The sequence below is a fragment of the Kineococcus gurbantunggutensis genome (genome assembly GCF_050871925.1).
In the GTDB taxonomy this organism is placed as follows: domain Bacteria; phylum Actinomycetota; class Actinomycetes; order Actinomycetales; family Kineococcaceae; genus Kineococcus.
This window is the reverse complement of sequence record NZ_JBJLSG010000002.1, coordinates 1-56743: the sequence shown is the minus strand read 5'-3', so window position 1 is coordinate 56743 and position 56743 is coordinate 1. Positions and strand designations below refer to the sequence as shown.

Here is a 56743-nt window from a genome sequence, read left to right as displayed (position 1 = left end):
GGCCCTGCGCCGATGAGCGCACCCACCAGGCCGCTGATCGCCGCGATCCACGCGCTGGCATCCACCCGTGGACGCTACCGGTGCCCCAGCCGGAAGGAGCCGCAGCGACTCGCCCGGTGGCTCGACCAGCGCCCGGCGACTCGAGCAGGGCCCGGGGTGTGGCAGGGCCTGCTGTCGCAAGCGTGCTGCACGATCGCGGCGTCATGATCACCAGGACATGACCACGGCGTCCAACCGCTGCAGCCGGTGACAGGCCGAGGACCAGCGCACCGGGGACCAGCGCGCGCCGGATCGCCCACCGGCCAAGAGGGGATGTAGATGCCATGTGTACGGTCGCGGGGCCAGCGCGGGGCCAGCCGTTCACGGCGCTGACTTCTCAGTTGCGCCCGCACCCACCCACCAGGCATTGCCGTGCTCAGGCGACACCTGGGGTGCTGCCGTACTCGGGCGCCGAACCTTACCGTGCTCGTCGTCGACTGCTCCGTGGTGCATGAGGCGAGCGCTGGTTGGTGGGAGCGTTCTACTCACCCACGGGCAGAGCTGAGGACCAGGCTCACGTTCTGACCTCCGAAGCCGAAGGCGTTGACCATGAGAGCGTTGGGTCCTGCCGGCATCTCCCGCGGCTCCTTGGCGACGACGTTGAGGTCCACGTCGATGTCGGTGTCGACGAAGTTGGGGGTGGGTGTGATGACGCGCTCGCTGAGTGCGCGTGCCGCGATCGCTGCAGCCAAGGGCCCTGAGGCACCGACCAGGTGGCCGGTCATGGACTTCAGCGCGGTGACGGGAACGTCGCCCACGTCCTGGCCGAACACTCGGCGCATGGCGTAGGCCTCGGCGGCATCGCCGGCGATCGTTCCGGTGGCGTGCGCGTAGACGCCGGAGAGGTCCGCGCCGGTGCGCCGGGCCATCTTCAGCGCCTTGCTCATCGCGGCCGCGGCCATGAGGCCGGTGGGTTCGGGGGCCACGAGGTGATGACCGTCAGAGGTGATGCCTGCGCCCTCGACGTGGCACAGCACCTGGGCGCTGCGTCGTCGCGCGTGAGTCATGGACTCCAGGACGAGCACGCCCGCCCCTTCGGCCAGCACGAAGCCGTCGCGCTCGCGGTCGAAGGGGCGAGAGGCCGCTGCCGGATCTGTCGTGTTGGTCGACAGTGCTCGCAACGCCCCGAAGCCCATGACGGTGAGCGGGTCCAGGACCGCCTCAGAGCCACCGGCCACCACGACCTCGGCTTGACCTGAGGCGATCAGCCCGTGGGCCAGTGCGATGGCTTCCAGTCCCGAAGCGCACGCGCTGACCGGACTGTAGGTTCCCGCCTGTGCACCGAGGTCGATGGCGACCTTGGCTGCCACCGCATTGGGCATCACGCGGGGGACAGTCGATGCTCTGACGGTGTTCTGATGTTGCTGGCGCTGCTTGTCCAAGGTGGCGCGGATCGAGGTGAGGCCACCCAGCCCCGCGGAGATTGACACGGCCAGGTCTGGCGTGTTCACCTCGGGCTGGCCGGCCATCTTCCAGGCTGAACGCGCGGCGTTCATGGAGAAGGCAACCGAGCGGTCCATCCCGCTGCTCTCGTGCCCGCTCAGCTGGTCGATGTAGTGATCAGGTACGCGCGCTTCGAGGTGGTCGCCCAGGCCGCGCTGGTCGTCGCCCACGCAGGTGATCCCGCACGTGCCGGCAAGCACCCGATCGAAGATGGCGTTGATTTCGTTGCCGAGCGAGGCCAGGACCCCGATTCCCGTGACGACGACCTCCTGCACGATTAACCTTCCTCACCGACGGTCGAGGTGACGATCACGTCACGGATGTCGCGCACGTACTCGATCTTCTGCAGCGCCGCGGCCGGTACTCGCCGACCGACTTCCTCCTCGAAGGCGGTCAGCAGCTCCAGCTGGTCGAGGGAGTCCATGTCGAGGTCGGCGAACTTGGTGTCCAGACTCAAGTCCGCAGGTGCCGGCGCGCCGGTCACTTCCGTGGTGATCTCGGCGAAGCGCGTCAGGAACTTCTCGTCGTCCATGGTGATGCATCCCCTTCCCGGTCACAGCTCACGTACGCCACTGCATTGCCCGGCGGGCCAGCGCCCAAGCCAGGAGAGCAATCGCCATCAGTGCCAGAACATCGCGGCCGACGGTTGCGAGGTCGCCGCCCAGCAGGCTGCCTCGAACCAGTGAGGCGGCGTAGAACGCCGGGTTGAGGTAACCGGCCCACACCAGCGGCTCAGGCAGCAGGTGCGCCGGCACGGCGACAGGACCCAGAGCCAGCAGGGAAAGCGTCACGGCCAAGCTGGTGGATGAAGCCTGCTCCAGGGACCGGGACCGGTTGCCGATGAAGGCGCCGATGCCCGCGCTGGGCAGCACCAGGAGCGGCAGCAGGACCACCGCGAACCACGGCGGGCTCAAGGTGACATTGAGCAGCCAGGCACCCAGCAGCGTCGTCACGAACACCGAGGGCAGCGCCAGCAACGTGAAGGCGGCCAGGCTGGCCAGCATCAGGCTCTCGCGGCGCAGCGGCATCGAGGCGAAGAACTCCAGGGCACCGGTCTCGCGCATGAAGGCGAAGTTGCTGGCGATCTTGCTCTGTGTCTCGAAGAGCAGGGCCATCACGATGCTACCGGAAAGGGCGTAGGTGAGCGCTGCATCACCTGAGGTTCTGGCGAAGAAGCCCAGGGTGAGCACCGTCAGCAGCGGCGCCAGCATCCCGGTCAGCAACATCTGGGGCCAGGACCAGCGCCAGTTCGACAGCTGGACGAGGAAGAGGGTGAGAACCTGGCGCGTCCACTTCACGTCACGTCGGCTCGTGTCAAGCAAAGCCATAGTAGACGTCCTCGAGGGTTGTCGAAGTGATGCTCAGGTCGAGCAGGTCACGTGGGGGGACATCGGCCAGGAACTTGTCGAGGTGGTCCAGGGGCAGGTAGCCATCGACGTAGGAGCCTTGCGGATCTCGATCTTCGAGATAGGAGGGCAAGGTGACCTGGCTGGTGCGCAAGAACCTGACGTGCATCTCACCGGCGACCGATCGCTTGAGGTCTTGAGGTGAGCCGACCGCCACCAGCTTACCGGCGCGCATGATGCCCACCCGCTCGATCACCTGCTCCGCTTCGAGCGCGTTGTGAGTGATGAGGATGATGGTAAGGCCTCGGCGGTTCAAGTCCTTCAAGTAGGACCAGACGAAGCGCCGCAGACCCGGATCCAGCTCGTTGGTCGGCTCGTCCAGGATGAGCACCTCGGGTTCTCCCGCGATGGTGGCGGCCAACTGCAGCAAGCGGCGTTGCCCCCCCGACAGCGAGCGCGCCACGCGGTGACGTATCTCGCTCAGACCGAGGACTTCGATGAGCTCGTCGCGGTGCGTGCGCGCTCGGCGCAGCGGCAGGCCCCGCAGGTAGGACACCGCCAGCAACGCCTCGGCGACGGTGAGGTTGTTTAACGCGAAAGCGCTTTGCGGCATGTACCCGACCCGGCTCAGGTGCCCGGACCGGTCGTCGCTGATCTTGTGCCCAAGAACGTGGATCTCGCCGCGATCTGGTTGCAGCAGACCGACCATCATCTTGATCAAGGTCGACTTGCCCGCACCGTTGCGCCCGAGCAGACCGAAGAAGTCACCTCGCGCGATCTCGCAGGTGACGTCGTCCACGGCCGGTTGGCTGGAGCTGTGGTAGGTGCGGCTGACGTTGCGCAGCACGTACGCGGAAGGTGCCTCAGTCACCGGTCACACCGAACAGCTCGCGGCAGGCACGCCGAACCAGGGGTGCCAGGTCGATCAGGGAGGCCGGTGGCATGGCTCCCTGCAGGACCGGCCCGTAGGTGCGGAAGAAGCCCGACATCGACGCCCTGTCGGGGGTGAAGCCGTGAGAGGCCGACTGCGCTGCCTGTCGGGCTGGGCCGGTGGAGTAGTAGAACTCCGCGTGCTCACCGCACGTGAGGATGCGCCGGCCCGTTCGCGGTGATGGCGAGGGCAGGCCGAGGTTGCGAGCGTGTTCACCGTGCAGCCAGCCCACGTGGGGGCCCAGCGAGGCGAGTGCTTCCTCGAGGGTGCGCAGCTCGGCGGGGTGCAGCGGCTGGTCGCAGTACAGGTACGCACAGGTGCTGTCACCCTGGAACACCATGCGGTCGGCCAGAGCGAGCTCGTCCAGCACCGCGTTGGGGCGCAGGTGCGTGTCCACCCAGTCGATGCCGTGGTCGGAGAACAGCAGGACCTGGACGTGCTCACCCAGGGCTGCGCGCACCTGCTCGATCTGCTCGCTGACCAGGGCGTAGGTGGCCATCACCTGCTCGTCGGCATCTCGCATCGCCGCCTCGGAGCCGCGCAGACGGTCCCAGGTGAGGAACTCTTGGGCGTGGTCGGTCTGGTTGAACCTGAGCAGGAGCACGTCCGGGTCGTGGCGCTCGATCACCCGTAACGCTGTCTGCGTGACCCAGGCGGCGGTCGGGACCTCGAAGTACTGCTCACCTGAGGCGTCGACGTAGGACGCGCAGGTCGCCGAGGGTCCTGCCTGCGACGGCGACAGCACCGCGGGGTCCAGGCCGGTGGAGTGCAGCAGCAGCGCTGCGGTCAAGAGGGTCAAGCTGGCGCTGGCGCCTTCGCCCGCATCAGCGAGCATCCCGTGGTCCTGTGCCACCGCGGGACTTTCAAGGACCACGGGCACCGACAGCAGGCCGGCCCTGGTGGGGATCGACAGGCGCACCGCCTCACCGGGTGAGAGCTGCACCCTGGTGTCGGCGCATCGCAGCGTGGCGCCCTTGGCGTGCAGCTGCACGTGCAGCTCCAGGCGCTCACCGAAGTAGTCCACGCCCACCGGAGCGGTTTGCTGCCCATCGCGGGCAGTGGGGATGGCAACGGTGCGCCGGGGGGCGTACAAGCAGTAGTAGGCCGGGGTCGGGCCGTGCCGGTCGTGGTTCAGGGTCTGCGGGAAGTGGACCGCCGCGGTGCTCAGGCCTACCCCGGCGCACCAGTCGAGCAGTGAGGGCGCCTGCAGGCTGGAGTGCTCGTACGGGTGGAAGGAGGCCAGCGGATCCTCGGCCCTGGCGCGGATTTCGGCCACGGACTCACGGCTCCAGAACCGGTTGCCGACGATCCCGTGCTGCGCCGGCAGGAGTCCTGTGGTGAAGCTGGCGTGCGCGCTGGCCGTGGAGGAGGGGTACACAGAGCGCACCGTGTGCACCGGGCTCTCAGCGTGGCCCCGCCTCGAGCGCGGGGGTGCGAAGAAGTTGCCGCGCCGGACGGTGTCGGGCTGGCCGCCGTCCACGGAGACGATCAGGAGCTTAGGCCGCACGGGTGCTCACCACCTGGGGGCTCACGTTGTGCGAGTGCAGCAGCCAGGCACCATCGCGTGCACCTGGGCGGTACTGCCAGTGCGTCAGCGCTCCGTGCGCCATGGCCAGTTCCACCTCGCCGCGGGTGCCGGTCACCGCCTCGAAGAGCGCGTCGAGCGTGCCGCTGTGGCACACCCATAGGTGGGCACCGGCCCCCTGGTTGGCGAAGGTCAGCTCGTGCAGCAGGTCGCCGATGGCGTGCACGTACCGCGACCAGGCATCCGCCCCGTCGGCTGCGCGCAGCAGTCTGGGCGGCTGGGGCATCTGCTGCCCGTGCAGCCCGGTTCCCACCTCGTCCAGCCGGGCATCGACCTGCCAGGGCAGCCCCAACACCTGGCCGACGTGATCGGCGGTCTGCTGAGCTCGCAGCAGGCGCGAGGTGCGCAGGTGGGTGATGCTGGCACCGCGCAGCAGGTGCGCGCCGGCCTGCGCTTGCAGCGCTCCGGTGGCCGAGAGCACCCGGTCATCGTCTCTGGCGCGCTGGGCATCACGCTGGTCGTGGCCGTGGCGCATCAGGTACAGGTGCACCTCAGCCGCCCTGGGCGGCGTGGGCGGCGTGCGCGGGCAGCGGCGACTGCTGACCCAACAGGCGACGGCTGGTGGCGAAGGCCTCGGCTGCGTGCACGGCGACGTGGAGCCCGCGCACGGCAGCCAGGGCTCGGATGCCCTGGATGCTGCGGGCTTGGGGGTAGGGCTGGCACTCGTCGTCGTAGACCTGCATCGCCGCGCACTTGACATCCAGGTACGCGCCCACCTCCACGAAGGTGTCGGGCGTGAAGGGCGCACCCGAGGCCTGCTGCTCGGTGGAGGACAGCACCTCGAAGGTGAGCAGCTCTCGCACCGATGCGGTGGCCGGAGCCTTGGTGCAGTAGGTGACGCTGTGGTGCGTCAGGCGGTGGTCGGCGTGGATGTCGCCGTGGTGGTGCGTCAGCACCAGCTGCGGGCCCACCGCGTCGATCGCCTTCTGCACCGCGGCGACGACTTCCCGGCTGGGCGCATCGGCCATGAGGCCGCCGTCCACGGCGAAGCCGCCGAAGGACACCTGTGCTGCGCCCAGGATGCTGCCAGCGCGCCGGCAGCGCTCGCGAGCTTGCTGCAGATCCAGGCGTCCGTGACGCAGGCTGACCCCTTCGGCGAGGATGAGGATGTGCACCGCGTGCCCCTCAGCGGCCAGGCGCGCCAGCGTGGCGCCGGCCCCGAGGACCTCGTCGTCGGGGTGGGCGACCACCGCCAGCACGATCACCGAGGCGCACCGCTGTTCTGCTGGCCCAGGCGCAGGGGAACCAGTGCGGCCATCTGCACCAGGCGCACCAGCGTGTCGGTGCCGACCCGCGGGTCGTCCAGCGCGGCGCTGCTGCCGTGCCGCACGGCGTGCTCGATCACGAGCATCTCTTCGGCGTCGACGACGGTGATGAGGGAGTTGGCCGGGACGAACACCATTCCTCGATCACCTTCATCCTTGAGCCGGACCTCGGCCCAGTTCAGCTCGCTCAGCGCTTCAGCGCGCACGCCGGTGCTCAGGTGCAGGGCCAACAGCTGGGTCTCGAAGTGGTCCAGACGGGGAGCGAGCATGTGCTTGTGCAGGACGTCGTTGCGCGCCCGGATGCCCATGCTGCCGGCCAGGGCCTCATCGCGCACCATCCGCTCCATGGCAGCAACCAGTTCCTCGGTGCTGTCCACCAGGAAGCCGTGCTCCTCGTGCTTGACGAACTCGGGGATGCCGCCCAGGCGGCTGGCGATGACGGGCAGCCCGGCCGCCATCGCCTCCTTCAACGCCAGCGGCCCGGTCTCGGGCACCGTGCTGGCCAGCACGACCACGTCCGCCGCGGTGTACAGCGGCGCCATGTCCTCCTGGTGGCCGGCGAAGATCACCTGCTGCTCCAGACCGGCAGCTGCGCACTGCGCCCGCAGTGCCTGCTCGTCAGGTCCTTCCCCCGCCACGATCAGCACGGCGAGCTCGCGCACCCCCTCGGGTAGGGCCGCGAAGGCGCTCAGCGCACGATCGATGCCCTTCTCCCACGAGAGCCGAGCCGGCACCAGGAAGACGAACGCCTCCGGGTCGACCTGCAGGGCTTCGCGCGCGGCCTCACGGTCCACTTCGGACAGGCGCTGCTCCAGCGCGGGGGGGACGCTGCTGAGCATGACGTGCACCTGCCGCGGGCGCAGGGTGCCGGCTTCGACGTGGTGCTCGAACTGACGCTCGGCCTGCTCGCGCGAGGTCGCCACGATCAGGTCGGTGCTGCGCAGCAGCTCCTCGGTGCGCGTGCCCTCGGACAGCGGGAAGGCGGAGTGGCGGAACAGGCACACTGCCGGGCGCGCCTGGCACTGCGTCGAGAGCTTCCGATCCGGAAGGCGCTGCTCCAAGAGCCGGTGAGCCACCTCGGCGTCGTGACGGCCGGAGACGATGAGGACGTCGGGCGCACCCTCCTGATCGATCAAGGCACCCAGGTCAGCCAGGGCGGTCTGCGGGGCCGCGGCGAAGGCGGCCACCGCGTGGTGAGGGCGCTGCGTCGTCCGGTGGTGCTCGTGCATCCGACTACCGCGCTCGCACACGACGCTGACGTGGTGACCGCGCTCGCGGAGCCCCTCGGCGAGGTCGTCCATGTACTGGTGCTTGCCGCCCCAGGCTTGGTCGGAGACGGTCATGACGAGCTTCATAGCGCGTTGATTCCTCTTCCGAAGACGCTGGGGTGCGAGCCGGGGACCGTCCAGGATCCCGGGCAGATGCGCAGCGCGGCCACCCGACGGCTGACGCCACCGAGGAGCGCGAAGCTCAAACCGCTCATCCGGGCCTCGTGCAAGCACTGGGTCAGCAGTGCTGCTCCGATCCTCGAGACGACTCCCTGGAGGTCGTCACGCACGGCGATCGAGGAGAGCATCCCGCGGCGGGTGGTGTTGTAGGAGATGAAGCCGACCGGCCGGCGTGTCTGCGCGGTGGCGTCGTCGGACTGCACGGCGATGACCGAGGAGATGGGAGTGTTGGCGAAGGAGCGCTGCACCTCGCTGGCCCACCCGGCACCGAAGGTTTCCTCGATCCACCCGGTCAGCGCACGCTGCTCGGAGGCTTCGGGCCGGCGGATGGTGTACGTCGCGCCCTCCTGCGAGAAGGAGGTCGGGAAGTCGGGCAGATGGGTGCTGGTGAGATCGACGAAGATGTCACCGTAGGCGAGGGAGGGGTCATCAGCGCTGCTCGCCAGCAGGTTCGCGGTGCCCGAGCCCTCGGGCACGGCGACGCTGGCAGCGCGGATGAGCGGGTCATCGGGCACCTCGTCCAGGAGGCAGTACGCGAATCCCGACCAGTGCAGGTAGTGCAGAGCGCGCCTGAGCACTGCGGCGCTCCTCGCCCGATCGGTGTGCCCCTCGTGAAGAGTCACCCGCCCCAGGGAACAGACTCCGTACGGGTGCAGCTCGATGCTGCCGACGGGCTTGCCGTCCTGGGTGAACGTCAGGTACGAGCCGACCCCTACGCCCGCGACTGACGCACCGTCGCCGTCGCGGACACCAAGGACCGATGACGTCAGGTGCGCGGACAGCCCGTCGCGGGCCGGCTCACCGAGGTCGTACAGGCGGACCAGGTGGGTACCGCTCACTCAACGCACCTCATAACCTTCGAAGATCTGCCGGTCCAGCAGGGAGGTGAAGACCGGCTGAGCCGCTTCGCTCTCGCCCTCGGCGAAGTTCCAGAAGATGTGTCGCAGCTCCTCCTCGGAGAAGGCGGCCTGCTCCTCCTGCAACTGCTGCTGCCCACTGGACCAGATGTGCGCCACGGAGGCGTCCTTGACGTTGCCCAATGGGTGAGGACTGTACAGCCGACTCATCGTGACATCGCCCGTGGCTGAGACCGCGATGCTGCTGTCACGCACCAGGTAGGGGAACATGACGATGTCCTGCACCGGCTCGTACGCCTCTCCGGGCACCAGGTACGGCGCGTTGAGGTTCAGGTCGAACTCGGTGGGTGCGACCGACTTCTTGAACTCCTGCACCTTGCGGTGCATGTCCAGCGTCTCCTGCTCGGTGAGCAGCAGCCGGTTGCGTCCACCGCGGCCGTGTGCACGCACGACGATGAGGTCCTGACGCCGGAACCCGTCGGACCTGAGGTACTCCACGAGCTCGAAGACGTTGTCCTGATTTGTTTTCATAACCGTCGTCAACACCTTCAGGCTGTCCACCCGATCGCGCAGGTAGCGGGCATTGTCCACCACGGCATCGAAGGAGTCGACAAGGCGAACGGCCTTGAACGTCTCGCGAGTCCCGTCCATGCTCACGCGGATCGATGTGATGCCGCTGTCGACGATCCGGTCCAGCTGGCGCCGGTCCAGGTTGGCGGCATTGGTGATCAGCGTGACGGTGGAGTGGCGCAGATCCTTCACCACATCGATGAGCTGCCAGAAGCCCTTGCGCATCGTGGGCTCGCCACCAGTCAGCGTGATCTCGAACGCACCCATCCGGTCCAGGTCGATCATGACCTGCTTGAGCTGCTCGATGCTGAGCATGGCGCGACGGATGTGCAGCGGAATCTCACCGGTGTTCGTCCTGCAGTGGATGCAGCGGAGGTCGCAGGCGTACGTCACATCGACGCTGGCGCGTACAGGGGCGGAGAATCCGCTCACGAGGCAACCCCTTCAAAAGATCGATGAGAAGTGCTTGTGCCGGTCGTGCGCTGAGACCACCAGTCGAAGGTGCGTGCGATGCCGATCGGCACCGGCGTCGCAGCTCTCGCTCGCGGATGCAGGGAATCCATCACCGAGGTGTCCGCGCAGAACTCCGCTATCTCGTTGCGCCGCCCGGGCAGGTCGACGAACGTGGCGTCCGCGGCCAACTGCTGGATCTGCAGCGCCACATCGCGCACCGACCAGGAACGGCCGGATCCGACGTTGACCACAGGAACGTACGGCCCCCGGGCGAGCGCGACCAGCTTGTCGACCGTGTCATCGACGTAGGACAGGTCGCGGCGCTGAAGTCCCGAACCTTCGATCGGCAGCTCAGCACGCACCAGTGCGCTGTGGCACAGGCGGGGAACGAGGGCGTCGGTCCTCTCGCCGGGACCGAAGACGTTGAACAGGCGCGCGATGGTGACCTCCACCTGACCTCGCGACTGCTGGTGGGCACGAGCCAGCATCTCCAAAGCGACCTTGGAAGCGGCGTACGGCGACATCGGCGACATCGGCGAGTGTTCTGCGCTGGGCAGCATCGAGGCGTTTCCGTACACCTCGCACGTGCTGCCGATGATGACTCGCGACACGGAGCTGGCGGCGCACAGGCGAAGCAGGTGGCGCCCGGAGTCGATGTTGTCCAGGTACTCCAGGGGTCTGTCGAAGGACTCCGGCACGCTCTTGTGGGACGCGAGGTGGTAGACGACCTCGACGCCGTCGAGGTCGGACTCGTCCATGTCCAGGACCGACTTGACCATCAAGTTGCCCAGCGGCTGCTGCAGCGGCGCCACGCGCAGGTCGTCGACGACGTCCACCGCGACGGATCGCGCCAGGAACGCCGAGCTGACAGCTCTGCCGATGAAGCCCGCACCGCCTGTGACCAGTACCCGTTGCATAGGTCTCCCCGCATCGTCATCACTGTGCGCCGAAGCGCTCGGTCCGCGCGCAGCGTCAGAAGGTCTTCACAGCGCAGGTGCAGCGCTGCGGCACGCCCATTCACTGCCGATCATCTCTTTCAAGCCCAGCGACGCTTCCCAACCGAGTTGCTCGTGCGCCTTGTCCACGGCTGCGACGACCTCGGCCACGTCACCGGGCCGGCGTGGGCAGATCAATGGATCGATCCCAACGCCGGTGACCTCGCGAGCCTCATCGACGAGTTCACGCACCGAAATGCCCACCCCGCGCCCGATGTTGAACACCTCAGCGGCCGGGCCACGCACGAGTCGTTGAGCGGACACGACGTGCGCACGAGCGAGATCGAGCACGTGCACGTAGTCGCGGATGCAGGTGCCATCGGCCGTGGAGTAGTCCGCGCCGTGTATGCGCGGCGCCCGCCCGGCCTTGAGCTCCTCGAGCACCAGGGGGACGACGCTGCTGGAGGCCTCGTTCGCCAGCACTCCACCGGCGGCACCAGCCACGTTGAAGTAGCGCAACGCGATCCACCTCAGACCCAAAGGCTCCGCGGCAGCCTTCAGCATCTGCTCACACGCCAGCTTGGTGTGTCCGTAAGGGTTCGCTGGAAGCGTGGGGGCTTCCTCGCTGACCATCCCACCGGAGGGCTGGCCGTAGACCGAGGCACTAGAGGACAGCACGATCCGATGCACCCCCGATGCAGACATGGCCGTCAAGACACTGTGGAACGCCTGCACATTCTGTTGCCAATACAACAACGGGTCGCGCACCGACTCCTCCACCGACTTCTTCGCCGCGAGGTGGATGACCCCGTTGACCTTGGCGTCGACCATCAGTTGCGACAGTGCCGCGGTGTCCGCGATGTCGAAGCGGTGAAGGGGGACGGTGGCGGGCAGTCGTCCAGCGCGACCGGTTGACAAGTCGTCGACCACCACCACGTCCTCGCCGGCGTCGTGCATGACCTGCGCCACGTGTGCACCGATGTACCCGGCGCCGCCCGTGAGGAGCCACGTCATGCGGGGACCTTAAGGCGCGGTCTTTCAAGGTGTCGAGCAAATCCAGAAGAACACCCAAAGGACACCTTGCGTTCAGGTGAGCAGGTTCCCCCACCTTCGGCCCACCAGGCGCGAACGGAAACGCCCGCCGATCCACCGGAACCTCGAACGCCGTGACCGGCCGGCTGCACCCCGCCACGCCCAGCACAGCGCAACGGGTCCACCAGCCAGGCGGCAGATCCGGCGATCACCACGTTCCGCGTCGCATCCAGCGATCTGTACGACCGCAAGGACGCCCTGCCCAGCACGTCGAGCCAGCCCACTAGCGGATCCTCCTCCAACCACCGTTCGGCGGCCCTCGAAGTGCACACGCATCCTGACGCGTCCTGGTTCACGCAGCGTCGAAGGCTAACGCCTCAGCGTGCGCGCGGAAAGAGGTGGTTCCATCGAGTTTCGTAACTTCCGATGAACGCAGGTTCGTCCGCCGCTGGAGCTGCCACCGCCGCCATCGCTGGGGTCGCTGACGTGGTGACAGTGGCGGGCGCGCCATCGACAAAGTGTTCAGCAGCACCTGTTGCAGCTTCTCGTACTCAGCGTCGGTCTTGGGTCGGCGTGCGGGTGCACACGTGCGGTGGCGCTGGCGGCTGCTGTCAAGCACCCCTTCAGGGGGCCAATGACGCTGGTGGCCTCGGGCGCCGAGCGTGCTCGAGCCCGACGGCTCGCGGGTGGGACGGAATCGAGAGGGTGGTGCCGACGTCGCGGCATGTGCTGCGGTGATCAGCAGTCTGACCAGCAGCTTGAGCAGCGCAAGAGCGCAGGACCGGCTCTGCCGCGCCGGCTCTGCAGCACAGCCTCTGCGGCTGCGCACCATGCTGCGCGTACCCGTGAGAGGCTCGGCGTGCCGATGAGGCAGCGCCGGGCTCGCCGGCAGTCAGGCGCAGGCGTGCGCAATCCTGGGCGCGCCAGCTCGGCTCTCGCAGCGCTGATGGTTGACTCGGCGTGCTGCGGTGGCCAAGGTGGTGCCAAGGGCTTTGCCTTCGAGAGGATCGAGGCAGTCGATGCAGCCCTGTGCTCGATGAAGGCGCCGAACGCTGCGCTCCGCCGCTGCAGCGGGGCTGCGCGCACCGACATGCGTATCGAGCGCACCGGAGGGCGGCGCGTGAGCCCGCGTGTTGCATCCATGACGGAGACGCATCCATGACGCAGGCGTCGGTGTCCGCGGTGTACCAGCGCCAGCTCAGGCTGTGCGCACCCCTGTCCTCCCAACGCGCCACCCTCACGGCAGTTGGTCACCGCGATCACCGCGATCACCGCATCGCTGCGGGGCGCCGAGCGTGAAGGGTGTCGACCGCAGGCTTGTGGTGAGCCTTGACGCACGACTGCGTTCACTGGTGCGCTGGCTGTTGTGGACCGGGGGCATCGCCGCACTCTTGGCCGGTGCGTTGCTGAGCCTGCGGCTCGACCACCACTTCAGCGGCGTGCTGTTCACTGCCGCAGTCCACCTGCCCGTACTGGGCTGGTGCGCCGAGCAGCTGAGCGCGATCGGCAACCCGCTGCCGGGAACGGCGCTGACCGGCGCGCTGGTCCTGGCTGCGGCGTGTGGTCGCAGACTCGTAAGCGCGGTGGCGCTGGCGAGCATCCCGCTCGCGGCTTCATGGTCGTGCTCGGTCCTGAAGGTCCTCATCGAACGTTCGAGACCGGACTACTCCTGCGAGAGGTCGGTTCCCTGCCTCGTGGCTGGGTACTCCATGCCCAGCGGCCACGCGGTGGGCGCGACGGTGCTGTACGGACTCATCGCGACACTGGCACTGCTTTACCTGCGAAGACCAGCATGGTGGTGCGCGGGCATCACCCTCGCGGTGGGCATTGGGATCTCCTGGTCCCGCGTCGTAGTGGGCGCGCACTACGCCGCCGACGTACTCGCCGGCCAGGTCTTGGGTACGGCGTGGGTACTGCTCGGAGTGCTTGTACTGAGCTGCGATGCGCATCGGGTACCACGTCGCTCCCCCACGACCCGGGAGGAGTCTGCCAGCACGACGAAGCAGCGCTCGCAGGAACGGTGAGCTGCTCAGAGTCGGATCTGCTGCACGATCTCGTGAGACCGCCCTGTCAACGGATTGCGCGACAGACGCCAGCGGCCTTCGCCGCCTCGTCAATCTTGTCCGTGGGCGCCCGCGGCTGCTTGGATGCTGAAGGACGCGACGTGGCAGCGACGTGGCAGCGACGTGGCAGCGCAGGTGCAGCGGAGGTGCGACACGGTGGTGGCAGCACGGTGATGGCAAGCCTCGGTCAGCGCGCACTCACCTGGTGCGATCAGTGGAACCAGGCACACCCCTGGGACCACAACGCCCACCACCACCGCTGGATCGAGCGGCAGCTGCCCGCGCGCATCGGCACCGCCCTGGACGTCGGCTGCGGCACCGGGGAGCTGGCCCGCCGCCTCTCAGCGCGCGCCGGGCACGTCACCGGCCTGGACGTCGACCCCGCCAGCATCGAGACCGCACGGCGCCTGACGCGCGGGCAGGACAACGGGCAGGACCGCGGGCGGGGCGAGGTGGACTTCTACTGCGAGGACCTGCTGAGCGCGGACCTGCCCGGCGGCTACGACGTCATCACCGCCCTGGCGGTGCTGCACCACCTGCCCCTGGAGCCGGCGCTGAGCCGGCTGCGCGACCTGCTCGCCCCCGGCGGCACGCTGGTGGTCCTGGGCCTGTACCGCGAGCAGACGCCCTCGGACCACCTGCTCAGCACCGCCGCGATCCCCGCCAACCTGCTCGTGGGCACGGTGAAGACCCTGCAGCGGGGATCCAGCCGGCCACCGATCGCCATGAGCGCACCGACCGCGCCGGCCAGCACGAGCCTGCGCGAGATCCGCGAGGTCGCGCGCCGGCAGGTACCGGGAGCCGTGCTGCGCCGACACCTGTTCTGGCGCTACTCGCTGCGCTACACCGCCGCGCTGCAGGGGGACAGGTGAGCACAGCGCGCGCTGGCGTGGTGCTCTCTCACGGCGCAGGCCGTGACCTCGTCGACGTCAGCTCGCGACGACCTGCTCACCAGCGCGCGGCGCACGACCGATCGAGACCTCCCCGGAACCGCTGAAGCCGGCCGAGACCTGCACCGCCGTCGCGCACGGCGCCCCACCCGCCGTGAGGCAACCAGCGCGCGGCGCCACCGCCTCGATGCTGCCCAACGCCGGGTCGGAGGCGGTCATCACCACCGCCCCCACCAGCTGCGGTGCCGCCGGGACCAGGCTCACCCGGATGTCCAGGCCCCGCTGGGCGAAGGCCGCGCTCATCGCCGCCGCGGAGGCTTCCGGATCGGTGATCTCGGCCAGCAACGCGCCGCCGGCGTCGGCGCTGAACGTCACCCCGGCCGCGGCCACCGCGGGACCGGCCGGGGCTCCGGGCTCGCCCGGGGCCAGGACAACCACCCCGGCGACCGCCCCCGCCACGGCGACACCCAGCCCAAGACGCCACGCAAGCGGCCGGGTCGACCTGCGGATGGAGGAAGAAGGCCGTGCCGAGCGGCGGTGGAGAGCCGCGGCGGCCTCGCTCTGGAGCCACTGGCGGGTCAGGGCCTCACGCTCAGCGCTCATCGTCGGGGTGTGCAAGGGCAGCTGGGTGCTCACGGGGCCTCCTGCGTGGTGCGCTGGTCAGCAGCGGTCGGGGTGGCAGCAACAACGATCGGCACCACTTCGGGCGGCGCCCTGAAGACAGCCGGTGCGGGCGCGGCCTGGTCAGGTGCCTGGCTCTGGGAGAGGTTCCGCAGCCGGGCGCGGGCCCGCGACAGCCGCGAGCGCACGGTGCCGACCGGCACCCCCAGGGCGATCGAGGCGGCGGCGTAGTCCAGCCCCTGCCCCACGCACACCGCCAGCACGTCCTGGTCGTTGGCCGACAGGCGGGCGAAGGCGCGCCGGGCCGCAGCCAGGTCGCCCTGCAGGTCCAGGCGCTCGGCCACGTGCTCGGCGTGATCGGGACTGGTCAGCTCACCCGGCATGCGGGCCAGGGCCGCGCGGTGCCGGCGCGCGGTGCGCCAGCGCTGGCGGATCGTCCTGCCGGCCACGGCCAGGAACCACGGCAGCAGGCTGACCCCGTGCAGCTGGACCTGCTCGCGGCGGCGCCAGGCCTCCAGGAAGACGATGGAGGTCAAGTCCTCGGCATCGACCAGGGAGCCGGTGCGCTGGTGGCAGTAGGAGCGCACCGCGTAGTGGTGGCGGCTGAACAGCTCACCGAAGCAGTCGACCTCACCGGCCGCGGCACGCCGCCACAGCTGCTCGTCGGCCACCCCGCCGTGCCGGCCGAGGCCCTCTGCTGCGGCGGTGTCGTCCACGGGGGTCACACCCTCCTATGGCCGCAGCGACGAGCTGGTTCCACCCCATCTTGGCGCCCGCAAGACCTACCGCTCATGACGCCGTCCAGGTGCGGTCGCCGTCGCACAAACGGTGGCGTTCTCAGGTGAGCGCCGGACTACCTGCCTTCACCGGGCTTGGAGATCCTGGCATGTCAGGCGGCTGCGTCGCACTGCCCCTCACCCTTCCTCAGCGCCGCCCGACGGCTCCTGTCCCTACCCCTGCCGACGACGGTGGCGACCTGGGCGGGTACTGCGACGGCCAGCACGATCACCGCCACCCGAGCCCACCAAGGCAGCGACGAGCCCGCGGAGTCCATGCCCGCCACCACCTTGCAGAACAAGGCAGCGACCTCGAAGAGCCTGACCCAGCCGCTCTTGGCCGAGCTCTTCGCACCGGAGACCCACCACCGCCGCGGGCGAGCTTTCCCACAGGCTGAGACGGTTGAGGAGGCGGCCACCAGCATCAGCCAGAACGTCTAGAGCACGCCAGCATGCTGGTCCATGCCCACTGCCGCGTCGGGGTCATCTGCTGCAGCTGGGCCGATCGAGGACTCCCGCGGGTCGCCGCTGCCGGTACTCGGCGCCCTCGGCTTGGTCGGTGCTCTCGGCTCTCTCGGCTCTCTCGGCGCCCTCGGCTCTCTCGGCGCCCTCGGCTTGGTCGGTGCGCTCGTGGACGACGTGCACCGAGCCGCGCGATGATCCCGGTGGAACGGATGCTGCGCCTTCGACGTCCACTCCCAGTCACCCGGCACGCCGCGAGCACGGAGGAAGCATGCAGACCCCGCCCGTCCTCTCGTCCCTGGCCGCCTGCGCGATCGTGGTCGTCCTGTCCAGTTGCGGCACCCAGCCCGGCGCGCCGGAGCGTTCCGCGCCCCAGGACCGCGCGCTCGAGCACCGCAGCGCCTTCGACGACTCCGCCGCCGTGGCCGAAGCGCGCGCCCAGCTGCTGCAGGCCTGCCCCGCGCAGACCGACGTGGCCCGGCCGGTGATCCAGGACCCGAACGAGGGGTGGGTGACCGAGCTCGGCACGCTCGAGCAGGCCGTGGCGTTCCTGTGGGCCCAGGAGCAGGCCGTGGCCCTCGGCGCCTGGGCGCAGTGCACCTTCCCGGACTCCTACGCCGCCTTCCGCGTCGAGGAGGGCCGCGAGAGCGGGCAGCCCTACAGCGCCGTCCTCTCGGTCACCGACGCCGCCGGAGCCGATCCGCTGCGAAACGCGCCCTTGGGGGTGCTGGCCGGCCACGTCAGAGTCGAACGCGAGCCGTACTCGTTCCTGCAGATGTCGGGGCTGGCCAGCCGCGTCGACCAGGCGCTGCAGGCGTGCGACGCGCCGGCGGCAGCGCTGACCTCCTCCTCCATCGGGGTGGACACCTACACGCTCTACACCTCCTCCGGGGACAGCGTGCAGGCCTGCATCGACGACGCGCACGCGCGCGGTGACCTCGGCCACGAGCCCGGGGCTGCGCAGGTGGTGGTCCAGGACAGCGGATCGGAGGAGTCCCTCCTCGACGGCCCTGTGATCATCAAGACCGGGTCCCTGGGCGCCTACAACGCCTCCGGGACCGGCGGCCGGGTCGAGCTCGTCGACGGCTGCCTGCTGCTGGTCAACGACTCCCCCGACTCCCCCGACTCCCCCGACTCCCCTGAGTCGCCTGAGCAGCCCGAGTCGCCGGAGTCTTCCGGCTCCCCCGAGGCGTCGCTGCTGGTCTGGGAGCGGGGAACGGTCTGGGACCCGGTGACGCAGGAGGTGGTCCTGGACGGCGGGGTGCGCCTAGCCATGGGCGCCGAGGTCACCGCCGCCGGAGCCACCGAGGACGACCTGCCCCACGTCCTGGGCGTGGAGGGTGAGCGGGCCGCCCGCGCGTGCGGCGGGGTCGGGACGAGCGAGCTCAGCAGCGGCGGCCGCGCGATCCGTTCCGGTGCGTGGCCGGTCGACGTCGCACGCACCTTCGAGTGACCTCACCCCTCCACGACGGAACATCGGCGCCAGCACCACCACACCCGTGCAAGGCGAGGCGAGGCGGCCGATCACGTGACGCAAAGGGTTCGATTGGACGTCTCAAAAACGGTGGCAGGCTCAGCTGGTCAATGCAACACCGACGCGGCAGCACCTAGGAGCACCAGCCCCGCTCGCGCCGACGAACGGACCGGACCCCGCGCCGCCCTCCCACACCGGCGAGTACCGACGAGCCCCCAGGAGCCCCGACGAGCCCCGACGAGTCCCGACGAGTCCCGACGAGTCCGACAGCCTTGCGATCATGCCGCCGTGAGCGCACGCCTGAAAGGCCGCCGACGCCAGGTGGACCACCTCCTACACGACCTGACCGCCTGGGCCCAGCACCAGCCCCGCATCCAAGGCTTGGCCCTGGTCGGCTCCTACGCGCGCGGGCACGAACGCACGGCCAGCGACGTCGACATCATGATCCTCACCGAGGACCTCGACTCCTGCTCCCTGGCCAGTGGGTGGTTCCAGCGGCTGCGGCCCGGCAGCAGGCTCGTCAGGGCCGCTGCCTTCGGGCCCGTGCGCGAGCAGCGCTACCGCCTGCGCTGCGGCCTGCTGGCCGAGATCGACCTGGCCCCCACCTCCTGGGCGCAGGTCCCCCTGGACGCGGGCACGCACCGCGTCCTGGCCGACGGGCACCGCACCCTGCACGACCCGCACGCCCTGCTGGCGCGCGCCGCCGCAGCGCTGAAGACCCCCGTGCGCTGAGCGCCGGCGTGCCCACACCTGCCGCTGTCGTGCACGCCCGGCCACGTCGAACCGTCCGGCCATATCGAGCTACCACCGCCACTGAGCTGCCGAGCCGTCGAGTTGCCGAGCTGCGCGGAGCCCGGCAGCGCTGCTGCAAAGCGCTGGACCACCCCCGCAGCAACCCAGCACGATGATCGCCATGACGGGCATCCACCTGGGCGGCGGCGGCAGCGAGCACGACGAGGCAGCCCTGTGGGAGGAGGCGTTCACCCCTGGGCAGCGGGTGAGCATCTGGCCCTTCGCCATGCCACCCGGCCCAGCCAGGACAAGCAGCGTGCAGTGGTTCGCCGGCGCGCTGCGCACTCGCGGGGAGTTCACCATCGACGCCTGGGGACTGCAGGTCGATGACGACCACGCCGGTGACGAGTACGCCGGTGACCACCACAGCGCTGAGCGCCTGCACCGCAGCGACGTCGTGGCCATCCCCGGCGGCAACACCTTCGCCCTGCTGCACCACCTGCAGCGCCACGACCTGCTTCGCGCCCTGGGCGCCTTCCTCGACGGCGGTGGACGGGTCTACGGCGGCAGCGCCGGCGCGATCGTGCTGGGTGCGGACACCGCCATCGCCAGGGCCGAGGACCGCAACGACGCCGGTGTGATCGACACCCGCGGCCTGGACCGCCTGGCCGGCGCAGTCGTCCGGCCCCACTACCGGCCCGGTCAGCAGGCCGAGCTGCGGCAGTGGGCCAAGGAGCGCCAGCAGGTGGTCCTGGCCCTGCCCGAACGCAGCGGCCTTGTCGTGAGCGGCACCACCGAACACGTCACCGCGCGCAACGTCGGACCCGCGTCGGTTCAGGTCTTCACCCCCACCGGCCAGCAGGACCGCGCGGCAGGTGCGAGCTGGAACCTTCGCGAGTCTTGATGCTCATGGCGATGACCGACTGCGGTGTGACCTGACGCCGGACCACGCCAGCCTCACCCCAGGAGCGGTCCACCACGCACCGCGTCCAGGCACGGCAGACAACGCGCAGCGCACACCGTGGCGGCCGGATCCTCACCGATGACCCGGCGCGCGACCTCCAACACCGCCTCCGCCGGGTAGACGCGCCACACGCTCTGACCGACAGCCCGGCGCGCCTGCAGGTGCGCCAGGTGCGGGCCCAGCTGCTCGAAGCCTTCCGAGCAACCGCCCACGACGACCATCTCCACCTGCTCCTCCACCGCGGCCCAACGCCGCAGCGGCACCCGCCCGGCCAGGACCTCGGCGTGGTGCAGCAGCGTCATCCGCGTCAGGCCCACCCCGGCCAGCACCACCAGACCCTCATGCTCGGCCAGCGCGGCCAGCGGTGCGAAGACGTCCACCGGCGTCTGCTGCGCCACCAGCTCCTGCGCGCCAGCGCCCAGGGCCGTGAAGGAGCACAGCGGGTGGTTCCCGCGCCGGCGCCCGGGGCGGGTGAGCACCTCCGCCGGCACCGCACCGGTGTCGGTCTCGTTGGAGGAAGGCGTGAAGCAGGGTGTCTGGCCACCGTCGCGCGCATCGGGGTCCAGGGGGCGACCGCCCTGCTCGTCCCAGCCGGTGTAGTCCACGCCGTTGCGCGCAGGGCGCAGGTCCCCCGGAGCGCTGAGCGCGTAGCGCCGGTAGCTGAAGGTGGGCACCAGCAAGGTGGCGCCTGCGTCGGTGAAGGCGTCCACCAGCGCACCGGCGCCACCAAGGACGGGGCCGTGCGAGCGCAGCGAGGAGTGCAGGCACACCGGCCGGCCCGCCAGGTCGAGGTCGGCGTCGAGACCGGCGACAGCAGCCTTCAGCTACTGGGCGGAGAGGACCACCGCACCACCGTGCGGTAGGACGGGCGCGCCCGCAATCGACTCACCTCTCACGCCGCTGCGCAGGTGTTCACCGTGGGCAGCGAGCGGTCGGGTACAGCTGAGGGATGCCGGCCCGCGGGTGCGCCTGCGCACCGCGGTGCCGCGTCAGCGAGCGGCAAGCTCGGGGCGCGTGGCGAGGATGGCCTCGATCTCGGCGCGCAGCTTCTGGTGGTCGAAGGGCTCAAAGCCCAGCCGCGCCTGCACGCGCACGGCCAGCCGGGCGAACAGCTCCACGCTGGCGCGCAGCGCGGCGGCGGTGTCCACCGCGTCGAGGTGCCCCCAGCACTCCTGCAGCGCCTGGCGCACCTCGAGGTCCATCCACTGCCCCATCCGGGTGCCCAGGTAGCGGGTGTCGAAGCCGGGCCCGTAGCGGGCGCGGTGGTCCCACTCGATGAACAGCAGCAGCTGCTCCTTCAAGCCCTGGTCGCGCACCTTGGCCATCCACAGCTCCTCGCGCACCGCGGCCTTGGCGCACATCAACGCCTGCGAGTAGCCCCAGTGCAGCGCCTGCTCGAGGTCGGCGGCCGTGGGCAGCGGCGCCGCGGGCCGGGCCAGCGTCAACTGCGCCGCCCGGGCGTCCTTGTCCACCAGCACCCGGAAGGGCCGTTCCCGGCAGAGCCCACCGATCAGCTGCGCGTCGATGACGGTGAGGTCCAGCTTGCCGCCGGCGTAGTACACGATCCGGGAGGGGTACCAGTCCGCAGCGTGCAGGCGCTCGACCACCAGCACCTCACCGAGGCGGTTCCACCAGGAGTCCTCGGCCAGCAGCGGGGCCGGGTCCAGGGCGTAGACCTCGATGTCGCGGTCCGAGAGCGGGTGCACCTGACCGGCCGCCGCGGACCCGGTCAGCAGCAGCGCACGCACGTTCTCCTCCGCCTGCGCCCACCGGGTCAGAGCACCGATCACCTCGTCGTAGTCCACGTCACCACGCTGCCAGGTCCTGCTGGCCCAGCACCAGATCATCACCGGTGGCAACCGCTCCCCAGCTACCCGGCGAGGCGTAGAGCGCTGCTCCACCAGCACACGCACCTGCCGTACTACTGGCACGGCCGTCGCCTCAAGAACGGTGGTGAGACGCCAAGCTCGCACCACGCAGCGTCACGGTGAGCTTAATGATCTTCCGCTCACGTCGAGGTGCGAGTGATGTCGCCCCCACGGCAGTGAGGTCTAGCGTGAGGGTCCGTGGACGATGCGAACCTCGACGCGCCCGACGCCGCGGCTTCGCTGTACGCATCCCGCCAGGTGCTGGACCACCTCATCGAACAGGCTGACGAGATCCTCGGAGAGGACCTCGTGGGCGCCTATCAAGTGGGCTCCTTCGCCCTCGGTGGCGGTGATGCCGCCAGCGACGTCGACTTCCTCATCGTCCTCGAACACGACGCCGACCACGAGCAGGAAGCAGCCCTGCGCGAGCTGCACGCCCGACTGCCCGACCTACCGGGCCCCTGGGCCCAGCACCTGGAAGGTAGCTACGCCCCTCGCGAGCAACTGCGCCGCCCGGCGCACCCGCCACGGGCCTGGCTGTACGTGGACAACGGCGACCGCCATCTGCAGCGCTCCACCCACGATGATTCCCTGGCCACCCGCTGGGTCGCCCGCGAACACGGCATCATCCTGGCCGGCCCCGCCCCCAGCTCGCTCATCGACCCCATCAACGCCGAGCAGCTGCGCCTCGATGCGCTGCAGGTGCTCGCGGTCTGGGACCACGACCTGCACGCCCGCCCCGACCAGTTCCAGGACACCTGGTCCCAGCAGCAGCACGTCCTGGGGCTGTGCCGGCTGCTGCACCGCAGCCTGCTCGGCGTGGTCACCACCAAGGTGAGGGCGGGACGCTGGGCCCTGTCCGCTCTCCAGGACAGGTGGCACCCCCTCATCGAAGCAGCGATCGGAGGGCGCCGCGACGGGTGGGCCCGTCTGCACCAGCCGGTCCGGGCTGAAGGTGTCCAGGCCACCCACGGCTTCCACCAGCACGTGATGGCCCGCGCCGGCCTGCACCAGACGCCCACCCGCCCGTGAGCTGGTGGCTCGCTCATGTCGCCTTCAACGCGCTGATCATGGATGACCGAGCGGGGCCGGCACATGACCGGGCCGCGCATGACGATGGACAGAGGAGCCGGGTGAGGCCGAAACGGCGTTCCACATCGCATACCCAGGTGACCCACCGGCCACGACAGCGACAGGATCCTCCCTGTGAGGACGCTGCCCTGGCCCGCTGAGCAACCGACCCTGCAGGCCGCCGGCGTGCGGCTGCGGCCCTGGCGGGTCGAGGACGCCCCCGCGGTCCACGCCGCCTGCCAGGACCCCGACATCCAGCGCTGGACCACCGTGCCGGTGCCCTACGGCCCTGACGCCGCGGGGGCGCTGGTGCGCGAGGTGGCTCCGCGGCAGTGGCGGGCGCGCACCGGCGCACTGTTCGCCGTCACCTCCGCCGAGGACGGCGACGAGGCAGGTGGCGGTAGCGCAGGTGGCGGTAGCGCAGGTGGCGGTAGCGCAGGTGGCGGTAGCGCAGGTGATGGCGGCCACGACGTGCTCGCCTCGTGCGGTCTGGTCTTCGTCGATGCGGAGGAGCGGGTCGCTGAGGTCGGCTACTGGGCAGCGCCTTGGGCCAGGGGACGCGGGGTGGTGCGCCGCGCGGTGCAGCTGCTCGCGGCGTGGGCGACCACTGAGGGCGGACTGGATCGGCTGGAGCTCTACGTCGACGTCGACAACCTCCCCTCGCGCGCCCTGGCCCGAGCCGTGGGCGCTGAGGAGGAGGGCGTGCTGCGCAGGAAGGTCCTGCACCGTGGGCAACGGCGAGACGTGGTGCTGTACGCGCTGCTGGCCTGAGCAGCCGCGCAGGCCAACACGTCCTGCGGTCGTTCCACCGCGCCCGGCGTTCCTGGTGCGAGCACGGCAGGTAGCCGGACCTCACAGTCATCCCGCGGTGTGCGCGCTATCGCCGGCGGCAGGCGACTTCACTCACCTGCCGATGTCCGCCAGATCATCGCAAGCCCCCTCGAGAGCAGCAGGGCCTACTCCGACGACTCCCCGGACCGCAGGTGACGCTCCAGCGCGGCGACCTCTTCAGGGCTCACCACCGGCTCGAAGTCCAGGTGCTCGCTGGGGCGCATGCCCGCCCCCGAGCCGGGCAGCACCACCAGCCACGCAGCCTCCGGTCCGAACCAGTACGCCTGCCCGGCCGCCCTCACATCCAGCCAGTCCTGCGGGTCGGTGGGCTCCCCCGCAGTGACCACCCGCACCCACTGCCCCTCGCTGCCGTACGGCGGCCTGGGCACCACCACCTCCAAGTGCTCCCCGGCGATGCGCTCCAGCGGCACGCCGAAGACCCGGGCCGCGCCCTCGCGCGCCACCGTGCGCACCTGCCCGGTCTGGCCGGTGGCGCCCACCAGCACCTCACCGTCGAGACCTTCGACGAGCACCGCGCAGGAGCGGTCCGGCTCGTGGCGGACCCGTGCCCGCACGTGCAGCGGAGCATCAGCCATCTCAGGATCATCGGCCGTGCGCACCGCTCCCGCCAGGGCCGTGCATGCGCGGTCACGGCGTGGTCAACGCGCGATCATGACCGGCCGAGACGTTCGCTCGTGCCGACGAGCGAGCAGCCGGGAATGTCCCCTCATGGCCGCGACCAAACCCAGGGAGCCCGCTCAAGACCAGGTGGTCGTGCAGGCTGAGCGAGCTCAAACAGGCTGCTGCTCGACCACGCAGTCGACGTCATCAGTGCGGTCGACGTCGTCGCCCTCCACGATGCGCACCTGCACCGGTACGCCAGCTCGCGGTTGCAAGGACGCCGAGCAGCTCCACACCGGCGCTGGATCGAAGTCCGAGGAGTCGGGATCATCAGGACAGTCACGGCCGAACATGCCGCACCCCACCTGGGAGGCGCTCAGCTCGTAGCTGCCCGGTGGAAGCGCTTCGTCCAAGAGCACCAGGCCTGCGGGGTCCACTGTGACCGCTTTGGTCGCCGATCCGGTGATCAGCTCCTGGGTGTCGGCGGCGGTGACCCGCACCAGGAAGGAGCTCGGCGAATCAGTGAGCCCGCGTCCCCACATGAGCCGGACCGTCACCGGCACGCCGCCCTCTTCGTCACCAGGCGCAGGGGCCGTGGAGCCTGAGGTGCAGCCCGCTACCAAGGCTGCGGCCAGCAGCACGGTCTCGATCGGACCTCGTCGACGCGACGGCATGTCTCAGGATGCTCCCTCGATGGAGCGTCGGTCAGAACGTTGCCCCATCCGCACACGGAGCCCTGCGGGCGGACGTCACGGTCATCCCGCAATGAGCGAGCGGTCAGGTGCTCACATCATGCGGGACGGATCACCGCGCGAGGCGCCTCAGTGCGGGTGGGCGGGGTAGGTACCTGCACGGCCCAGGGCTCGAGGACTGCTGCGGCCTCGCTCGACCCCAGCACACCCGACGGCTGCGGAGACGGGACGAGGAACGGGTGGACCAGCTCAGCCTCGGGGCGGGGAGCTGTGCGGCTGGGACTGGGGCTGGCCAGGGGCGTCGCCGCGGCCTGCGCTGGCGGCGCGGTGGTCTCGTCGTCGCTGAGGCCGGGTACCACCATGACGGCGGTCAGAGTGAGGGCAAGGGCGGAGAGGCCGAGCAGGCTGGTGGAGCGACGAGGACGCTTCACGCTGATCTCCTTGCGCCGTGTGGGTGAGGTGAGACCCCTGTCGGCATCGTGGGCCGGCTTCTTGAGCGGCAGCACGTCCGGTCATCCCGCAGGTCGCGCTCGATCCGATGATCACAAGGTCGACGTGAGCGGTAGAACGAGGACGTGGACGCCGCAGCCCAGACCTCAGCACGCATCCAGGCCGACCCCGCCCGGTGGGCCCAAGACGTGCACACCGCCCTCCTGCGCCGGCTCAGCGATCCGGCCCGCCAGCTGCCCGTCACCGGCGGGCGGGTGCACGTGCTGCGCTCCTGGACCGACGTCGAGGAAGGGCACCCGGTGGTGCACGTGGTCTACCGCCACCCCTGGTGGCACGTCACCACCGGTCTGCGCCGCCACCTCGACCAGGTCCAGCACTACCCGCTGAACCTGCCCGAGCCCGGCCTCGACCCCGCCCTCGACCTCGCCGAGCACCTCGTGGCCGGCGACGTCGAGGAGTCCCTGGGCGCGGTGCTGCAATCGATGGTCCCCGACCAGGAGGGGGTATGGTGGTGGGGCGATCCACCCCTGCCCGCCGACGAGACGCGGCGAGGACCAGCGCCGGGAGCCGGCCACCGGCGGCGCCACTGACCCCGCACGCACCCCCGCAGGCCTCCGCTCACGGCATCGACGCCGCACGGGCGCGCCGATCAGCACACGTGAGCCGGTCAGCACACGTCAGCCGTCAGCACGCGCACCTCGTCAGCCCCTCGCGCGCGGCTGCCCCGCTCGCCGAGGACACCTCGGGCAGGATCGGGCCGTGACAGCTCCGGTGACCTACGTGCGCTACCAGCTCAGCGCACCCGACCCCCGCGGGCGCCACCTCGGCGTCTTCGCCGCCGTCAACGCCCTGCGCAAGCACGGACGCCTCACCCCCGAGCAGGAGGCCTTCGTCGAGCGCGCCAACGCCGCCTACGACGCCGCCTACCCCGACCCCACCAGCGTGGACCCCACCGTCTACGACCGCGCCCGCCACCCGCTGGCCGCGGCCTGGTTCAAGGACAGCGCCACCCACCTGCTCACCGGCATCGCCGGCTACCTGGACCTGCTCGACGCCCACGGCCTGCCCTGGCAGCGCCTGCGCACCAGCGAGCCCGGCCGGGTGGTCTACGAGGACGAGCACCAGGTCGTCGTCACACCCCACAGCACCCGCAGCACCCACGGCGCCGGCAGCAACCACAGCACTGGCAGCACGGGCGGCACGGGCGGCACGGGCGGCAGCGTGTGAACCTCCCGGCGCCCCCGTCGCCCCTGAGGCCGCGGCCGCACGCGGTACCGACCACACGTTCACCCCCTGACCCCCGAACCCCGCTCCCCACTCCGCGCGACGTCCCAGGGACGCCGGGCAGCGGGCAACAGCGGACGACAGCGGGCGACAGCGGGCGACCGGGAAAGCCGCTGGCCCCCCAAGCGCGCGGTCGGTACAACGAGGGGCACGACCACGTGCCCGACCCCGGCCTCAGGAGCACCGGGATCAGCAGCAGGCGGTGCCCCACCGAGGCGACGACGAGAGGACGACCGCCATGGACCGCGCGACGGCAGTCTTGATGGTCGGCCTGCCCGGCGCCGGCAAGACCACCCGCGCCCGCCACCTCGAGCAGCACCTGCCCGCCCTGCGCCTGAGCCCGGACGAGTGGATGACCCCCCTCTACGGCGACCTGTTCGCCGACCTCGTCGACGACCCCCAGGCCGCCGGCAAGCGCGACGTGCTCGAGGGCCGGCTGCTGTGGACCGCGCTGCGCGCCGCCGAGCAGGGCCTGAGCGTCATCGTCGACTTCGGGCTGTGGGCGCGCGAGGAGCGCCACGCCCTGCACCAGCTCTTCAACGCCGTCGGAGCCCAGTGCCGCACCGAGTACCTGGCCGTGGACCCGCACACCCAGCTGGCGCGCATCCACGCACGTTTCGAGCGCACCCCCGGGCAGGCCTTCGCCCTCAGCGCCCAGGACCTGGCGCGCTGGCGGCAGGACTTCGAGGAACCCACCGCCGAGGAGCTGGCCGGCGCGCTGCCGCCTGCGGCCCCACCACCGCACCGGTCGTGGGCGGCGTGGGCCGCGGCCCGCTGGCCCTCACTGTGCGACACCGGCGGCGACCCGACGCTGTGAGCAGCACCTACCGGTTGAGCCGCACCCGCGCGCTCACGACCACCGGTTCAGGCGCTTACCCCGGCACCGTCGCACCGCCGCACGCGCAGACCCGCTCGCAGCCAGCGCCGCGGCGTCGCTGACACCTCGCTGCGCCAGCGCCTCGACGGCTCCAGGAGAAGCCGCTACCGCGCTCAGGGCTGGGGCAGCCCGTGCGGCCACTGCACCCACGCACTGCCGTGAGCACCCGAGCGGGTGGCACGCACCCCGGCCGGCACAGCGTGCAGGTCCCGCAGCGAGGAGTCCAGCGCGAACAGGTGCGCACGGGCCACCCCCAGCAGCGGCGGGCTCGGCAGCAGCACGTGAGCCTCGTCGTGCGTGAAGCACCACGCGTCCTGCTCGGTGTGCCAGGCGCTGGTGACCGCCGCCCCGCCCAACACCTGCGGGCTGACGGCGACGACCTCCGGGTCGCTGATGGCACCCACCGCGCCCACGCCGCCCACCGCGCCCGCGTCGCGCTCGCCGGCGACGTCATCGAACTCCGCGGTGACGTCACCGGCCACGTCACCAGCGGCGTCGCCGGCTACGTCGCCGGGCTCGGCGCCGGGTGCGGGCAGGGCCAGCGCCGCGGCCGGCACGGGGCCGCGCAGGCGCTGCTGCTCCAGGGGGTTGCGGTAGCCCAGGTGCCAGGGCAGGCGTCCGGTGGAGTCCGTCCACACCAGCTGCACCGCCTCGGTGCGCCCGTACACCTCTTCCACCGCGTCCAGCTCGCTGACGTCCACCGCGCGCAGGAAGACCACCGGGGCCGGCCGCGCGGTCAGGTCGGTGCGCACGGTGCCCGCGGGGAAGCGGTCGCCGGCGCGCACGTCCTCGGCGACCATGTTCAGGAAGGCGTGCGCGGAGGTCTGCGGCAGCCCCTCGATGACGACCTCGGGGTGACCCAAAGCGGACAAGCCCACGGTGTAGGTGAACTCGGAGCGGGCGCTGCCGACCTCGGGGAAGACGTGGCGCACCGCCACGCCGTGCTCGCCGATCATCGCCAGCAGCTCCCGGTGCAGCCGCGCGCGCGCGTCGTCCTCGTAGCTCACGACCCGACGCTACTGCCCGCCCGCACCGCGCACGGTGCGCGCGCGGTGTGCCGCGCCCCGGCGCGGTGCGGGTCTGCCCTTTCACCGCCCCAGGTGCACCAGAGCACGCACCTGCCACCACGCCAGCACCACGCTGGGGTCTGCTGCACGCTCTGGTGGCAGCGCCCGCTCTCCAGCGGCAGCAGGTCACGCCACGAACTCCGCCACCGCGCCGCGCGCACCACCGACAGCACGACGGGCGCGCCCGCAAGGCGCCCGCAAAGTACCCGGCCGGTGCCCGGTGCTTGTCCTGGACGTAGCGCTGTGGCGCGCCCAGATCCACTAGCAGCACCCGCTGCACCCCGATCAGCAGGTACTGCGCCACGCTCACCGCAGTGCTGGGCGGTGCGGCACGCAGCCCTGGGCGCGCACACCCGCCCGCGCCACGGGCCGGCACCACCGGCAGATGCCGCGCTCGGCACACCCACCCCCGCAACGTCGCCAACGCCGCTTTCCGCCCCCGCCACAGGCCCGCTGGCACAGCGCGCGGAACGCACCACGACGGCGCGAACCGTGCTGCGCCCGCTCACGGCGCGGGCCGGCGGCTGCGTCCTAGGCGGCGCTCTCGACTAACGAAGCTCGGCGACGTACTCGGCGAACACCTCACCCCGATCCGCCAGGCTCACCCACAGGGTCCTGGCCCTCAGGGGCGGGGCGTTGAAGCGCAACCCCCAGTCCACGTCCTGGACAGGACCCCAACCGCCGAGGGTGGCGTACCAGCTGCCCAGGTCATCGCGCAGCGAGATCACCGGGTGCGGGCCACCGGCGCGCTCGTCCTGCGCCCGCGGGACGGCGGAGGACGAGCGCTCGATGCGGAACCCGACCAGCGTGCTCATGCCCACGCGCAAGACCCCCAAGTTCGCCCAGGTGCCCGGTTCGCCGTGCGTGCGGCGGAACGAGAGCTCACGGAAGGGGCGCTCTCGCACCGTCACGTGCGCCTCCGAGCCGTCGAGGCCGTTGACGATCCAGGTGATGGACTCCTTGTCGCGATCAGCCACGTGCGGTGACTCCCCCGGCTGCCGGTGCCGGTCCACCAGGTCGACCACGCGACTCCAGAGGTGCTCGCCGTGAGAGTCGTGGGTGATCGGCAAGCCGGAGGGCATCCGCCCAAGCTACTGCGCTGGGCCAAGCGCGGTCATGGCTACGGGCGGGTCTGCCGCACGATCCGACGACACCGACCTGTCAGCGGACCCCGCAGCCAACCTGCCCTCATCGAGGTCGGCGACCGCTACGCACTGCCGCACCACCGCTGCATCGCCCCGTCATCCCGTCATCCGCCCCGGGCCCCGCGTGCACCAGCCCACCTGGACGGCAACGCCGCACCGGCCTCAAACGGCGTCGATCATGATGTCGGACTGCGCCTGCAGGGGGTCGTGCGCAGGCGACTCAGCGAGCTCGCCCCGCAGCCGCTGCGCCAGCTCCGGCCCCCTCTGCGGCCAGGCGCTGAACCCGGCCCCTTGCACGTACCGGCCGAGGCGGACCAGCCGCTGCTCGGCCAGGGCCAGGGCGCACGCAACAGCCGCCTCGAAGGAGCAAGCGGCCCCCTGCTCGCGCGCGATGGACACGATCTCAGCCACCGACACCCACTCACCACGCGCCCGGTCGAGGACCTCCACCTCGAGAGGAGTCACCGCGCGCCCACCGCCTCACGGCCGCGGCGGCTGGATCGCCACTTCGCGCCGTGCCGGTGCGGCATGCGCTGCACGTGCTCACCAAGACGGCGGACCCCCTCCTCGCTCGCCCGTGGCGAGGAGCTCAGCTCCTGCTCGCCGAAGGTGCTGCTTCTCCCGTCGATCGTGACGGACCAAGCCTGCTCGCGCGGCCACCGGCGCGCTTGAGCGACTGCGCCGAAGTCCTCGCAGTCCCGGCGCGCGATGCGCACCAGCGCCCCGTCGAGCGCCCCGTCGTCGGCCTCACCGCGGTGGCTCACGCGGGCAGGTGAGCGATGGACCACCTCGCCGGCCCTAATGGCGGTCCTGAGGTCTTGTGCACGATCTGGTGACAGGTCGGCGCCACGAGATCGCGCAGAAGAGCCGTACGCCCGTCGACCGCCTCGACCGCTACGTGCGGTGGCGCTCTCGCAGGCACCGCGGCACAGCGAGCACGACGCTGGTGATCGCAGCAGCGACGAGCAAGCCCAGTGACAGCAGCACCCAGATCGCCGCACCGAAGGGATCGCTGCGCGCGATCGGCCAGAACGCGACGGCAGCGTGCGGAACCACCGCCAGCACAGGACCCCACCACCGCCCCACCCGCAGATCACCCAGCACCACGACGATCACCAGCGTGACCAGGTCACCAGCCACCAGCCACCCGCTCGCCGAAGGGGCGGCCGCCTCGTCAAGGAGCCACCAGGCCAACCACACCCACCACGACAGCGCGCTGGCCGCGGCCAGCCCCACCGCCCACCAGCGCCGCACCGCCCGAGGTGCCCCAGCTCCGCCCGCGCCGACCACTGCGACCACCTCACTCGATCGACACCCGATCGATGTCCGATCGACGCCTGGTCAACGCCTGGTCGACGCCGCGCTGCTCCCACGAAGGGATCACCACGCTAGGGGGTGCGGCCTCGCCCGGGCGGCCTCTTGACCACGCCCACCCATCCGGCCCAGCAACCCCACCAGCCAGGCCAGCTCGCGCTCGTGGCGCACGAGCGGCGACCGCCTGGAGAACCCTCACCTCTGCGGCGCCAAGCCGTCACCACTCACCATCCCGGCGGGCTTGACGATCTTCGGCTCCTGCCGGCGGGCTCCGGCGCTCACCCGTTCAGCCGCTCAAGGACACGCGCTCAAGTGCCGAAGCGGACCTGCCGAGAACCCGCCATGCCCAGAGCGCTGCGCACCACCCTGGCCCTGGCGCTCAGCACCCCCGCGCTGCTGCTCTCCAGCGCCCACGCCCCACCCGGCGCCACGACCCTCGAGGGCTTGGCCCCCAGCGAGGCGTCCACCTCGGTGGCCTCGGTGACCTCAGCGCTGGCCGCGCAGCAGCACATCCCCGCCGACTGCTACACCTCCAGCCTGTACAACTACCCCGCCGGTGCACCCGGTGTGCCGGACCTGGACGCTGTCCAGGACGAGCTGGCCGGACTGGCCCGCATCCGGGAGCAGGCCCTGCCCGCCTACTTCACCGACGGCGCCCACGGCGGTGACGACGACGCCTCCGGCACCGGCGCCGGGACCGGTGCCGGTGCCGGTGGTGAAGGTGGTGAAGGTGGTGAAGGTGGTGAAGGTGGTGAAGGTGGTGACGAGCGTGCGATGCGCGTGGCGCAGGCCGCGGAGGTCGCCGCGCTGAAGACCCTCAGCGCACCCGGCGCCCACCGCTGGAGCCAGCACGGCCTCCTGCACCTGAGCGTGCACAACGAGCACGGGCAGCTGCTGGCCCAGGCCGACTACCACCCCGCCGGCTACCACCCCGCCGGCCACGGCGAGCCCTCCACCGAGCCCGCCGGCTACCTGATGGGCACCCTCACCTACGCCGCCGGTGCAGTGCTCACCGGCGGGCAGGGCTGCACCACGGCCGGCAGCTGAACACCTGCCCCAGACGATCTGCCACTCCGCATCCAGAGCGCGATCGCCGTGTGAAGATCGATCGGTTGTGCAATGGGCTGGCCGGGGCACCGACGCACACCCACACCGGTGCACCTGCCCTCGCGCCCGGCAACCATGCGCGCCTGTCAAGGCCCGGGTCTGATGGAGACCTGCAACCGGCGCCTCCGAGAGGATGATGGTCTCCATGGCTGCGCCCAGGAACTATCCCGACGAGCTGCGTGAGCGCGCGATCCGCCTGGCACTCGAGGCCCGCCGCGACCCGGCGACCAGGACCGGCGCGGTCAAGCGGGTCGCCGGCCAGCTCGGCATCAACGCCGAGACCCTGCGCAACTGGGTCGCCCAGGCCGAGGTCGTCCCCCGCACGCGGGAGGTACCCCCATCCGGTGACCGGCCCGGCACCACGACGTCCGACGCGCAGCGGCTGGCAGAGCTGGAGAAGGAAGTGCGTGAACTTCGTCGAGCCAACGAAATCTTGCGTCGCGCGTCGGCTTTCTTCGCGGCGGAGCTCGACCGCCCATCGCGCTGAGCGTCGAGTTCATCGACAGCAACAAGCAGGAGCTGGGAGTCGAGCCGATCTGCCGTGAGCTGCAGATCGCCCCCAGCACCTACTACGCCGCCCGAAACCGAGCTCCCTCGGCCCGTGCGCTCAGCGACCGATCCGCCCTGGTCGAGATCGACGAGGTGCTCCCCCGCACGCGGGTGGTACCCCCAGCCCAGAACCTGCGCGTGTACGGGTCCAGGAAGCTGCACGCCGCGATCAACCACCGCCGCGCACAGCGCGCCGATCCAGGCGAGGAGCCGACCCGCATCGCCCGCTGCACCGTGGAGAGGTTGATGCGCTCAGCTGGGCTGCACGGGCTGCGCCGCAGCGGCAAGCCGCCGCGAACAACGGTCCCGGCTCCGCCCGATCACCGGCCGGACCTGGTGCAGCGCCGGTTCAGCGCCGAACGCCCGGACCGCCTCTGGGTCGCCGACATTCCCCCAGCGCGGGCGCTGGGAGGTGCCCCCACGCACATCCGCACGTGTTCGGGGTGGGTGTACGCCGCCTTCGTCACCGACGTCTGCACCCGACGCGTGGTGGGTTGGCAGGTCGCCACCCACCTGCGCACCGAGCTGGCTCTGGATGCGCTGCAGATGGCGTTCTGGGCCCGCCGGCGTGAGGGTGTGGACCTGAGGGGGTTGACGCACCACAGCGACAAAGGAGTTCAACACGTCGCGGTTCGCTACGGCGAGCGCCTGGCCGCCGATGGCGCGATCACCTCGGTGGGCTCCACCGGTCATTCCTGCGACAACGCGATGGCGCAGGCGTTCAACTCCCTCTTCAAGGCCGAGTGCCTCCGCAACCCGCACCTGCCCGGTCGCGAGGGGCCCTGGCGTGGCATCGACGACGTGGAGATCGCGGTGGCGGGTGCAGGTACCTCCCATGCAGTGGGGGAACGTGGACTGCTACAACCACCGTCGCCTGCACGGTGAGCTCGGCATGGTCCCGCCTGCCGAGTACGAAGCCCGCTTCGCCGACCACCCCATGAGGATCACCGGCTGAGCGTTGCGTGGTGCCCTTTATGGAACCCGCGCCTTGGCACAGCAGCACGGTCCTGCCAGCGCGGTCAGCTCAGCCGCGATGAGCACCCGCAGGGCTCACGCCTCCCGAGTGCGGCAGTCGGGGCATTCGCTTGCGCCGTTCAGGTGAGGATCGTGACTGCTCGTCGATGTGCTCGCCCATCGGTGGCACCTTGATCCCCGATCAGTGGTTACCGACAGCGACAAGGTGGGGCTGGAATGCGGCGTGGTGTGGTGTGGACCGGCAAGGGACGAGCCGTTGCGGTGCTGGCCGGATTGGCGGTCAGCACCGCCCCGCTGGTCTCGGCGCCGGCGGCGCTGGCAGCCGCGGGCGTGCAGGCGCCCGCGAGCGCTGCGCTGGCCGCCTCCGCGCTGAACACCTCCTCCTCGCCCACCTCGAGGGCCGCCACCGCCGGGGCGGGTGCGGGAGCGGGGATCGGCCAGAGGGCGGGGATCGTCGAAGGCGATTGGGGTTCGCGCTCCGCTGCGCACGCCGCTGCGGGCGCGGCTGCGCAGCCGGTGGCCGGCTACGACCCGGCGGCCGATGCGGGCTCGCTGGAGACCATCGCCTCCGCGATCGGCGCTCGCAAGGTGTGGGAGCGGCGCGATGCGCAGGGCGCGCCCATCACCGGTGAGGGCGTGACGGTGGCCGTGCTCGACAGCGGTGTCGCGCCCGTGGCCGGCCTGGACGGTGCCGGAGAGCTGGTGCAGGGCCCGGACCTGTCCCTGGAGAGCAACAGCCGCACCCCGATGGGCCCGGACACCTTCGGGCACGGCACCCACCTGGCCGGCATCATCGCCGCCGGTGGAACCCGTGAGGGCGCGGCCAGCGCCGACGCGCAGCTGGGCGTGGCGCCCGATGCGCAGCTGCTGGCCCTGAAGCTGGCCACCACCGACGGCAGCACCGACGTCAGCCAGGTCATCGCCGCCTTGGACTGGGTCGTGCAGCACCAGCACGACGCGGGCATGAACGTGCGCGTGGTCAACCTCTCCTTCGGCACCGACTCGCTGCAGCCGTACCAGGTCGACCCGCTGGCCGCGGCCGCGGAGAACGCCTGGCGCCACGGTCTGGTCGTGGTCGTCTCCGCCGGCAACGACGGCCCCGGCGCCGGGCGGCTGAGCAACCCGGCCATCGACCCCTACGTCATCGCCGTGGGGGCCTCCGACGCCGGCGGCCAGGTCGTCGGCTGGTCCGCACCGCAGGTGGCCTCCTTCTCCTCGCGCGGCAGCGAGCAGCGCCACGTGGACCTGCTCGCCCCGGGCCGCTCCATCGTCTCGCTGCGCCAGCCCGGCTCGTTCATCGACACCAACAACCCCCAGGGCCTGGTCGCCGGTGACGACAGTGCGCAGCTCTTCCGCGGCAGCGGCACCTCGCAGGCGGCGGCCGTGGTCAGCGGGGCAGCGGCGCTGCTGCTGCAGGCCCACCCGCAGCTGACGCCGGACCAGGTCAAGGCAGCCTTGACCTCCACGGCCACCGAACTGCCCGGCGTCGACGTCGTGGACCAAGGCGCCGGCCAGCTCGACGTGGCCGCCGCGCTGACGGCGGTGCCGGCCATCACCGCCGCCGACCGCGCCGCCGACCGCGCCGCCGACCGTGCCGCTGCAGGCACCGCAGCGCTCAGCTCGCGGCAGAGCTTCGTGCCGGGCACCGGGCTGGGCAGCATCGACGCCGCGCGCGGCAGTGCCCGCCTGGTCGACCCTGACAACGGCGCCGTGCTCAGCGGTGAGGTGGACGTGCAGGGTCACCCGTGGGACGCGCAGGCGTGGGCGAGCGCCTCGGCCACCGCCACCGCCTGGGACGGTGGGCTGTGGAGGGGGCAGCGCTGGAGCGGGGACGGCTGGACCTCCACCGGCTGGCAGACCGCGCGCTGGAGCACCGCCCGCTGGTCCACCGCCCGCTGGTCCACCGCCCGCTGGTCCACCGCCCGCTGGTCCACCGCCCGCTGGTCCACCGCCCGCTGGTCCACCGCCCGCTGGAGCTGACGAGCAGCACTCGAGCGGCGCGCCGCACGGCCCTCCGCACGTGCGAGCACCCCGTCACGAGATCGTGGCGGGGTGCTCGCACGTGTGGGCTGCTGGCGTGCCCGGGCGCTCGAACGCTGCGACTGCGGCCGCAGCTTGCGCTGGCTGCAGCGCTGGACAGGGCCCTGGAGACCCGGAGCGCCGCGGCAGCGTCGCGGCGAAGCCGTCGTCGTGGCGCGGGCCTGTCCACCTCCTGGCCGGTGGCACCCGTTCGGGGGACATGGCTCCCCGCACCGGCGTCGGTGGTTCAGGTTGATCACCACCGTGCCGAAGCGATCTTCGTCTTGAGCTGACAGGAGGCGGTCGTGGGATCGCGTGGAGCAAGTCGCAGGATCACCGTGCGCAGGCCCGGCCCTCGCACCGCGACGCTGGCGCTGAGCGCGACGATCGCCGTCGCGGGCCTGGCGCTGCTGGGGCACCTGCCCACCGGCTCGGTACTACCCGCACCGGTGGGAACCGGTGCACTGGCCATCGCAGGGGCGTTGTTCGTCGTCTTCTTCCTGACCGAGCTGGGGCAGGCGCTGGTGGAGGTGCGCCGCCAGGCGTACTCCTTCTCCCTCTCGGGCATCCCGCTGTTGCTGGGACTGCTGTACTGCCCACCGCAGCACCTGGTCGCCGTCAGGGTCGGCGCGGCGGTGCTCGCCTTCGCCCTGCAGCGCACGAGCGCGCTCAAGCTGGTGTTCAACACCGCCTCCTACCTGCTGGACGCGGTGGTGCTCATCGTCGTGGCCGGCCACCTCGTCGGCGCCCGCCCGGCGCTGTCCTTGGACACCGCCGCCGGGTGCTACCTGAGCATGGCGTTGGGCGATGCGATGACCAGCGTGCTGGTGCTGGCGGTCATCCGCATCAACTCCGGGCCGATGAGCAGAGCCGATGCGGCTCGCGCCCTGGTCCCGGCGTCGGTCTTCGTGGTCATCAACGTCGTCGTGGGGTGCATCGCCGCGCTGCTGCTGGCGCACGGCGCTCTCGGGCTGGTGCTGCTGCTCGCCTTCACCACCGTCACCACCGCCGGCTACCGCGGTTACCTGGTGCTGCGCCGCCGCCACCGCTCCTTGGAGCTGGTGCAGGAGTTCATCGAGCTGAGCACCAACCTGAGCAACGACAACGCTGACATCGCCGGTGCTGACAGCACCGGCGCTGACGGCACCGGCGAGGAGCACGCCCACCGGGATCGCGCCGATGGCCCTGCACCGCTCGGTGCTTCGGCTTCCAACGACTCAGGCAGCTCTTCCGCAGCCACCGCCACCACCGTCGTCACGAGCGCCGAGGCCGCGCCGACGGCTGTGAGCGGCGGAGCCGCCGAGGACACCGGTGCCGCCACGCCGGCCACGGCTCTGCACGCGCGCTTGCTGCAGCACATCCGCACCGTGCTGCGCGCAGAACGGGTCGAGCTGGTGCTCGAGGTCCCGGGCTCGCACGACACCTGGGACGACGACGGCACCCGGGGCACCTGGGGCACCTGGGGCACCTGGGGCACCTGGGGCACCTGGGGCACCGGCGAAGCCCGGGCCGCCCAGCGCTCCACGGGCACCGCAGCGGGCCTGCGCTGGGTGGCTGACGAGCGCGGTGCGCGCATCGTGCGCACCGGGCGGCGCGGGCACGACGCAGCGGCGCACCAACTGCTGAGCGAGCAGCAGGCGTGGCTGATCACGCACCGCAGCCGCCAGCCGCACGCGCGGCGCTGGCTGGCCGAGCACGACTGCGACGAGGCCCTGCTGGTGGCGCTGCCGGGCGCCGGCGGCGCGGGCGCCCTGGCGGTCTTCGAGCGCATCGGGGACCGCACCAGCTTCACGCGCGACGACCTGACGCTGCTGCAGGCCCTCGCCGGCCACCTGGGCGTGGCCGTGCACAACGCGCACCTGCTGCAGCAGCTGCACTGGGACGCCACCCACGACACGCTCACCGACCTGCCCAACCGGGCGGTGCTGACCCAGGACGTGGAGGCCGCCCTGCGCCTGCGCACCGGCGCCCGCCCGGTGGTGCTGCTGCTGGACCTGGACCGCTTCAAGGAGGTCAACGACGCCCTGGGCCACCACGTCGGCGACCAGCTGCTGCAGGTGGCCGCCCGGCGCATCAGCGCCGTGGCACCCCCCAGCGCCACCGTCGCGCGCCTGGGCGGTGACGAGTTCGCCGTCCTGCTGCTCGAGGGAGCCGACGCCCCGGCGCAGGCGCAGCTGCTCGCGCGCTCGATCACCGCCGCGCTGCACGAGCCCGTGGAGCTGCCCGAGGCCACCGTCAGCACCGCTACCAGCATCGGCATCGCCGCACCCGTGCCCGGCGCCAGCAGCGCCGACCTGCTGCGCCACGCCGACACCGCCATGTACGCAGCCAAGCGCAACGGCGGCGGCACCGTGGTCTACACCGACGCCCTGGACCACGGCCGCGCCGAGCGGCTGTCCCTGCTCGCCGACCTGCATCAGGCCGTCGTCGACGGTGAGCTGACCTTGCACTACCAGCCCAAGCTCGACCTGGCCTTCGGCGTGATCACCAGCGTCGAGGCCCTCGTGCGCTGGCACCACCCGCGCCTGGGCCCGCTGGCGCCGGACACCTTCGTGCCGCTGGCGGAGTCCACCGGGCTGATCGAGCCGTTCACCGAGCACGTCCTGAGCACTGCACTGGCGCAGTGCCGCGCGTGGATCGAGCAGGGCATCGAGATCTCCGTCGCGGTGAACCTCTCCGCGCGCAACGTCGGCAACGAACACCTGCCCGAGCAGGTCGCCGCAGCCCTGGTGCGCGCCGGCGTCCCCGCGCACCACCTCATCCTGGAGATCACCGAGAGCGCCGTCATGGGTGATCCCGAGCACACCGTTCCCATCCTGCAGCGCTTGGCCGCCATCGGGGTCACCATCTCGCTGGACGACTTCGGCACCGGGTACTCCAGCCTGTCGTACCTGCAGCGCCTGCCCGTGCAGGAGGTCAAGATCGACCGCTCCTTCATCACCGGGCTGGCCACCAGCGCGGACACCACCGACCTCACCGACACCACCGAAGAGGCGGAGAACCTCGAGAACCCCGGGAACTCAGGTGCCCCGGACGCGTGCAGGCTCCCCGTGCCACGACCCCGGCCGCTGCCCGACGCTGGTGCAGTGACCGGCCCGGCGGCCGACGCGGCCCAGCGCAGGACCACCCCACGCAGCACCCGAGCAACCAGCGCAGCCCTGATCCGCAGCATCACCGGTTTGAAGAACGCCCTGGGGTTGCGCATCGTGGCCGAAGGCGTCGAGGACGCCGCCACCGTGCAGGTGCTGCGCGAACTGGGGTGCGACCTCGTACAGGGCTACCACATCAGCCGTCCCGCACCCGCCGCTGACCTGACACCCCTGCTGCTTCGCAGCTCGCTGACCGGACAAGCCTCGCGCTGAGCACTGCGGCAGTAGACGCCCGCACAGCAACCCGCCCAGCGGCAGGACGTCGCCGGAGCGCTGCCGATCTCACCGGCAGCAGACGGGTGCACGGCACCCCGGCACCCCGGCACCCCGGCACCCCGGCACCCCGGCACCCCGGCACCCCGGCACCCCGGCACCCCGGCACCCCGGCACCCCGGCACCCCGGCACCCCGGCCAGGGCAGGCATCTTCACCACCTCACGACACCACCTCACGAGACCGCCCCGGACCCACCCACCAGATCCACCACCCGGGCAGAACCCCCGAACGGGGACCGCGTGAGCACCCACTCCCCCGGGTGCAACCGCGCATCCCCGCGGTACCACCCCACCAGGTCCACCTCCGCCGCCCTGTCGCCCCGTCCCCGCCATCGGCCAGCACCAGCAACCGCGCCAGCTGATCCACCTCACCGTCGCGCCAGCCCCGCCACGCCTGCGCGGCCGTCTCGAACGGCGCCCCGGCACCGGTGGGCAGGTCCAGCACATCGAAAGGGGCGGAGGGGACAGCGAAGGAGGCAGCGAAGGGAGCACCCGGGGCGGGGCTCAGCTCCGGGTTCGCGCGCCGCCAGCGCCCGCGCGCCCAGAACTCCACCACGTGGTCGTGCGCGAAGCCGGGGGTGAGGCAGTGTGCGAAACCCACCTGGCTGCGTGCGGGCACCGCGCGTTGGCGCAGCGCGCCGACCACGAACAGCGCGTGGTCGCGGCAGCACCCGGCCACCCGGTCCCCCACCGCCCGCGGCTGGTCCAGCCCCGCACCGTGCCGGCGCTGGTCCACCTCCAGGATCGCCTCCAGCCAGCGGCTGTCGACCTCGAAGTGCCGCGACGCGGGCAGGTCGGGCAGCTCGGCGCGGTAGTGGGCGATGACGTTGCGCGAGGCAGCGCACACGCTGGCCAGGTCATCGGGCAGGGCACCCAGCAGGGCGGCGTGCCGGCCGGGGTCGGAGTACGGGCTGTGGCGGGTGCAGTCCTCGAGCGTCACCACGAGTGCGTCCTCTCCTCGAGGAGCTGATCATGCCTGGTACGCACCAGCCGGGCTCGCGCCAGCTGCCAGCCGGTGACGTTCCCCTGCAGACCGTGCGCGCCACGCGCACTCACCGCTGCTGACGGCACCGCCCGACCCGGGCATCTCGGAAAAGGTCAGCTGTGAGACACCGAGACGGTCACCACGCAGCGTCACCAACCTTGGTGATCCCCTGGTCATGTCGACAACAGGAGGGCGCTCACCGGTGCACCGGTGAGCGTCGGGTCAGGTCGTGACGTGCGCGGGAGCGGTCAGGGCATCGCGCACCACGGGGGGGGAGGTCCCCCCAGCAGTGGACGATCTTGCCGTCGGCTACCCGGTAGATGACCAGCTCCTGGGTGCTGAGCCGGCGACCGGTGGGAGCGATGCCGCTGAAGGGTCCGGTGTGCGTGCCCCGACCGGTCAACCGCGCGGCGATTGCGTCCCCTCCGATGATCACCTCCTGCACCTGCCACCGGTAGTCGGGGAAGGCGGTGCACGCGGAGCTTGACCCACTTCTCCGGACTCGCGGTCGACGTGGCAGGGCTCAACACTGAGGGCTGAGGCAGGACCCCTGCCCCGAGTGCCGCACGAGGACCGCAGGAGGAGAGAGCATGGGACTGGACGACATCAAGGAAAAGGCCAGCGACGCGGGCATCGAGAAGGCCGGCGACGCCGCTGAGAGCAAGACCGGCGGCAAGGGCGCGGACCAGATCGACAAGGCCGAGCAGGCAGTGGACGGCAAGATCAACTAGTGGTGCGGCGGCCCCGGACCGGGCCGCCACCCAGCTGCGCCCCGGCGCCCGGCAGTGCCGGGCACCGGGGCGCAGCCGTTCTCGAAACGAGCGCCCGCCGGCCCTCAAGCGCTGTGCGAGGCGAAGACGTGCAGGCCCAGATCCGCGCTGAGCGCCTCGCACGCGGCGCGCCCACGCACGCTGGTGCCCTGCTCGTCCAACGGCGGGCTGATCACCGCAGCACCCAGCACCCCCGGCGCCGAGAGCACGATGCCCCCCGACACGCTGGACTTGCCCGCAACACCCACGCTGCGCATCCAGCGGCCCGAACCGTCGTACACCCCGCAGGTGGCCATCACCGAGACCACATCGCGCGCCACCGAGGCGGGCACCACCTGCTCCCCCGAGAGCGGGTTGCGCCCCGCGCACGCCAGCGTCGCGCCCATCACCGCCAGCGCCCGCGCATCCACCAGCACCGCGCAGGCACGCGCATACACCGCCACGGCGTCATCGGCGCTCACCTCCAAGGTGCCTTCGGCGCGCATCAGGTGTGCCAGGGCGTGGTTGCGATCGCCCAGCAGGTGCTCGCTGCGCGCGACGTCCTCATCGACCCGCAGGTCCTGGCCGGCGAAGGCGGACAGCCCGGCCACGATGCGCTCGCCGCGGGCGGCGACGTCGGCGCCGTGCACGAGCGAGGCCGTCAGCAGCGCGCCGGCGTTGACCATGGGGTTCGGCGGGCGCCCGGTGCCCGCCTCCAGCTTGATCGCGTCGAAGGACTCCCCCGTGGGCTCGATGCCCACGCGCTCCAGCGCCGCCCCACCGGTGTCCAGCAGCGCCAGGGCGAAGAGGAAGGGCTTGACGGCCGACTGCACGCTGACGGCCACCTCGGCCTGCGCGCTGGCGCGCACCGTGCCCTCGGCCAGCACCAGCGCGATCGCGCACAGGTCCGGATCGGCCGCTGCCAGCTGGGGGATGCTCTCGTCCACCTGCCCGCCGCGCTCGGTCAGCACGCGCTCGCGCAGGCCGTCGAGGTCGTAGGTGCGGGCACCGGCGCGGGCATCGGCGAAACGGTCCATGCAGGACATGCTGTCAGGACCCGCACCCCCGAAGAACCCGCGCCGTCAAAAGTCTGCGCCGCAAAAGACCCGCGCAGTCAAGGACCTACGCCGTAGAAGGAACAGGCGCCGGCGCTGCCTCCTCTACGCTCAGCGCCTCACCCTCGTTCTCGAAACGGCTGAGCATTCGAAACGATTGAGCATCCCGCAGTATGAGGTACGCCCGCGGCGAAGTGCTGACCCGGCTGCGTGCGGGCCAGCCGGCCACCGGGGCAGCCGCGGCGGTGCCGATAACGAGGATCAGCTCTCGGATCGGAGCTGAGCGGTGCCCGCCCCGGCCCAGGAGGTGCTCCCAGGCGTGGACAGCCCCGGCCACCCCTGCGGCGGGGAAGGACAGTTGAGCTGGCCCACCACGGGCGCCTGCCGGCGTGGTACAGCTTGGGCGCAGCGCCGCCAAGACGGGTGCCTCAACGAGGACAGCGCCTCCACACGGCGGGCTTGCTGGGAACTCGCTCACGGGCACCACCGGTGACCGCCTGGTACGCGTAAGCCCTTCCACCTGCAGATCCCTCGGGTGGGCGATCAGTCACCGTACCTCGCCACGCGAGTCCAGGGAAGCGAATCGTGATCACCTCATCCAGTCGACTGAGTCGCGATTAGCAGGTGAGCACCGGCACCTGCACTGGTTGTCCCGGGCGCCGTCGACGCTTACGGTCGTTGTCGCGTCCATGAACGGGCCACCCGCACACAGCCCACAGGAGCAGCCCGTGACCTCCTCGGACTTCCGCGTGCGCCGCCGCTGGGTGGGACCCGTCCACGTCATCACCCCCACCGGCGCGCTTGACAGCGCCAGCACCGCGGCCATGACGGAGGCGACCGCCGCCGCTCTGCGACGTGCCCGCAGCGTCGTCGTCGACCTCTCGGCGGTGACGTCGATGGAGGCCGAGGTGGCGCACCTGCTGGCCGAGCTGGCCGAGCAGGCGCACGCCTGCCGGGGCCGGTTGCGCGTGGCGGCCCTGCCCGAGCACGCGCACCGCTTGTTCGCCCAGCTGGAGCTGTACGAGGTGCTGGGCGGGCGAGGCGACGTGGCCACCGAGTGCCGCAGCGCCATCAGCCACCTTGCCGGCACGCACCAGCGGCGGTAGCACCGCCGGCAAGCGGCAGGACCGCCACCGGCAGGAGCACCCGCAAGCGGTAAGAGCACCGAGAACGGGTACGGAGCAGGCATGGCCGACACCGCGATCTTCGACGTCGACGGCACCCTCGTCGACACCAACTACCAGCACGCCTTGGCCTGGTACCGGGCCTTTCGCCGCTTCGACATCACCCTGCCCCTGTGGCGCCTGCACCGCGGCATCGGCATGGGCGGGGACACCTTCGTGCCCGAGCTGGCCGGCGCCGACGTCGAAGCCGCCCACGGCGATGAGCTGCGCCAGGCGTGGACGCAGGAGTTCGACGAGCTGATCGGTGAGGTGCAGCCGCTGCAGGGCGCGCACGAGCTGCTGCAGGAGGTCAAGGACCGCGGCTTCCGCCTGGTGCTGGCCAGCTCCGGGCAGAGCAAGCACGTGGAGGTCTTCCTCGACCTCGTCCAGGGCAAGTCCTTGGCCGATGCCTGGACCACCTCCGAGGACGCCGAGACCAGCAAGCCCGCCCCCGACCTGGTGCAGACGGCACTGAAGAAGGTCCGCGGCGCTTCCGGCGTGATGATCGGCGACTCCGTCTACGACGCACAGGCCGCCGGCAAGCTGGACGTTCCCACGCTGGCGGTGCGCACCGGCGGCTTCTCCGTCGAGGAGCTGAAGGACGCCGGTGCGGCGCGGGTGTTCGAGTCCCTGACCGAGCTGGGCGAGCACCTGGACGAGACCGTCCTGGCGCGCCCGCGAGCCTGAGGGCACGGCGCGAGCGGGCCAGGGGAGGCCACGCAGCACCTGGCCGGAGCCCAGCCACGAGGTCCAGGCAGGGCGCACCACCGCCTCGTGGGCCCATCGCCTGGCGCCTGCGCGGTGCGCGCGGGAAGCTCGCGGCAAGCGGACACGGCGAGACGGCGAGACGGCGAGACGGCGAGACGGCGAGACGGCGAGACGGCGAGACGGCGAGACGGCGAGACGGCGAGACGGCGAGACGGCGAGACGGCGAGACGGCGAGACGGCGAGACGGCGAGATGGCGAGACGGCGGTGGAGCACTGGCTCGCTCCAGCTCACCCTTCCCGTTCTGGTTCGATCTGGGCAAGCAGAGACGTCGGCGCACAGCTCAAGCGGCCGTCCAGCACCGGGCCGTCCAGCACGAAGTACGCGGGTCGATCCCTGATCCACCGGTTTCCTGCACGAGACGAGAACGAGACGAGCGAGGAACTCTCATGGATCTTCCCGTGGACATCCACGAGCACGATGGCTGCAGCCTCGTCGCGATCAGCGGAGAGGTCGACGCGGAGTCCGCGCCAGCGCTGCGGGCGCGGTTGAACGCGGTGGTGGCACAAGGTCACCACCACCTGGTCATCGACCTGCGCAAGGTCGACTTCCTGGACTCCACGGGCTTGGGTGCGTTGGTGGGTGTGCTGCAACGGGTGCGCTTCCACGACGGCTCCTTGCACCTGGTGTGCACCCAGGAGAAGATCCTGCGGATCTTCAGGATCACCGGGCTGACGAAGGTCTTCCCCCTCCACGACAGCCCCGAGCAGGCGCTGGCCGCGGCTGGAGCAGAGCGCGCCGGCGCTGCAGCGCCGCTGCCTGCGCAGCCCCGCTGATCCACACGTGCAGCGAGCGCGAGCCCGCCCGCCTCGACGAAGCGGCCGGTGCGGGCCTGCTCGGGCGCGGCGGCGACGTCCTCGCCGTCGTGCCCGAGCAGGCCAGTGCTTCAGTGACCGATGACCCTCACGCGCCGCGCCTCGCACGCCGCGCCTCGCACGCCGCGCTCACTCGTCGCCGACCACCACGCTTGCACAGCTGGCATGTGGATGAGGAGCTCACCGGGCGCGATGCCCGCCACAGCTGCGACACGACAGCTTCGGCGATCTCGGCGGTGGGGGCTTGAGCCGGTTCCCTGAACTTGGACGGTGTGCTGCCGAGCACGCGGTGACTCGTTGAGGCTTCTGGGTGCAGCAAGGTGAAGCACCCGGGGAACGGGCCCTGACCAGCACGGCGACCTTGACGCTTGCCCACACCCACACCCGCACCACCCCTACTCACACCTGCACCCACACCACCCCTACTCACACCTGCACCCGCACCTGGCACCGTCGGTGCCGGCCCTGCGGGCCGTGGACCAGCGTGTGGAGATCAGGCGAAGATGAACTTCTTCATCAGCCGGGTCCGTCCTGGGCGTTGCGAGGTGTGAACGCCTCGAGCGCAGACGGGGGAGGCGGCGTTCGGGGATGACCTCGGCGATGGCGCCGGCTCAGGCGGGCGCGTCCCCGGTGCCACCGGTGGTGGGGGCCGAGGTGAGCTGCTTGCCACCGGGGTAGGGAACACCCCCGGAGTCGCGGATGCTGTCCTTGGCCGCGGCCACGACCGCCTCGGCGGTGATGCCGAACTCGCGGTACAGGCGCTGGTAGTCAGCGGAGGCACCGAAGTGCTCCAAGCTGATGATGCGCCCGGAGTCGCCGACGATCTCGCGCCAGCCCTGCCCGGTGCCGGCTTCGATGCTGACGCGCGAGCGGATCAGCGGGGGCAGCACCTCCTCGCGGTAGTCCAGGGGCTGGGCGGCGAACCACTCCCGGCACGGCATCGAAACCACGCGCGCGGCGATGTCGTCCTCCATCAGCAAGGCGGCCGCGGCGATGGCGATCGGCACCTCCGAGCCGGTGGCGATCAGCACGACACCGGCGGGGCGCGCCGGCGGGTCCTGCAGGACGTAGCCGCCGCGGGCGGCCCCCTCGGCGGAGGCGAAGGACCCGCCTGGCTGCTGCGAGCCGCCGCTGCCCTGGGCACCACCTGCGACCGGATCAGCAGAGCGCTGCAGCACGGGCAGGTCCTGGCGGGTCAGGACCAGCCCGGCGGGGCGGTCGCGGTGCTCCAGGATGGTGCGCCAGCACACCGCCGTCTCGTTGGCGTCCGCCGGTCGCACCACGTCCAGGCCCGGGATGGCGCGCAGCGAGGCCAGGTGCTCGATGGGCTGGTGGGTGGGCCCGTCCTCACCCAGGCCGATGGAGTCGTGGGTCCAGATGAACGTGGCCGGCAGCTGCATCAGCGCCGCCAGGCGCACCGCGGGGCGCATGTAGTCGCTGAAGACCAGGAAGGTGCCGCCGTAGGGGCGCGTCAGGCTCTGCAGGGCGATCCCGTTGAGGATGGAGCCCATCGCGTGCTCGCGGATGCCGAAGTGCAGGGTGCGCCCGTAGGGGTCGCCGGCCCACATCTTCGGTGTGCGGCTGGCCGGCAGGAAGGACGGCTCGCCGGCCATGGTGGTGTTGTTGGACTCCGCCAGGTCCGCCGAGCCGCCCCACAGCTCCGGCAGCACCGGTGCCAGCGCCGCCAGCACCGCGCCGGAGGCCTTACGGGTGGAGGTGCCCTTGGCGTCGGCCTCGAAGGTGGGCAGCGCATCGCTCCAGCCCGCGGGGAAGGTCCGCGCCTGCAGGCGGTCCAGCAGCTGGGCGCGATCGGGGTTGGCAGCGCGCCAGGACTGGTAGAGCGGCTCCCACTGCCGGCGGGCCGTGCGCCCACGGTCCACGACGCTGCGGGCGTGGTCCAACACGGCGTCCTCCACCGTGAAGGACTGCTCGGGGTCGAAGCCGAGCAGGGTCTTGGTCGCCGCGATCTCCTCCTGGCCCAGCGCCGAGCCGTGGGCCTTGCCGGTGTTCTGCTTGGTGGGTGCCGGCCAGCCGATGATGGTGCGCAAGACGATGAGGGAGGGCTTGCCCGTCTCGTCCTTGGCGGCCTGGACCGCGGCCAGCAGCGCGTCGACGTCCTCGACGTAGGCACCGCTGGCGGTCCAGTCGATGCTCTGCACGTGCCAGCCGTAGGCGCTGTAGCGCGCGGCGACGTCCTCGCTGAAGGAGACGTCGGTGTCGTCCTCGATGCTGATGTGGTTCTGGTCGTAGAAGACGATCAGGTTGCCCAGCTCCTGGTGCCCGGCCAGCGAGCTGGCCTCGGCGGTGACCCCCTCCATCAGGTCGCCGTCGGAGGCGATGACGTAGACGTGGTGGTCGAAGGGGCTTCGCCCCGCCGCAGCCTCGGGGTCGAGCAGGCCTCGCTCGCGGCGCGCGGCCATCGCCATCCCGACCGCGCTGGCCAGCCCCTGCCCCAGCGGCCCGGTGGTGATCTCCACCCCGCGGGTGTGGCGGTACTCCGGGTGCCCGGGGGTGGCCGAGCCCCAGGTGCGCAGCGCCTTGAGGTCGTCCAGCTCCAGACCGTACCCGGACAGGAACAGCTGCAGGTACAACGTCAAGCTGGAGTGCCCGCAGGAGAGCACGAACCGGTCGCGTCCCAGCCACTGGTCATCGGCCGGGTCGTGGCGCATGACGTTCTGGAAGAGCAGGTACGCCAGCGGCGCCAGGCTCATCGCGGTACCGGGGTGACCGTTGCCGACCTTCTGCACCGCGTCCGCCGCCAGCAGTCGGATCGTGTCGACCGCGCGCACGTCCAGATCGCTCCACCCGGCCCGCTCGGCGATCGGGGCGGGCAGGGCGGGATCGCGCTGCGCGGTGAACGCCTCGGTGGACCCCGCGGTGGACCCCGCGGTGGACCCTGCGGTGGCCCCGGCGGTGGACGAGGTGGGGTGATCGTTCGTGCTCATGGGGCGTCTCCCGGTGCGGGTGGAGGGGGTGGTCAGCAACGAAGGTGATGCGGCACCGATGCGGCACCGATGCTGCGCACGGGCCCGCTACTTGACAGCACTGGTCGTGCCAAAGCGCGGGTCGCGCCAAGTCACCGCGGTGTTCTGACCGCGGTCCACAGCGGTGTGCCTCGCCGCGGTCCACAGCGGTGGCCCGATGAAGGGGGTCCGCCCCTGCGCCACGCTGCGCCCGCCCACCGCGACCCAGTGCTCGGGAAGTGCGTGCAACGTGACTTCGGGAGCTTTCTGGTGCAGGAGGATGCTGACCTGCTCAGCAACGGTCGCGATCGGGTCACCGTCCAGGACGGGTGCCCGGATCCTGCCCGCTGAGGCGTTCACGCTGGATCGGGTGCTCTCCTGGACCCGTGCGGGCGCGGCAAGGGCGTTCAGGCCACGGGCGAGCCTGCCCGTGGCCGCTGAGACCTTCGGCGGCCACGGGCCGGCTCACCGGTGAGACGAAGAGCACGACGGTTGTCAGAACAAGGTGCTCGCGCGCGCGATGATCTGCGGGGTGCAGGTCAGCGGGTGGTCGTGGTAGTGCTCTTCAGGTCCTTCTTGCGCGGCCAGAACTTCGCCCCCACCAGGCCACCGGCCGCGGCGGCGATGAACGTCAGCCCCAGGCCCAGGACCGCGTACGAGGCGGCGGACTGACCCGCCTCGCGCGCCTGCTCCTGATCGGCCGGGGAGACCTCCGGCACGTCGGAGGCATCCGCCCCGGACACCGCCCGGGAGACGGTGGCGGGGTCGACCAGCTGGGAGGCGATGTTGCCGGCCGAGCCCAGCACGGCCCCACCGCCCAGCAGGGTCAGCGCCAAGATGGCCACGATGCTCAGCGCCCACACCAGGATCCCGTGCAGCAGGCCGGTGCTCAAGCCCCGCCACATCGCGGTGGCGGCGGCGGTCAGGCCGCCCAGGAACAGCGCGCCCAGGGCGATCAGCCCGGTGACGATGCCGCCGGTGGTGCCCGAGACCCCGTCGGTGTCCAGCACGCCCAGGGCCAGGAAGACCAGGGTGCCCAGCAAGAAGGTGGGAAGGGCCACGGTGACCCCGGCCCACACCGGGCCCCAGCGCACCTGGTCCCCGCGCTGGGCCGCGACGTTGACGTTGATGTCGCGGTCGAAGGCCTGACCCGCGCCGAAACCCGCGCCGACACCCGCACCGACACCCGGGGCGCCGTGGTGCACGGAGAGGCGGTCTGCCGCCGTGGTGGTGGTGTGCTCGCCCTGCGCTGCGGTGGCGCCTGCGAACTGCGGCGAGCGGCTGCTGCCCGCGTCGTGGCTGGGGGTGCTCATCAGCTGATCTCCTGGAGGTGCGGGGGACGTCGAGGACGGGAGGTGTCAGGGACGGGGGCGCTCGGGCAGGTGGGCGGTGTCGATGTCCACGTGCTCGGTGCGCAGCTGAGCCGTCACGCTCTGCTCGGCTTCAGTGGTGCGGACGCCGATGCGGACGACCTCGACGGGCTCGGCGCGCACGGAGACCACCGGCACCTCCTCGCGCAGCACGATCTCCAGCGGTTCGGGCGCAGCACCCGTCGCCGCCTGCCCGGGGGCGGCGGTCCCGTCCGCGTCGAGGGGCTCGCGCTCGATCACGAGCTGCTCGACGCGGACCGGGACCTCCACCGTGCGGACCTCGGTCACCACGCGCTTGCTCACGCGCACGCGTTCGCGCGGAACGCGAACGCGTGCGACGCGCAGCTCCTCGGCCGAGCGCACGACCTCGACGCCGTGCTGGTCCACGTCGGCCACGTCGGCCACGTCGTCCATGTCGGCCACGTCGGCCACGTCGGCCACGTCGTGCGGGCGCGGCACCGGCTCAGCGACGGTCGGTGCGGCCGGTGCCGCGCGCGGTGTCGTCCTCGAGCTCGATGTGCTCCTCGCGGACCTCGGCCGAGACGGTCTCCTGGCCGGTGACGGTCTGGGTGCCCAGGCGCACGCGCTCCACCGGCACCGTCTCCTTGGCGGCCACCGCACGCTCCTCGTGCAGGATCACCTCGTGCTCCTCCTCGGTCAGGTCCCCACCGGAGTACGCCGCACCGCGGTTGGCCTCGGTGATCGGCTCGCGCTCGACGACCAGCTCCTCGTGGCTGACCGGCACCGAGCGGGTGACCGTCTCGCTGGTGATGTACTTGCGCAGCCGCGCCCGGCCCGCCTCGCGGGTCTCGGTGCCCACGCGCAGCTCCTCCTTGGAGCGCGTCATGGCGTCGTCGGTGTTCGGGCCGGAGGTGTCGTGACCGGCCCCGCGCACCCCGGTGCCGGTGCTGGCGTGCCCGGTGGTGGCGCTCGCGTAGCCGGCGGTGCCGGTGGTCGAGGTGCCCGAGGTCTGGGTGCTCGAGGTGCCGGTGACGCTGCCGCCGGAGGAGGCGATGCCGTAGTAGGCGTACAGGTCGTCCTCGTCGCGCTCGGACAGCTCGCGGCCCGGGTCGTGGTGCGGGGCGTCCTTGACCTTGGCCTTCTCGAACGGCACGGTCAGGCGCTCGCCGCTGACCGAGGCGGAGTTCAGCGGGATGAGGGAGACGTTCGAGCCGAACAGGCCCGTCTTGACCGAGACCCACTCGGGCTGGTTGGTCGCGTTGTCGAGGTAGACCTCGTCGACCTTGCCGATCTTGTCGCCGTCGTTGTCGTAGACGGTCGTGCCGTACAGCGTCTCGGGCGAGTAGGTGTTGCCAGCCACGGGGTCCTCCAGGTCGGGTTTCGGGTGCGGTTTCAGGCACGTTTTCGGGTGCGGTTCAAGGGGGGACTGCGCTGAGGCGCACGCTCATCATCACCGCCGCGGACGACGCCTGCGACACCAGGCGCTGCGACACCGGTCGCTGCGCCCAGCCGGGTGCTGCGCTCAGCGACGACGAGCGCTGGTGGTCGTGATGGGTGCGCTGCCACGGGGCGGATCACGCGAGGTGGTGCGTTGAACGCACTCGAGTACGAGCCCCGCGCCGTGGTGATCACCGTGTGGTCTACAGCGTCAATCCGCGCACTATGAAGTCACCCCTTCCACTACCCCGCAACTCGGAACGCTCGCGCAGCGGGGACGCTGCGAGCGCGCACCGGCTCGCACGATCCTCCTGTGCTGCGAGGGGCACTTGACCCGCTGCTCCGCAGGCCTCCTCGGACCGGCGCCGGGCCGGTGGACGCGCGGCGGGCGCAGGGCCTGGAGCCGGCCCATCGGGTCCGCAGCGGCGAACCGCGTCACCGCAGAGCAGAACCTCGCCACCACCGCCGGGCAGGACGGCGTGACGCCGGCCGGTGCCTCACTCGACCCGGGCACCCACCCCACCCCGGTGCGGCTGGCCGAGCGCCCGGCGGTGCAGGACCTCCACGAGGAGATCGCCCCCTCCCAGGGGCACCTGGTCGAACGCCTCACGATCGCACGCGAGCGCCAGGGCTGACCCGGCGCGCTGCCAGCGCGCTGCCGGCGCCCTGCCGGTGAGCTGCCGGTGAGCTGCCGGTGAGCTGCCGGCAGCCAGGCACACGACGAGCCCGATGACCGATGGCGCAGCAGTTCCTCCTCCCGACCCAGCGCACCGCGCTCGGGCGCACGCGGTACCGGGGCGGGGTTGAACACCTTCGCTCCACGCGGCAGGTGATCCACGCGGCGGGACGCCTGGAGCACGCACCGTCCAGGTCCCTGCCGCGCCGCGCACCGCTCCCTCGCGCTCCCTCGCGCTCCCTCGCACCCGCTCCCGGCGCACGCCCAGGATCGCTGGCGCCCGGGTCGTGCGCGGATGCGCACGCCGCTCCCAACCCCTACCGTCACGGGCGCACCCACCTGATCCGCATGCGCCTGATCCGCACGCGCGTGCCCTTCCCACCCCACCCGATCACCGCGCCCGGCAGCGAGCGCTGCCCCGCGCAGCGATCCCCCCCACGGACAGGAGCGAGCGTGCCCGCGATGCCCGAGCCCTTCCAACCGCCCGCTGCGGCCGAGAGCACCAGCGAGCACGAGCGGGCGGGGCGCCTGCCGCAGGCGGTGGTGCTGCTGCTCGCCCTGGCCGGCGCCGTGATCGCCATCGCCGGCGCGCGCGCGTTCTCCGGCACGCTGGGCCCGGCGTTCCTGGCCCTGGTCCTGGTGATCGTCGCCCACCCGGTGCAGGCGTGGCTGCAGCGCCGCCGCGTGCCCGGGTGGGTGGGCACCGCGGCGCTGCTGGGGGTGCTGTACCTGCTGATGCTGGCCATCACCGGCGCCCTGGCCTGGTCCATCGCCCGCCTGGCGCTCTCCCTGCCCGGCTACGCGCCCCGCTTCGCGCAGCTGCAGCAGCAGGCGATGCAGGTGCTGGCGCGCGTGGGCGTGGAGCAGTCGCAGGTCTCCCAGGCGCTGGCCAGCTTCGACACCAGCAGACTGCTCGGCTTCGCCCAAAGCGCCCTGACCCAGCTGAGCGCCGGCGTCTCCGACTTCCTCTTCGTGCTCTTCCTGCTCTTCTTCCTCGCCCTGGACGCGGCCGTCTTCCCCAAGCTGCTGGCCCAGGCCACCTGGAAGCACCCCGACGCCGTGGCCGCGCTGATGAGCTTCGCCGCCGGCACCCGTCGCTTCATGGTCGTCTCCACGATCTTCGGGGCGGTCGTGGCGGTGCTGGACGTGGTGGCGCTGTCCTGGCTGGCGGTGCCGCTGCCGCTGCTGTGGGGCCTGTGGGCGTTTCTGACCAACTACATCGCCAACGTCGGCTTCTTCCTGGGCCTGGTGCCACCGGCGCTGCTGGCCCTGCTGGCCAACGGCCCCACCAACGCCCTTATCGTCGTCGTCGTCTTCACGGTGCTCAACGTGGTCATCCAGGGCCTGGTGCAACCCAGCGTCGTGGGCGGGGCGGTGGGCCTGTCCAGCACGCTGACGTTCCTGTCGGTGGTGTTCTGGGGCTACGTGCTGGGCGCGATCGGCGCGCTGCTGGCGGTGCCGCTGAGCCTGCTGGCGCGCGCGGTGCTGATCGACGCCGACCGCTGCGCGCACTGGCTGCTGCCGCTGATCGCGGGCAACCCCCGCGGGGTGCGCCTGCGCGGGGCCCGCCTGGGCAGGACCGGCCGACGCGGCTCCACGGTGGCACCCGCACCCGCACCAGCCCCCGCACCCGCGCCGGCGCCGGCACCTGCACCCGCACCGCCGCCGGCGGCGCCTGCCCCGCCTGGCGGCCCCGAGCCCCGCTGAGAGGGCCTGCTGCGTGATCAGGCGAGCCGCCACTGACCTGATCGCGCAGCAGACCCGGGCGTGCCCGGCTGCAGCGGGCCGTGCGCACAGGGAGGGGGTGGGCGCACGCACCGCGCGTACCCCCTCCTGCGCGGTGCACACCCGTTCCTGCCCCAGGACCCCAGCGAGATCCTAGCGAGACCCCAGCGAGGTGTGGGACAGGACCGCGCGGGGCACGATTCGGGCATGAGCAGCGAGAACCACCAGCCACGAGCCGATCGTGACGGGGAGGGCCTGGACCTCGACGACGTCACCGAGGAAGCACCCGGTGCACCCGGCGAGGAGGTCCCCGCGCTGCTGGACAGCCTGGGCGTGCAGGGCGTGCAGGCCGCGCAGACCTGGCGCGAGGGGTACCCCTACGACACGAAGATGACTCGCCAGGAGTACGAGCACCTCAAGCGCGGCCTGCAGGTCGAGCTGCTGAAGATGCAGAACTGGGTGAAGCAGCGCGGCGAGAAGGTGCTGCTGGTCTTCGAGGGCCGCGACGCCGCGGGCAAGGGCGGCACCATCAAGCGCTTCACCGAGAACCTCAACCCCCGCGGCGCTCGGGTCGTCGCCCTGGACAAGCCCAGTGAGCGCGAACGCAGCCAGTGGTACTTCCAGCGCTACGTGGCGCACCTGCCCAGCGGCGGTGAGATCGTCCTGTTCGACCGTTCCTGGTACAACCGCGCCGGCGTCGAGCGCGTCATGGGCTTCGCCACGCCGCTGGAGTACCTGGAGTTCATGCGTCAGGTGCCGGACCTGGAGCAGATGTGGGTCCGCAGCGGCATCCGGCTGGTCAAGATGTGGTTCTCGGTCTCCGCCGCCGAGCAGCGGACCCGCTTCGCGCTGCGCGCCGGCGACCCGGTGCGCCGCTGGAAGCTGTCGCCCATGGACCTGCAGTCCTTGGACCGCTGGGAGGAGTACACCCAGGCCAAGGAGGCGATGTTCTTCTACACCGACACCGCCGACGCGCCGTGGACGACGATCCGCAGCAACGACAAGAAGCGGGCCCGCATCGAGGCGATGCGCCACGTGCTCTCCCAGCTCCCCTACGACGGCAAGGACCCCGACGTCGTCGGAGCACCCGATCCGCTGATCGTCGGCCTGGGCCCGGCGGCGCAGATGTTCGAGCAGGGCGAGAACGCCGCTCACGTCTTCCCCTCGTTGCGCGAGCAGCCCTCCGGCACCTGAGGGCCGAGGGTGCGCACCTGGCCGGCGACGTCACGAGGGGGCGCCGGTGGTGCCCACCGGCGATCTGCCGCACCCGCCGGTGCACGTGCGGCAGATCGCGGCTTCGCCTCCTCGCCCCAGGCCGCTCACGCCGACCCGGCGCGAGCGGTGGTCACCGCCGCGCGCAGCCGCGCCCTGGACCCCACCGCCGAGGGTGCAGGGCAGGACGGGCAGGACGGGCAGGACGAGCCGCTGCACGCGCTGCGCGACGCGCCCTGCACCAGCGCAAAACTTCCTCCTCGCCCACCCCGCGGCAGTCGGCAACCTGGGCATCCCCCGGTCGCACCTGGCGCCGACATGAGGGGTGCACCGATCCGCGCAGGATGAGCAGAACCGTGCGCGAGTGCAGCAGGACCCAGCCGGCGCCACGACTGCGCTGACACCCCGGCACCCCGGCACCCCGGCACCCCGGCCGTGACCTGCGCCTTCACCGCCTCACGACACCGCCCTGGACCCGCCAGCCAGCTCCACCACCCGGGCAGGACCCCCGAACGGGGACCGCGTGATCACCGACTCCCCCGGGTGCAGCCGCTCGTCCCCGCGGTACCACGCCGCCAGGTCCGCCTCCGCCGCCGCGTCCCCACCGTCGGCCAAGAGCAGCAGCCGCGCCAGCTCGTCCACCTCCCCCTCCCGCAGCGCCGCCGGGTCCTCCAGCGCGCCCCAGCCGTCCCACAGCAGCAGCTCGTCGCCGAAGCGGTGCGCCACCTCGTACAGCACCTCATCGCGCACGAAACCCGCCCCGCACCACGGCGAGCCGGGCACCACCCCGTACCGGGAGGCGTCCCGCTGACCGCTGCGCCAGCCCAGCCACGCCTGAGCGGCCGTCTCGAACGGCGCCGGGGCACCGATCACGCCACTGGTCGCGGCGCTGGTCGGGGCACCGAGCACGGCACCGCTCGCGCCATCGGTCGCGGCGCCGGTCGGGATGTCGTGCACATCGAAGGTAGCCACCGAAGCGGCTGCGGACCCCTCGACAGCGCCGCGGCCCGTGCCCAGCTCCGGGTCGGCGCGCCGCCAGCGCCCCTGCCACCAGAACTCCACGACGACGTGGTCGTGCGCGAAGCCGGCGGTGAAGTAGTGCGCGAAACCCACCCGGCTGCGCGCGGGCACCCCCCGCTGGCGCAGCGCAGCGACCACCAGCAGCGCGTGGTCGCGGCAGCACCCGGCCACCCGCTCACCCGGCGCCCGGGGCTGCTGCAGCCCCGTGCCGTGCCGGCGCTGGTCCACCTCCAAGACCACTTCCAGCCAGCGGCTGTCGACCTCGTCCCACCGCGACGCGGACAGGTCGGACAGCTCGGCGCGGTAGTGCGCGATGACGTTGCGCGAGGCGGCGCACACGCTGGCCAGGCCGGCGGGCAGGGCACCCAGCAGCGCGGCGTGCCGGCCGGGGTCGGAGTACGGGCTCTGGCGGGTGAAGTCCTCCAGCGTCACCACGGGTGCGTCCTCTCACGTCGATGACCTGCGGTGTCCTGCGATGTCCTGACCGATCTTCTGATCGATGACCTGCGATGTCCTGATCTGTGACCTGATCGCGTGCTGCACGCACCGGTACCAGCGGGCAAGACCCGGCACCTGAGCACCCCCGCCCGGAATACCAGCGCCCGCCGGTGCAGCACCAGCCGGCAGCGAGCCAGCAACGGGGTTCAGCCGCGCCGCACCCGGTAGGTCGCCACCACCACACCGGTGCCCGTGGTCGTGCTTGACTCCACCTCAAGCTCCAGCGCGCTGCCCTCGAACAGCCGGGTGCCGCACCCGAGCACCACCGGCACCGTGGTCAGCACGAACCGGTCCACCAGGCCGGCCGCGGTCAACGCCCGCACCAGCGAGAGGCTTCCCAGCACCACCAGCTCCCCCTGCCCGCGCTGCTTCAACCCCGCCACCGTGCGCTCGGCCTCACCGGCCAGCAGATAAGAGTTCGGCCACGGCAGGGCGCCCTCGGGGTCGCTGGAGCGGGAGGCGACGTGCTTGGGGGTGCTGCGCAGAACCTGCGTGAACGGGTTCGGCTCGTCGGTGCTCAGCCAGTGCCCCACCAGGTCGTGGTAGGTGCGCCGCCCGAAGAGCATCGCGGTGGTCGGACCCTGCCCGCCCATCGCCGCCTGCACCGCCTCGGGGTCCTTCGCCAGCGCCCGCGTCGCCCACCCACCCGCCTCGAAGCCGCCGCGGGTGTCCTCATCGGCACGCCCCGGGGACTGCGCCACCCCGTCCAGGGAGACGCTGGCCACCACCACCAGCTCGTGCACGCCGCTCCTCCTGCACCTCGCCGAGCACCGCCGCTGCGGCGCGCACGCTGGCACGCCGCACCGGTACCTGTCGAGGAGGTGACCACACCGACGGGCAAGACTCACCGGCCCGCACGCTCCAAGCGCACCCCGGCACCTCGGCACCCCGGCTGGTCGTGACCCAGTCAACTGGCTCACGACCAGCGAGTCCGAAAAAGCAGGTCATGATCACGCGAGTCCGGAGAAGCGGGCCGAGCTCCTGGGGGATGTCGTGTACACCTCGCCTACGCGTCGTCCGCGAGCAACGCGGTGATCTCTTCCGCGCTCTGCGGGCGGGCCAGGTGGTAGCCCTGCAGCAGCCGCACCCCCGCACCGGCCAGGTGCTCGCGCTGGGCCTGGTTCTCCACCCCCTCGGCGATCACCCGCACGCCCAGGCTGGCGGCAACC

55 protein-coding genes, 1 pseudogene and 1 other annotated feature (1 of these 57 cut by a window edge) are annotated in these 56743 nt (G+C 71.6%); of the genes and pseudogenes, 21 read left to right on the top strand and 35 right to left on the bottom strand.

Translation table 11 applies throughout. The annotated features are described in order from the left end of the window. From ACRYR7_RS00600 to galE, 13 genes are all read right to left on the bottom strand, one after another. On the bottom strand, window positions 1-22 hold the start of the coding sequence (locus ACRYR7_RS00600; RefSeq protein ID WP_432570123.1) for a hypothetical protein. 341 nt of this gene lie to the left of the window's left edge; only the first 22 of its 363 coding nucleotides appear in the window; it begins with the start codon at window positions 20-22; its stop codon lies off the left edge, out of view. Between the two features lie 502 nt (window positions 23-524). Then, window positions 525-1757, bottom strand: coding sequence for a beta-ketoacyl-[acyl-carrier-protein] synthase family protein (locus ACRYR7_RS00595; protein WP_432570122.1), 1233 nt, complete (start codon window positions 1755-1757; stop codon window positions 525-527). A gap of 2 nt (window positions 1758-1759) precedes the next feature. Continuing rightward, entirely contained in the window at window positions 1760-2014 is a 255-nt protein-coding gene (locus ACRYR7_RS00590; protein WP_432570121.1) for an acyl carrier protein, read from the bottom strand. Window positions 2015-2042: 28 nt separating this feature from the next. Further along, the gene (locus ACRYR7_RS00585) at window positions 2043-2810 is read right to left on the bottom strand and encodes an ABC transporter permease (protein WP_432570120.1); all 768 of its coding nucleotides are present in this window, start codon (window positions 2808-2810) and stop codon (window positions 2043-2045) included. After that, a complete protein-coding gene (locus tag ACRYR7_RS00580; RefSeq protein WP_432570119.1) occupies window positions 2797-3675 on the bottom strand; it encodes an ABC transporter ATP-binding protein in 879 nt (292 codons plus the stop codon). Before ACRYR7_RS00580 ends, ACRYR7_RS00585 begins: the two co-directional genes overlap by 14 nt. Window positions 3676-3691: 16 nt before the next feature. Continuing rightward, window positions 3692-5266, bottom strand: a complete 1575-nt coding sequence (locus ACRYR7_RS00575; RefSeq protein ID WP_432570118.1) for an alkaline phosphatase family protein — start codon at window positions 5264-5266, stop codon at window positions 3692-3694. Then, window positions 5256-5834: a histidine phosphatase family protein gene (locus ACRYR7_RS00570; protein ID WP_432570117.1), complete on the bottom strand. Its 579-nt coding sequence runs from the start codon at window positions 5832-5834 to the stop codon at window positions 5256-5258. Before ACRYR7_RS00570 ends, ACRYR7_RS00575 begins: the two co-directional genes overlap by 11 nt. Window position 5835: 1 nt before the next feature. Continuing rightward, window positions 5836-6549: a PIG-L deacetylase family protein gene (locus ACRYR7_RS00565; protein ID WP_432570116.1), complete on the bottom strand. Its 714-nt coding sequence runs from the start codon at window positions 6547-6549 to the stop codon at window positions 5836-5838. Continuing rightward, window positions 6546-7952 (bottom strand): glycosyltransferase family 4 protein, encoded by a 1407-nt coding sequence (locus ACRYR7_RS00560; protein WP_432570115.1) that lies wholly within the window; start codon window positions 7950-7952, stop codon window positions 6546-6548. The genes ACRYR7_RS00565 and ACRYR7_RS00560 overlap by 4 nt, the downstream gene beginning before the upstream one ends. 8 nt (window positions 7953-7960) lie before the next feature. Continuing rightward, on the bottom strand, window positions 7961-8896 hold the full coding sequence (locus tag ACRYR7_RS00555; RefSeq protein WP_432570114.1) for a hypothetical protein: 936 nt from the start codon (window positions 8894-8896) through the stop codon (window positions 7961-7963). Continuing rightward, on the bottom strand, window positions 8897-9916 hold the full coding sequence (locus ACRYR7_RS00550) for a radical SAM protein (protein WP_432570113.1): 1020 nt from the start codon (window positions 9914-9916) through the stop codon (window positions 8897-8899). Beyond that, on the bottom strand, window positions 9913-10854 hold the full coding sequence (locus ACRYR7_RS00545; protein ID WP_432570112.1) for an NAD-dependent epimerase/dehydratase family protein: 942 nt from the start codon (window positions 10852-10854) through the stop codon (window positions 9913-9915). Before ACRYR7_RS00545 ends, ACRYR7_RS00550 begins: the two co-directional genes overlap by 4 nt. A gap of 66 nt (window positions 10855-10920) precedes the next feature. After that, entirely contained in the window at window positions 10921-11886 is a 966-nt protein-coding gene (galE, locus tag ACRYR7_RS00540; RefSeq protein ID WP_432570111.1) for a UDP-glucose 4-epimerase GalE, read from the bottom strand. A 1313-nt stretch (window positions 11887-13199) separates the two neighbouring features. On the opposite strand from galE, the gene ACRYR7_RS00535 reads away from it, so the two are divergent. Both ACRYR7_RS00535 and ACRYR7_RS00530 read left to right on the top strand, forming a co-directional pair. Further along, complete coding sequence (locus ACRYR7_RS00535) at window positions 13200-13928, top strand: phosphatase PAP2 family protein (RefSeq protein WP_432570110.1); 729 nt, start codon at window positions 13200-13202, stop codon at window positions 13926-13928. Window positions 13929-14140: 212 nt separating this feature from the next. Further along, entirely contained in the window at window positions 14141-14839 is a 699-nt protein-coding gene (locus tag ACRYR7_RS00530) for a class I SAM-dependent methyltransferase (protein ID WP_432570109.1), read from the top strand. A 57-nt stretch (window positions 14840-14896) separates the two neighbouring features. Here ACRYR7_RS00530 and ACRYR7_RS00525 read toward each other — a convergent pair whose 3' ends face one another. Next, window positions 14897-15493: a hypothetical protein gene (locus tag ACRYR7_RS00525; protein WP_432570108.1), complete on the bottom strand. Its 597-nt coding sequence runs from the start codon at window positions 15491-15493 to the stop codon at window positions 14897-14899. Then, complete coding sequence (locus tag ACRYR7_RS00520; protein WP_432570107.1) at window positions 15490-16194, bottom strand: RNA polymerase sigma factor; 705 nt, start codon at window positions 16192-16194, stop codon at window positions 15490-15492. The genes ACRYR7_RS00525 and ACRYR7_RS00520 overlap by 4 nt, the downstream gene beginning before the upstream one ends. A 793-nt stretch (window positions 16195-16987) precedes the next feature. Here ACRYR7_RS00520 and ACRYR7_RS00515 point away from each other — a divergent pair. From ACRYR7_RS00515 to ACRYR7_RS00505, 3 genes are all read left to right on the top strand, one after another. Next, window positions 16988-18169: a hypothetical protein gene (locus ACRYR7_RS00515; RefSeq protein ID WP_432570106.1), complete on the top strand. Its 1182-nt coding sequence runs from the start codon at window positions 16988-16990 to the stop codon at window positions 18167-18169. A gap of 309 nt (window positions 18170-18478) precedes the next feature. Beyond that, window positions 18479-18922: a nucleotidyltransferase domain-containing protein gene (locus ACRYR7_RS00510; protein ID WP_432570105.1), complete on the top strand. Its 444-nt coding sequence runs from the start codon at window positions 18479-18481 to the stop codon at window positions 18920-18922. 181 nt (window positions 18923-19103) lie between these two features. Continuing rightward, a complete protein-coding gene (locus ACRYR7_RS00505) occupies window positions 19104-19826 on the top strand; it encodes a Type 1 glutamine amidotransferase-like domain-containing protein (RefSeq protein ID WP_432570104.1) in 723 nt (240 codons plus the stop codon). A 53-nt stretch (window positions 19827-19879) separates the two neighbouring features. On the opposite strand, the gene ACRYR7_RS00500 is transcribed toward ACRYR7_RS00505, so the two are convergent. Both ACRYR7_RS00500 and ACRYR7_RS00495 read right to left on the bottom strand, forming a co-directional pair. Next, window positions 19880-20656, bottom strand: a complete 777-nt coding sequence (locus ACRYR7_RS00500; RefSeq protein ID WP_432570103.1) for an AAC(3) family N-acetyltransferase — start codon at window positions 20654-20656, stop codon at window positions 19880-19882. A gap of 219 nt (window positions 20657-20875) precedes the next feature. Then, a complete protein-coding gene (locus ACRYR7_RS00495; RefSeq protein ID WP_432570102.1) occupies window positions 20876-21691 on the bottom strand; it encodes an aminoglycoside 6-adenylyltransferase in 816 nt (271 codons plus the stop codon). A gap of 261 nt (window positions 21692-21952) precedes the next feature. Between ACRYR7_RS00495 and ACRYR7_RS00490 the strand changes: the two genes are divergently transcribed. Both ACRYR7_RS00490 and ACRYR7_RS00485 read left to right on the top strand, forming a co-directional pair. Beyond that, on the top strand, window positions 21953-22786 hold the full coding sequence (locus tag ACRYR7_RS00490) for an aminoglycoside adenylyltransferase domain-containing protein (RefSeq protein WP_432570101.1): 834 nt from the start codon (window positions 21953-21955) through the stop codon (window positions 22784-22786). A gap of 174 nt (window positions 22787-22960) precedes the next feature. After that, window positions 22961-23596, top strand: a complete 636-nt coding sequence (locus ACRYR7_RS00485; protein ID WP_432570100.1) for a GNAT family N-acetyltransferase — start codon at window positions 22961-22963, stop codon at window positions 23594-23596. 185 nt (window positions 23597-23781) lie between these two features. On the opposite strand, the gene ACRYR7_RS00480 is transcribed toward ACRYR7_RS00485, so the two are convergent. From ACRYR7_RS00480 to ACRYR7_RS00470, 3 genes are all read right to left on the bottom strand, one after another. After that, window positions 23782-24252 (bottom strand): hypothetical protein, encoded by a 471-nt coding sequence (locus ACRYR7_RS00480; RefSeq protein WP_432570099.1) that lies wholly within the window; start codon window positions 24250-24252, stop codon window positions 23782-23784. A gap of 195 nt (window positions 24253-24447) precedes the next feature. Next, on the bottom strand, window positions 24448-24918 hold the full coding sequence (locus tag ACRYR7_RS00475; protein ID WP_432570098.1) for a hypothetical protein: 471 nt from the start codon (window positions 24916-24918) through the stop codon (window positions 24448-24450). Window positions 24919-25067: 149 nt separating this feature from the next. Then, on the bottom strand, window positions 25068-25475 hold the full coding sequence (locus ACRYR7_RS00470) for a hypothetical protein (RefSeq protein ID WP_432570097.1): 408 nt from the start codon (window positions 25473-25475) through the stop codon (window positions 25068-25070). 69 nt (window positions 25476-25544) lie between these two features. Here ACRYR7_RS00470 and ACRYR7_RS00465 point away from each other — a divergent pair, with 69 nt between their 5' ends. From ACRYR7_RS00465 to ACRYR7_RS00455, 3 genes are all read left to right on the top strand, one after another. After that, window positions 25545-26009: a hypothetical protein gene (locus ACRYR7_RS00465; RefSeq protein ID WP_432570096.1), complete on the top strand. Its 465-nt coding sequence runs from the start codon at window positions 25545-25547 to the stop codon at window positions 26007-26009. A 169-nt stretch (window positions 26010-26178) separates the two neighbouring features. Beyond that, on the top strand, window positions 26179-26646 hold the full coding sequence (locus tag ACRYR7_RS00460; RefSeq protein WP_432570095.1) for a hypothetical protein: 468 nt from the start codon (window positions 26179-26181) through the stop codon (window positions 26644-26646). Window positions 26647-26941: 295 nt separating this feature from the next. Then, window positions 26942-27520 carry an AAA family ATPase gene (locus ACRYR7_RS00455; protein ID WP_432570094.1) on the top strand — a complete coding sequence of 193 codons (579 nt, stop codon included), beginning with the start codon at window positions 26942-26944 and terminating at the stop codon, window positions 27518-27520. Window positions 27521-27693: 173 nt separating this feature from the next. Here the strand turns inward: ACRYR7_RS00455 and ACRYR7_RS00450 are convergent, their stop codons facing one another. The 5 genes from ACRYR7_RS00450 to ACRYR7_RS00430 all read right to left on the bottom strand — a co-directional run bounded on the left by ACRYR7_RS00450 (window position 27694) and on the right by ACRYR7_RS00430 (window position 31028). Continuing rightward, window positions 27694-28587: a DUF4262 domain-containing protein gene (locus ACRYR7_RS00450; RefSeq protein ID WP_432570093.1), complete on the bottom strand. Its 894-nt coding sequence runs from the start codon at window positions 28585-28587 to the stop codon at window positions 27694-27696. A 608-nt stretch (window positions 28588-29195) separates the two neighbouring features. Continuing rightward, a complete protein-coding gene (locus ACRYR7_RS00445; RefSeq protein WP_432570092.1) occupies window positions 29196-29624 on the bottom strand; it encodes a hypothetical protein in 429 nt (142 codons plus the stop codon). 330 nt (window positions 29625-29954) lie between these two features. Then, window positions 29955-30242 (bottom strand): hypothetical protein, encoded by a 288-nt coding sequence (locus ACRYR7_RS00440; RefSeq protein WP_432570091.1) that lies wholly within the window; start codon window positions 30240-30242, stop codon window positions 29955-29957. A gap of 11 nt (window positions 30243-30253) precedes the next feature. Further along, entirely contained in the window at window positions 30254-30556 is a 303-nt protein-coding gene (locus tag ACRYR7_RS00435; protein ID WP_432570090.1) for a hypothetical protein, read from the bottom strand. A gap of 130 nt (window positions 30557-30686) precedes the next feature. Beyond that, on the bottom strand, window positions 30687-31028 hold the full coding sequence (locus ACRYR7_RS00430; protein WP_432570089.1) for a hypothetical protein: 342 nt from the start codon (window positions 31026-31028) through the stop codon (window positions 30687-30689). Between the two features lie 420 nt (window positions 31029-31448). Between ACRYR7_RS00430 and ACRYR7_RS00425 the strand changes: the two genes are divergently transcribed. The 4 genes and pseudogenes from ACRYR7_RS00425 to ACRYR7_RS00410 all read left to right on the top strand — a co-directional run bounded on the left by ACRYR7_RS00425 (window position 31449) and on the right by ACRYR7_RS00410 (window position 39118). After that, window positions 31449-32153 (top strand): hypothetical protein, encoded by a 705-nt coding sequence (locus ACRYR7_RS00425; RefSeq protein WP_432570088.1) that lies wholly within the window; start codon window positions 31449-31451, stop codon window positions 32151-32153. Between the two features lie 205 nt (window positions 32154-32358). Further along, window positions 32359-33717: pseudogene (locus tag ACRYR7_RS00420) on the top strand (IS3 family transposase). Beyond that, window positions 32661-32774 (top strand) — a sequence feature (AL1L pseudoknot). (Overlaps the previous pseudogene by 114 nt.) Window positions 33718-33998: 281 nt before the next feature. Then, window positions 33999-35717 (top strand): S8 family serine peptidase, encoded by a 1719-nt coding sequence (locus ACRYR7_RS00415; protein ID WP_432570087.1) that lies wholly within the window; start codon window positions 33999-34001, stop codon window positions 35715-35717. Window positions 35718-36094: 377 nt separating this feature from the next. Then, window positions 36095-39118, top strand: a complete 3024-nt coding sequence (locus tag ACRYR7_RS00410; protein WP_432570086.1) for a putative bifunctional diguanylate cyclase/phosphodiesterase — start codon at window positions 36095-36097, stop codon at window positions 39116-39118. Window positions 39119-39339: 221 nt separating this feature from the next. On the opposite strand, the gene ACRYR7_RS00405 is transcribed toward ACRYR7_RS00410, so the two are convergent. Together ACRYR7_RS00405 and ACRYR7_RS00400 are read right to left on the bottom strand one after the other, a co-directional pair. Beyond that, entirely contained in the window at window positions 39340-40122 is a 783-nt protein-coding gene (locus tag ACRYR7_RS00405; protein WP_432570085.1) for a hypothetical protein, read from the bottom strand. A 238-nt stretch (window positions 40123-40360) separates the two neighbouring features. Beyond that, window positions 40361-40600, bottom strand: a complete 240-nt coding sequence (locus ACRYR7_RS00400; RefSeq protein WP_432570148.1) for an ester cyclase — start codon at window positions 40598-40600, stop codon at window positions 40361-40363. A 154-nt stretch (window positions 40601-40754) separates the two neighbouring features. On the opposite strand from ACRYR7_RS00400, the gene ACRYR7_RS00395 reads away from it, so the two are divergent. Further along, entirely contained in the window at window positions 40755-40895 is a 141-nt protein-coding gene (locus ACRYR7_RS00395) for an Rv0909 family putative TA system antitoxin (RefSeq protein ID WP_432570084.1), read from the top strand. Between the two features lie 104 nt (window positions 40896-40999). On the opposite strand, the gene glsA is transcribed toward ACRYR7_RS00395, so the two are convergent. Then, window positions 41000-41950: a glutaminase A gene (gene glsA, locus ACRYR7_RS00390; RefSeq protein WP_432570083.1), complete on the bottom strand. Its 951-nt coding sequence runs from the start codon at window positions 41948-41950 to the stop codon at window positions 41000-41002. A 746-nt stretch (window positions 41951-42696) separates the two neighbouring features. On the opposite strand from glsA, the gene ACRYR7_RS00385 reads away from it, so the two are divergent. From ACRYR7_RS00385 to ACRYR7_RS00375, 3 genes are all read left to right on the top strand, one after another. Then, window positions 42697-43074 (top strand): STAS domain-containing protein, encoded by a 378-nt coding sequence (locus ACRYR7_RS00385; protein ID WP_432570082.1) that lies wholly within the window; start codon window positions 42697-42699, stop codon window positions 43072-43074. An 81-nt stretch (window positions 43075-43155) separates the two neighbouring features. Beyond that, window positions 43156-43818, top strand: coding sequence for an HAD family hydrolase (locus ACRYR7_RS00380; protein WP_432570081.1), 663 nt, complete (start codon window positions 43156-43158; stop codon window positions 43816-43818). A 468-nt stretch (window positions 43819-44286) separates the two neighbouring features. Then, window positions 44287-44673: an STAS domain-containing protein gene (locus tag ACRYR7_RS00375; protein WP_432570080.1), complete on the top strand. Its 387-nt coding sequence runs from the start codon at window positions 44287-44289 to the stop codon at window positions 44671-44673. Between the two features lie 650 nt (window positions 44674-45323). Here the strand turns inward: ACRYR7_RS00375 and tkt are convergent. The 4 genes from tkt to ACRYR7_RS00355 form a co-directional block, all read right to left on the bottom strand. After that, window positions 45324-47657 carry a transketolase gene (gene tkt, locus ACRYR7_RS00370; RefSeq protein WP_432570079.1) on the bottom strand — a complete coding sequence of 778 codons (2334 nt, stop codon included), beginning with the start codon at window positions 47655-47657 and terminating at the stop codon, window positions 45324-45326. A 557-nt stretch (window positions 47658-48214) separates the two neighbouring features. Continuing rightward, window positions 48215-48988 carry a permease gene (locus ACRYR7_RS00365; RefSeq protein WP_432570078.1) on the bottom strand — a complete coding sequence of 258 codons (774 nt, stop codon included), beginning with the start codon at window positions 48986-48988 and terminating at the stop codon, window positions 48215-48217. Between the two features lie 45 nt (window positions 48989-49033). Continuing rightward, on the bottom strand, window positions 49034-49504 hold the full coding sequence (locus tag ACRYR7_RS00360; RefSeq protein WP_432570077.1) for a DUF2382 domain-containing protein: 471 nt from the start codon (window positions 49502-49504) through the stop codon (window positions 49034-49036). Window positions 49505-49508: 4 nt separating this feature from the next. Next, window positions 49509-50366 (bottom strand): DUF2382 domain-containing protein, encoded by an 858-nt coding sequence (locus ACRYR7_RS00355; RefSeq protein ID WP_432570076.1) that lies wholly within the window; start codon window positions 50364-50366, stop codon window positions 49509-49511. A 556-nt stretch (window positions 50367-50922) separates the two neighbouring features. Between ACRYR7_RS00355 and ACRYR7_RS00350 the strand changes: the two genes are divergently transcribed. The 3 genes from ACRYR7_RS00350 (at window position 50923) to ppk2 (ending at window position 54038) form a co-directional block, all read left to right on the top strand. Further along, window positions 50923-51078, top strand: coding sequence for a hypothetical protein (locus ACRYR7_RS00350; protein WP_432570075.1), 156 nt, complete (start codon window positions 50923-50925; stop codon window positions 51076-51078). 503 nt (window positions 51079-51581) lie between these two features. After that, window positions 51582-52826 carry an AI-2E family transporter gene (locus ACRYR7_RS00345; RefSeq protein WP_432570147.1) on the top strand — a complete coding sequence of 415 codons (1245 nt, stop codon included), beginning with the start codon at window positions 51582-51584 and terminating at the stop codon, window positions 52824-52826. A gap of 225 nt (window positions 52827-53051) precedes the next feature. Then, entirely contained in the window at window positions 53052-54038 is a 987-nt protein-coding gene (ppk2, locus tag ACRYR7_RS00340) for a polyphosphate kinase 2 (RefSeq protein ID WP_432570074.1), read from the top strand. A gap of 474 nt (window positions 54039-54512) precedes the next feature. Here the strand turns inward: ppk2 and ACRYR7_RS00335 are convergent, their stop codons facing one another. The 3 genes from ACRYR7_RS00335 to ACRYR7_RS00325 all read right to left on the bottom strand — a co-directional run bounded on the left by ACRYR7_RS00335 (window position 54513) and on the right by ACRYR7_RS00325 (window position 56730). Next, window positions 54513-55511, bottom strand: coding sequence for a transglutaminase domain-containing protein (locus ACRYR7_RS00335; protein WP_432570073.1), 999 nt, complete (start codon window positions 55509-55511; stop codon window positions 54513-54515). 209 nt (window positions 55512-55720) lie between these two features. After that, the gene (locus ACRYR7_RS00330) at window positions 55721-56317 is read right to left on the bottom strand and encodes a dihydrofolate reductase family protein (RefSeq protein WP_432570072.1); all 597 of its coding nucleotides are present in this window, start codon (window positions 56315-56317) and stop codon (window positions 55721-55723) included. Between the two features lie 263 nt (window positions 56318-56580). Beyond that, window positions 56581-56730 (bottom strand): EAL domain-containing protein, encoded by a 150-nt coding sequence (locus ACRYR7_RS00325; protein ID WP_432570146.1) that lies wholly within the window; start codon window positions 56728-56730, stop codon window positions 56581-56583. Window positions 56731-56743: the final 13 nt, after the last annotated feature.

Excerpts from the sequence above, each read along its gene's own strand:
- ACRYR7_RS00590 (WP_432570121.1), bottom strand. The coding sequence starts at position 2,014 with ATGGACGACGAGAAGTTCCTGACGCGCTTCGCCGAGATCACCACGGAA.
- ACRYR7_RS00585 (WP_432570120.1), bottom strand. The coding sequence starts at position 2,810 with ATGGCTTTGCTTGACACGAGCCGACGTGACGTGAAGTGGACGCGCCAG.
- ACRYR7_RS00560 (WP_432570115.1), bottom strand. The coding sequence starts at position 7,952 with ATGACCGTCTCCGACCAAGCCTGGGGCGGCAAGCACCAGTACATGGAC.
- ACRYR7_RS00545 (WP_432570112.1), bottom strand. The coding sequence starts at position 10,854 with ATGCAACGGGTACTGGTCACAGGCGGTGCGGGCTTCATCGGCAGAGCT.
- galE (WP_432570111.1), bottom strand. The coding sequence starts at position 11,886 with ATGACGTGGCTCCTCACGGGCGGCGCCGGGTACATCGGTGCACACGTG.
- ACRYR7_RS00530 (WP_432570109.1), top strand. The coding sequence starts at position 14,141 with ATGGCAAGCCTCGGTCAGCGCGCACTCACCTGGTGCGATCAGTGGAAC.
- ACRYR7_RS00515 (WP_432570106.1), top strand. The coding sequence starts at position 16,988 with ATGCAGACCCCGCCCGTCCTCTCGTCCCTGGCCGCCTGCGCGATCGTG.
- ACRYR7_RS00505 (WP_432570104.1), top strand. The coding sequence starts at position 19,104 with ATGACGGGCATCCACCTGGGCGGCGGCGGCAGCGAGCACGACGAGGCA.
- ACRYR7_RS00480 (WP_432570099.1), bottom strand. The coding sequence starts at position 24,252 with ATGGCTGATGCTCCGCTGCACGTGCGGGCACGGGTCCGCCACGAGCCG.
- ACRYR7_RS00455 (WP_432570094.1), top strand. The coding sequence starts at position 26,942 with ATGGACCGCGCGACGGCAGTCTTGATGGTCGGCCTGCCCGGCGCCGGC.
- ACRYR7_RS00425 (WP_432570088.1), top strand. The coding sequence starts at position 31,449 with ATGCCCAGAGCGCTGCGCACCACCCTGGCCCTGGCGCTCAGCACCCCC.
- ACRYR7_RS00395 (WP_432570084.1), top strand. The coding sequence starts at position 40,755 with ATGGGACTGGACGACATCAAGGAAAAGGCCAGCGACGCGGGCATCGAG.
- glsA (WP_432570083.1), bottom strand. The coding sequence starts at position 41,950 with ATGGACCGTTTCGCCGATGCCCGCGCCGGTGCCCGCACCTACGACCTC.
- ACRYR7_RS00380 (WP_432570081.1), top strand. The coding sequence starts at position 43,156 with ATGGCCGACACCGCGATCTTCGACGTCGACGGCACCCTCGTCGACACC.
- ACRYR7_RS00375 (WP_432570080.1), top strand. The coding sequence starts at position 44,287 with ATGGATCTTCCCGTGGACATCCACGAGCACGATGGCTGCAGCCTCGTC.
- tkt (WP_432570079.1), bottom strand. The coding sequence starts at position 47,657 with ATGAGCACGAACGATCACCCCACCTCGTCCACCGCCGGGGCCACCGCA.
- ACRYR7_RS00365 (WP_432570078.1), bottom strand. The coding sequence starts at position 48,988 with ATGAGCACCCCCAGCCACGACGCGGGCAGCAGCCGCTCGCCGCAGTTC.
- ACRYR7_RS00345 (WP_432570147.1), top strand. The coding sequence starts at position 51,582 with ATGCCCGAGCCCTTCCAACCGCCCGCTGCGGCCGAGAGCACCAGCGAG.
- ppk2 (WP_432570074.1), top strand. The coding sequence starts at position 53,052 with ATGAGCAGCGAGAACCACCAGCCACGAGCCGATCGTGACGGGGAGGGC.